Source organism: Pseudomonas sp. B6(2017), from assembly GCF_002112765.1.
GTDB classification, from domain to species: domain Bacteria; phylum Pseudomonadota; class Gammaproteobacteria; order Pseudomonadales; family Pseudomonadaceae; genus Aquipseudomonas; species Aquipseudomonas piscis.
Genome location: NZ_NEIQ01000003.1, coordinates 54,635 through 110,707, shown reverse-complemented (window position 1 = coordinate 110,707; position 56,073 = coordinate 54,635). Strand labels below are relative to the sequence as shown.

At 65.2% G+C, this 56,073-nt stretch carries 53 protein-coding genes and 2 pseudogenes (2 of these 55 only partly in view); 10 read left to right on the top strand and 45 right to left on the bottom strand.

What is annotated here, in order from left to right; translation table 11 throughout:
• Positions 1–1,109, bottom strand: partial view of an Hsp70 family protein gene (locus tag CAG11_RS06130; RefSeq protein ID WP_085595440.1) — the 5' portion only. The gene continues 157 nt to the left of window position 1, outside the view; 1,109 of the gene's 1,266 nt are visible here — the first part of the coding sequence; it begins with the start codon at positions 1,107–1,109; its stop codon lies off the left edge, out of view.
• A gap of 299 nt (positions 1,110–1,408) precedes the next feature.
• Between CAG11_RS06130 and CAG11_RS06125 the strand changes: the two genes are divergently transcribed.
• A complete protein-coding gene (locus CAG11_RS06125; protein WP_022642020.1) occupies positions 1,409–2,347 on the top strand; it encodes a DnaJ C-terminal domain-containing protein in 939 nt (312 codons plus the stop codon).
• Positions 2,348–2,367: 20 nt separating this feature from the next.
• Positions 2,368–2,673 carry a chaperone modulator CbpM gene (locus CAG11_RS06120; RefSeq protein ID WP_031320783.1) on the top strand — a complete coding sequence of 102 codons (306 nt, stop codon included), beginning with the start codon at positions 2,368–2,370 and terminating at the stop codon, positions 2,671–2,673.
• Between the two features lie 193 nt (positions 2,674–2,866).
• On the opposite strand, the gene ureC is transcribed toward CAG11_RS06120, so the two are convergent.
• From ureC to cbiE, 26 genes and pseudogenes are all read right to left on the bottom strand, one after another.
• A complete protein-coding gene (gene ureC, locus CAG11_RS06115) occupies positions 2,867–4,567 on the bottom strand; it encodes an urease subunit alpha (RefSeq protein WP_085595438.1) in 1,701 nt (566 codons plus the stop codon).
• Between the two features lie 123 nt (positions 4,568–4,690).
• Entirely contained in the window at positions 4,691–4,996 is a 306-nt protein-coding gene (locus CAG11_RS06110) for an urease subunit beta (protein ID WP_085595436.1), read from the bottom strand.
• Positions 4,993–5,526, bottom strand: coding sequence for an N-acetyltransferase (locus CAG11_RS06105; protein WP_085595434.1), 534 nt, complete (start codon positions 5,524–5,526; stop codon positions 4,993–4,995). The genes CAG11_RS06110 and CAG11_RS06105 overlap by 4 nt, the downstream gene beginning before the upstream one ends.
• Positions 5,527–5,533: 7 nt before the next feature.
• Positions 5,534–6,067 (bottom strand): GNAT family N-acetyltransferase, encoded by a 534-nt coding sequence (locus CAG11_RS06100; protein ID WP_085595432.1) that lies wholly within the window; start codon positions 6,065–6,067, stop codon positions 5,534–5,536.
• Positions 6,068–6,076: 9 nt separating this feature from the next.
• Positions 6,077–6,379 carry an urease subunit gamma gene (locus tag CAG11_RS06095; RefSeq protein ID WP_022642026.1) on the bottom strand — a complete coding sequence of 101 codons (303 nt, stop codon included), beginning with the start codon at positions 6,377–6,379 and terminating at the stop codon, positions 6,077–6,079.
• A gap of 43 nt (positions 6,380–6,422) precedes the next feature.
• Positions 6,423–7,262 carry an urease accessory protein UreD gene (locus CAG11_RS06090; RefSeq protein WP_085595430.1) on the bottom strand — a complete coding sequence of 280 codons (840 nt, stop codon included), beginning with the start codon at positions 7,260–7,262 and terminating at the stop codon, positions 6,423–6,425.
• Positions 7,263–7,292: 30 nt separating this feature from the next.
• On the bottom strand, positions 7,293–7,991 hold the full coding sequence (urtE, locus tag CAG11_RS06085; RefSeq protein ID WP_022642028.1) for an urea ABC transporter ATP-binding subunit UrtE: 699 nt from the start codon (positions 7,989–7,991) through the stop codon (positions 7,293–7,295).
• Positions 7,992–8,142: 151 nt separating this feature from the next.
• Entirely contained in the window at positions 8,143–9,003 is an 861-nt protein-coding gene (gene urtD, locus CAG11_RS06080; protein ID WP_085595428.1) for an urea ABC transporter ATP-binding protein UrtD, read from the bottom strand.
• Complete coding sequence (gene urtC, locus CAG11_RS06075) at positions 9,000–10,079, bottom strand: urea ABC transporter permease subunit UrtC (RefSeq protein ID WP_085595426.1); 1,080 nt, start codon at positions 10,077–10,079, stop codon at positions 9,000–9,002. Before urtC ends, urtD begins: the two co-directional genes overlap by 4 nt.
• 162 nt (positions 10,080–10,241) lie before the next feature.
• Complete coding sequence (gene urtB / locus CAG11_RS06070) at positions 10,242–11,738, bottom strand: urea ABC transporter permease subunit UrtB (RefSeq protein ID WP_085595424.1); 1,497 nt, start codon at positions 11,736–11,738, stop codon at positions 10,242–10,244.
• A 145-nt stretch (positions 11,739–11,883) separates the two neighbouring features.
• Positions 11,884–13,149, bottom strand: a complete 1,266-nt coding sequence (gene urtA, locus CAG11_RS06065; protein WP_085595422.1) for an urea ABC transporter substrate-binding protein — start codon at positions 13,147–13,149, stop codon at positions 11,884–11,886.
• Between the two features lie 222 nt (positions 13,150–13,371).
• Positions 13,372–13,671 (bottom strand): hypothetical protein, encoded by a 300-nt coding sequence (locus tag CAG11_RS06060; protein ID WP_085595420.1) that lies wholly within the window; start codon positions 13,669–13,671, stop codon positions 13,372–13,374.
• Positions 13,672–13,780: 109 nt separating this feature from the next.
• A complete protein-coding gene (locus CAG11_RS06055) occupies positions 13,781–14,791 on the bottom strand; it encodes an iron ABC transporter permease (RefSeq protein WP_085595418.1) in 1,011 nt (336 codons plus the stop codon).
• Positions 14,788–15,747 (bottom strand): ABC transporter substrate-binding protein, encoded by a 960-nt coding sequence (locus tag CAG11_RS06050; protein WP_085595416.1) that lies wholly within the window; start codon positions 15,745–15,747, stop codon positions 14,788–14,790. Before CAG11_RS06050 ends, CAG11_RS06055 begins: the two co-directional genes overlap by 4 nt.
• Positions 15,744–16,532, bottom strand: coding sequence for an ABC transporter ATP-binding protein (locus CAG11_RS06045; RefSeq protein WP_085595414.1), 789 nt, complete (start codon positions 16,530–16,532; stop codon positions 15,744–15,746). Before CAG11_RS06045 ends, CAG11_RS06050 begins: the two co-directional genes overlap by 4 nt.
• Positions 16,533–16,569: 37 nt before the next feature.
• Entirely contained in the window at positions 16,570–18,699 is a 2,130-nt protein-coding gene (locus CAG11_RS06040; protein ID WP_085595412.1) for a TonB-dependent siderophore receptor, read from the bottom strand.
• A gap of 154 nt (positions 18,700–18,853) precedes the next feature.
• The gene (locus tag CAG11_RS06035) at positions 18,854–20,236 is read right to left on the bottom strand and encodes a PepSY domain-containing protein (protein WP_085595410.1); all 1,383 of its coding nucleotides are present in this window, start codon (positions 20,234–20,236) and stop codon (positions 18,854–18,856) included.
• A 171-nt stretch (positions 20,237–20,407) separates the two neighbouring features.
• Positions 20,408–22,525, bottom strand: a complete 2,118-nt coding sequence (locus tag CAG11_RS06030; RefSeq protein ID WP_085595408.1) for a TonB-dependent copper receptor — start codon at positions 22,523–22,525, stop codon at positions 20,408–20,410.
• Between the two features lie 88 nt (positions 22,526–22,613).
• On the bottom strand, positions 22,614–23,060 hold the full coding sequence (locus CAG11_RS06025; RefSeq protein ID WP_228022251.1) for a DUF2946 domain-containing protein: 447 nt from the start codon (positions 23,058–23,060) through the stop codon (positions 22,614–22,616).
• Positions 23,061–23,082: 22 nt separating this feature from the next.
• Entirely contained in the window at positions 23,083–23,577 is a 495-nt protein-coding gene (locus tag CAG11_RS06020) for a copper chaperone PCu(A)C (RefSeq protein WP_022642040.1), read from the bottom strand.
• Between the two features lie 49 nt (positions 23,578–23,626).
• Positions 23,627–24,025 carry a DUF2946 domain-containing protein gene (locus CAG11_RS06015; protein ID WP_068577095.1) on the bottom strand — a complete coding sequence of 133 codons (399 nt, stop codon included), beginning with the start codon at positions 24,023–24,025 and terminating at the stop codon, positions 23,627–23,629.
• Positions 24,026–24,124: 99 nt separating this feature from the next.
• Positions 24,125–24,415, bottom strand: a complete 291-nt coding sequence (locus tag CAG11_RS06010; protein WP_085595406.1) for an addiction module antidote protein — start codon at positions 24,413–24,415, stop codon at positions 24,125–24,127.
• A 3-nt stretch (positions 24,416–24,418) separates the two neighbouring features.
• Positions 24,419–24,619, bottom strand: a pseudogene (locus CAG11_RS06005) (type II toxin-antitoxin system RelE/ParE family toxin); the annotation flags it as partial.
• A 439-nt stretch (positions 24,620–25,058) separates the two neighbouring features.
• The gene (locus tag CAG11_RS05995; protein ID WP_085595402.1) at positions 25,059–25,787 is read right to left on the bottom strand and encodes a cobalt-precorrin-6A reductase; all 729 of its coding nucleotides are present in this window, start codon (positions 25,785–25,787) and stop codon (positions 25,059–25,061) included.
• A complete protein-coding gene (locus CAG11_RS05990) occupies positions 25,784–26,881 on the bottom strand; it encodes a cobalt-precorrin-5B (C(1))-methyltransferase (protein WP_085595400.1) in 1,098 nt (365 codons plus the stop codon). Before CAG11_RS05990 ends, CAG11_RS05995 begins: the two co-directional genes overlap by 4 nt.
• Complete coding sequence (gene cbiE / locus CAG11_RS05985) at positions 26,874–28,118, bottom strand: precorrin-6y C5,15-methyltransferase (decarboxylating) subunit CbiE (protein WP_085595398.1); 1,245 nt, start codon at positions 28,116–28,118, stop codon at positions 26,874–26,876. Before cbiE ends, CAG11_RS05990 begins: the two co-directional genes overlap by 8 nt.
• A 48-nt stretch (positions 28,119–28,166) precedes the next feature.
• Here cbiE and cobG point away from each other — a divergent pair, with 48 nt between their 5' ends.
• The 4 genes from cobG to cobJ are packed head-to-tail and all read left to right on the top strand — an operon-like array spanning position 28,167 to position 32,629.
• Positions 28,167–29,570, top strand: a complete 1,404-nt coding sequence (gene cobG, locus CAG11_RS05980; protein WP_085595396.1) for a precorrin-3B synthase — start codon at positions 28,167–28,169, stop codon at positions 29,568–29,570.
• Positions 29,563–30,189 (top strand): precorrin-8X methylmutase, encoded by a 627-nt coding sequence (locus CAG11_RS05975; protein WP_022642048.1) that lies wholly within the window; start codon positions 29,563–29,565, stop codon positions 30,187–30,189. The genes cobG and CAG11_RS05975 overlap by 8 nt, the downstream gene beginning before the upstream one ends.
• A complete protein-coding gene (locus CAG11_RS05970; RefSeq protein ID WP_177409151.1) occupies positions 30,186–30,920 on the top strand; it encodes a precorrin-2 C(20)-methyltransferase in 735 nt (244 codons plus the stop codon). Before CAG11_RS05975 ends, CAG11_RS05970 begins: the two co-directional genes overlap by 4 nt.
• The gene (gene cobJ, locus CAG11_RS05965; RefSeq protein ID WP_085595392.1) at positions 30,920–32,629 is read left to right on the top strand and encodes a precorrin-3B C(17)-methyltransferase; all 1,710 of its coding nucleotides are present in this window, start codon (positions 30,920–30,922) and stop codon (positions 32,627–32,629) included. The genes CAG11_RS05970 and cobJ overlap by 1 nt, the downstream gene beginning before the upstream one ends.
• A gap of 72 nt (positions 32,630–32,701) precedes the next feature.
• Here the strand turns inward: cobJ and CAG11_RS05960 are convergent, their stop codons facing one another.
• The 18 genes and pseudogenes from CAG11_RS05960 to CAG11_RS05875 form a co-directional block, all read right to left on the bottom strand.
• Positions 32,702–33,130 (bottom strand): SMI1/KNR4 family protein, encoded by a 429-nt coding sequence (locus CAG11_RS05960; protein WP_085595390.1) that lies wholly within the window; start codon positions 33,128–33,130, stop codon positions 32,702–32,704.
• Positions 33,127–33,672 (bottom strand): CPCC family cysteine-rich protein, encoded by a 546-nt coding sequence (locus CAG11_RS05955; RefSeq protein ID WP_085595388.1) that lies wholly within the window; start codon positions 33,670–33,672, stop codon positions 33,127–33,129. Before CAG11_RS05955 ends, CAG11_RS05960 begins: the two co-directional genes overlap by 4 nt.
• Before the next feature lie 26 nt (positions 33,673–33,698).
• Positions 33,699–34,151, bottom strand: coding sequence for a hypothetical protein (locus CAG11_RS05950; RefSeq protein WP_085595386.1), 453 nt, complete (start codon positions 34,149–34,151; stop codon positions 33,699–33,701).
• A 28-nt stretch (positions 34,152–34,179) separates the two neighbouring features.
• Positions 34,180–34,857 (bottom strand): hypothetical protein, encoded by a 678-nt coding sequence (locus CAG11_RS05945; RefSeq protein WP_085595384.1) that lies wholly within the window; start codon positions 34,855–34,857, stop codon positions 34,180–34,182.
• Between the two features lie 3 nt (positions 34,858–34,860).
• Positions 34,861–35,763 (bottom strand): hypothetical protein, encoded by a 903-nt coding sequence (locus CAG11_RS05940; protein WP_085595382.1) that lies wholly within the window; start codon positions 35,761–35,763, stop codon positions 34,861–34,863.
• Between the two features lie 52 nt (positions 35,764–35,815).
• Positions 35,816–36,412 carry a MarC family protein gene (locus CAG11_RS05935; protein WP_022642054.1) on the bottom strand — a complete coding sequence of 199 codons (597 nt, stop codon included), beginning with the start codon at positions 36,410–36,412 and terminating at the stop codon, positions 35,816–35,818.
• Positions 36,413–36,453: 41 nt separating this feature from the next.
• The gene (locus CAG11_RS05930) at positions 36,454–39,240 is read right to left on the bottom strand and encodes a hybrid sensor histidine kinase/response regulator (protein ID WP_085595380.1); all 2,787 of its coding nucleotides are present in this window, start codon (positions 39,238–39,240) and stop codon (positions 36,454–36,456) included.
• A 101-nt stretch (positions 39,241–39,341) separates the two neighbouring features.
• Positions 39,342–40,631: a phosphoribosylamine--glycine ligase gene (gene purD / locus CAG11_RS05925; protein WP_085595378.1), complete on the bottom strand. Its 1,290-nt coding sequence runs from the start codon at positions 40,629–40,631 to the stop codon at positions 39,342–39,344.
• Between the two features lie 182 nt (positions 40,632–40,813).
• Entirely contained in the window at positions 40,814–42,421 is a 1,608-nt protein-coding gene (gene purH, locus CAG11_RS05920) for a bifunctional phosphoribosylaminoimidazolecarboxamide formyltransferase/IMP cyclohydrolase (protein WP_053132248.1), read from the bottom strand.
• 83 nt (positions 42,422–42,504) lie between these two features.
• Positions 42,505–42,825 (bottom strand): DNA-binding transcriptional regulator Fis, encoded by a 321-nt coding sequence (gene fis, locus CAG11_RS05915; protein WP_003186237.1) that lies wholly within the window; start codon positions 42,823–42,825, stop codon positions 42,505–42,507.
• Positions 42,822–43,835 carry a tRNA dihydrouridine synthase DusB gene (gene dusB, locus CAG11_RS05910; protein WP_085595376.1) on the bottom strand — a complete coding sequence of 338 codons (1,014 nt, stop codon included), beginning with the start codon at positions 43,833–43,835 and terminating at the stop codon, positions 42,822–42,824. The genes fis and dusB overlap by 4 nt, the downstream gene beginning before the upstream one ends.
• Positions 43,836–44,031: 196 nt before the next feature.
• Positions 44,032–45,360: a DUF3426 domain-containing protein gene (locus CAG11_RS05905; protein ID WP_085595374.1), complete on the bottom strand. Its 1,329-nt coding sequence runs from the start codon at positions 45,358–45,360 to the stop codon at positions 44,032–44,034.
• A 30-nt stretch (positions 45,361–45,390) separates the two neighbouring features.
• Entirely contained in the window at positions 45,391–46,269 is an 879-nt protein-coding gene (gene prmA / locus CAG11_RS05900) for a 50S ribosomal protein L11 methyltransferase (RefSeq protein ID WP_022642060.1), read from the bottom strand.
• Between the two features lie 179 nt (positions 46,270–46,448).
• Positions 46,449–47,807 (bottom strand): acetyl-CoA carboxylase biotin carboxylase subunit, encoded by a 1,359-nt coding sequence (gene accC, locus CAG11_RS05895; protein WP_022642061.1) that lies wholly within the window; start codon positions 47,805–47,807, stop codon positions 46,449–46,451.
• A gap of 17 nt (positions 47,808–47,824) precedes the next feature.
• Positions 47,825–48,289: an acetyl-CoA carboxylase biotin carboxyl carrier protein gene (gene accB / locus CAG11_RS05890; protein ID WP_022642062.1), complete on the bottom strand. Its 465-nt coding sequence runs from the start codon at positions 48,287–48,289 to the stop codon at positions 47,825–47,827.
• Between the two features lie 48 nt (positions 48,290–48,337).
• Positions 48,338–48,790: a type II 3-dehydroquinate dehydratase gene (gene aroQ / locus CAG11_RS05885; protein ID WP_022642063.1), complete on the bottom strand. Its 453-nt coding sequence runs from the start codon at positions 48,788–48,790 to the stop codon at positions 48,338–48,340.
• Positions 48,791–49,110: 320 nt separating this feature from the next.
• A pseudogene (locus tag CAG11_RS34450) lies at positions 49,111–49,626 on the bottom strand (methyl-accepting chemotaxis protein); the annotation flags it as partial.
• Positions 49,627–51,125: 1,499 nt separating this feature from the next.
• Entirely contained in the window at positions 51,126–52,796 is a 1,671-nt protein-coding gene (locus tag CAG11_RS05875) for a PleD family two-component system response regulator (protein WP_085595370.1), read from the bottom strand.
• A 288-nt stretch (positions 52,797–53,084) separates the two neighbouring features.
• Between CAG11_RS05875 and CAG11_RS05870 the strand changes: the two genes are divergently transcribed.
• The 4 genes from CAG11_RS05870 to speA form a co-directional block, all read left to right on the top strand.
• The gene (locus tag CAG11_RS05870) at positions 53,085–54,152 is read left to right on the top strand and encodes a DUF2333 family protein (RefSeq protein ID WP_085595368.1); all 1,068 of its coding nucleotides are present in this window, start codon (positions 53,085–53,087) and stop codon (positions 54,150–54,152) included.
• Positions 54,153–54,155: 3 nt separating this feature from the next.
• Positions 54,156–54,692, top strand: coding sequence for an NUDIX hydrolase (locus CAG11_RS05865; RefSeq protein WP_085595366.1), 537 nt, complete (start codon positions 54,156–54,158; stop codon positions 54,690–54,692).
• Between the two features lie 197 nt (positions 54,693–54,889).
• Positions 54,890–55,261: a translation initiation factor Sui1 gene (locus CAG11_RS05860; RefSeq protein WP_022642068.1), complete on the top strand. Its 372-nt coding sequence runs from the start codon at positions 54,890–54,892 to the stop codon at positions 55,259–55,261.
• Positions 55,262–55,483: 222 nt separating this feature from the next.
• Positions 55,484–56,073 carry the start of an arginine decarboxylase gene (gene speA, locus CAG11_RS05855; RefSeq protein WP_085595364.1) on the top strand. 1,324 nt of this gene lie beyond the right edge of the window, so 590 of the gene's 1,914 nt are visible here — the first part of the coding sequence; its start codon is at positions 55,484–55,486; its stop codon lies beyond the right edge, outside the window.

Below are 56,073 nucleotides of genomic sequence, written 5' to 3'. Positions count from 1 at the left end.
TGGCCCACGCTGACATTGGCATCGCCGAGCAGTTGGGTGACGCTGGCGCGGATGCGCTCCAGCAGGTTGTCGATGGACGACTCGAACAGGGCCCGGGTGAGGTCGACGCTCAGGTCGCGCTCGATGCGGTCCAGGGGCACCAGGCGTTGGTCGGCGTGGGTCAGCTGGATCTTGGTTTCTTCCACTTCCATGGCCAGCCAGTGGCCGGCACGTTGCTCGATCAGCTTGAACAGCCGGTCGATGCCGCCAGTGTCCTCGATGTCGTAGCGCATGCTGCCCAGGGCCAGCTGGGACTTCTGCGAATACACCGAGTTGATGGTGTGCCAGGTCGCCAGGTTCATGTGGTGGCTGGTGGGCATGTAGGCGCCGCTTTTCATCCGGCTGCCATAACCGAACAACGGCATCACCCCGGCCAGGGACAGTTGCTTGTCGAAGTCGGTACCACCCACATGCACGCCGCCGGTGGCGAGGATGTCGTCGTGGCGGTTGTCGACGCCACGGCGCTCGGGGGACAGGCGCACCAGGGAGAAGTCCGAGGTACCACCGCCGATGTCGACGATCAGCACCAGCTCCTCGCGCTCGATGCTGGACTCGTAGTCGAAGGCCGCGGCAATGGGTTCGTACTGGAAGGACACGTCCTTGAAGCCGACCTTGCGCGCCACTTCCACCAGGGTGTCTTCGGCTTCCTGGTCGGCGGCGGCATCGTCATCGACGAAGAACACCGGGCGACCAAGCACCACTTCGGTGAATTCCCGACCGGCGGTGGCTTCGGCGCGGCTCTTGAGCTGGCCGATGAACAGTCCCAGGAGATCCTTGAACGGCATGGCCGTGCCCAGCACGCTGGTGTCGTGCTTGATCAGCTTGGAGCCCAGCAGGCTTTTCAGCGAGCGCATCAGGCGGCCTTCGTAGCCTTCCAGGTACTCGTGCAGGGCCAGGCGGCCATAGACCGGACGACGCTCCTCGATATTGAAGAACACCACCGACGGCAGGGTGATCTTGTCGTCCTCCAGGGCGATCAACGTCTCCTGCCCGGGGCGCAGCCAGCCGACGGTGGAGTTGGAGGTGCCGAAGTCGATGCCGCAGCCGCGGGCCGGGGAGGCGTTGTTCATGTCTTTCCAGTTCCGGTCAAAAAAACGGCCGCGCAGCGTACGCCAGTCGCCCGCCGTTGCAAAGGCCGGATATCTGCTAATTCGTCACTGGCTTCGTCTTGAAAGACTATCCTTGACCCCCAAACTTGCAGGCATGAGCCTGGTAGCCACAAGAGATCGCAAGATCCGCCGGCGGCTGCCGATAAACTTCTGATGCGCCGTTCAGTCAGAGAATCGAGACGGGTCGATTCTCATGCTGCCAGACCGGTCCAGCTGTGCTGCACGCCGCGCGACTTCGATAACGGATGGTGATTCCCTCGATGGACTTCAAAGACTATTACAAGATTCTCGGCGTGGAGCCGACAGCGGACGACAAGGCGATCAAGGCCGCCTATCGCAAGCTGGCGCGCAAGTACCACCCCGACGTCAGTAAGGAAAAGGATGCCGAGGCCAAGTTCAAGGACGCCTCGGAAGCCTACGAGGCGCTCAAGAGCGCCGACAAGCGCGCCGAGTACGACGACCTGCGCAAGTACGGCCAGCATGGCCAGCCGTTCCAGGGGCCGCCGGGCTGGCAGAGCCGTGGCGGCTTCGGCGGCGGTGGTGGTGGGGATTTCTCGGACTTCTTCAGTTCGATCTTTGGTAACCGGGGGCCAGGATTCGGCGGCCCGGAACAGCGTCGCAGCAGCGGCCGTCGCGGACAGGATGTGGAAATGGAACTGCCGATCTTTCTCGAGGAAACCCTGTCGACCGAGTCCAAGAAGATCAGTTTCCAGGTGCCGCAATACAATGCGTCCGGCCAGCATGTGAGCAACACCAGCAAGAGCCTGAACGTGAAGATCCCGGCCGGGGTCACCGATGGCGAGCGTATCCGCCTCAAGGGCCAGGGTGCTCCGGGCGTCGGTGGCGGGGCCAATGGCGACCTGTACCTGACCATTCGTTTCGCGCCCCATCCGAAGTTCGATGTCGAGGGCGAGAACCTGATCATCACCCTGCCGCTGGCACCCTGGGAGCTGGCGCTGGGTACCGAGGTCGCGGTGCCGACCCTGACCGGCAAGATCAACCTCAAGGTGCCTGCCGGCAGCCAGAACGGCCAGCGCATGCGTGCCAAGGGCCACGGCCTGCTGAACAAGGCCGGCCAGCGCGGCTACCTGTTCGTGCAGCTCAAGGCGGTGATGCCCAAGCACACCAGCGACGAGGCCAGGGCCTTGTGGCAGGAGCTGGCGAAGAAGGCGGCGTTCGACCCACGGGAACAATTCTGATTCGACACTAGGAGGCGCTGATCATGAGCACCCTGATCGTTCAGCTGGACATGGAAGAATTCTGTGAAGTGGCCGACCTGTCGGCGGCCTACGTGATCGAAATCGTCGAGCACGGCATCCTCGAACCTCAGGGCCGCGCGCCCAAGGAGTGGCGATTCAACGATCATGAATTGTCCCTGGCCAAGCGCGCGGCGAAGTTGCACCGCGAACTGGACCTGGAATGGGAAGGCGTCGCCCTGGCGCTGGACCTGCTCGAAGAGGTGCAGCAACTGCGCGCCGAAAACCGCATGCTCAGGCAACGCCTGGGTCGCCTGCTGGTGGATTGACCGGTCCCACGGCTGTATCTGCCGAATGTTGTAGCCGCTGCCGGGCGCCAGCGAAGCGGCGACCCAGGACGCAGTCCTCGTCGATTCGGCGCAATTGCGGGCGCTGCGTACAGTTCCGATCCTCGTGAATCCTCCTTTGCGACCGCTGCGCGCCCGTGCGCAGCCTCGCTGCGCTCGACAGCGGCAACAGCGGCTAGAACAGGAAGTAGCGCTGGGCCATGGGCAGTACATCCGCCGGTTCGCACCACAGCAGCACGCCATCGGCCTTGACCTGGTAGGTCTGTGGGTCGACCTCGATCTGCGGCAGGTAGTCGTTGTGGATCAGGTCGCCCTTGCGCACGCTGCGACAGCCCTTGGCCACGGCGATGCGCTTCTTCAAGCCCAATTGCTCCGGCACCCCGGCATCCAGCGCCGCCTGGCTGATGAAGGTCAGGCTGGTGGCATGGCGGCTGCCGGCGAAGCTGGCGAACATCGGCCGGTAGTGCACCGGCTGGGGAGTCGGGATCGACGCGTTGGCATCGCCCATCAGGCTCGCGGCGATGGCCCCGCCCTTGAGGATCAGGCTCGGCTTGACCCCGAAGAACGCCGGGCGCCAGAGCACCAGGTCGGCCCACTTGCCCACTTCGATGGAACCCACCTCATGGCTGATGCCGTGGGTGATGGCCGGGTTGATGGTGTACTTGGCGATGTAGCGCTTGACCCGGAAATTGCTGTTGCCCGGCCCGTCGCCCGGCAATGGCCCGCGCTGACGCAGCATCTTGTCGGCGGTCTGCCAGGTGCGGGTCACCACCTCGCCGACCCGGCCCATGGCCTGGCTGTCGGAGCTGATCATCGAGAATGCCCCCAGGTCGTGGAGGATGTCCTCGGCGGCGATGGTTTCCCGGCGGATGCGGCTTTCGGCGAAGGCCACGTCCTCGGCGATGCTCGGGTCCAGGTGATGGCAGACCATGAGCATGTCCAGGTGTTCGTCGATGGTGTTGCGGGTGAAGGGCCGCGTCGGGTTGGTGGAGCTGGGCAGCACGTTGGAAAAACCGCAGGCCTTGATGATATCCGGCGCATGGCCGCCACCGGCGCCTTCGGTGTGGTAGGTGTGGATGGTGCGGCCCTTGAAGGCACCGAGGGTGGTCTCGACGAAGCCCGACTCGTTCAGGGTGTCGGTGTGGATCGCCACCTGCACGTCGTATTCGTCGGCCACGCTCAGGCAGTTGTCGATGCTGGCCGGGGTGCTGCCCCAGTCTTCGTGCAACTTGAGGCCGATGGCCCCGGCCCGTACTTGCTCCACCAGCGGCCCCGGCAGGCTGGCGTTGCCCTTGCCGGTGAAGCCGATGTTCATGGGGAAGGCGTCGGCGGCCTGGAGCATGCGCGCCATGTGCCAGGGCCCCGGGGTGCAAGTGGTGGCGTTGGTCCCGGTGGCAGGTCCCGTGCCGCCGCCGATCATGGTGGTGACGCCGCTCATTAGCGCCTCTTCGATCTGCTGTGGGCAGATGAAGTGGATATGGGTGTCGACACCGCCAGCGGTGAGCAACATGCCTTCGCCGGCGATCACCTCGGTGCTGGCGCCGATGGCGATGGTCACGTCGGGCTGGATATCCGGGTTGCCGGCCTTGCCGATGGCGGCGATACGCCCGTCCTTCAAGCCGACGTCGGCCTTGACGATGCCCCAGTGATCGATGATCAGGGCATTGGTGATCAGGGTGTCCACCACCTCGGCCGCCAGCAGCTGGCCCTGGCCCATGCCGTCGCGGATCACCTTGCCACCGCCGAACTTCACCTCTTCACCGTAGGTGGTGAAGTCCTTCTCTACCTCGATCCACAGCTCGGTATCGGCCAGTCGGACCTTGTCGCCCACCGTGGGGCCGAACATGTCGGCATAAGCCTCGCGGGAAATGCGCATTTCCTCGTTCCTCGGAACAGAGCTGCAAGCCATGAGCTGCAAGCTACAAGTAAAAGAAAGCCGCCCAGAGCCACCGCACTGCTCTTTCTTGCAGCTTGTGGCTCGCAGCTTGAAGCTGATCTTTTAAAGATCGCCCATGATTCGTCCCGCGAACCCGTAAATTCGCCGCAACCCAGCCAGATCGACAAGCTCGACTTCCCGGGTCTGTCCCGGTTCGAAGCGCACCGCGGTGCCGGCGGCGATGTTCAGGCGCATGCCGCGGCTGGCGGCACGGTCGAAGACCAGGGCGTCGTTGGTTTCGAAGAAGTGATAGTGGGAGCCGACCTGGATCGGCCGGTCGCCGCTGTTGGCCACATTCAGGACCAGGGTGCGGCGCCCGGCGTTGAGTTCGATGTCGCCGGGCAGGATCTGGTATTGGCCAGGGATCACTGGGGTTGCTCCAGGGTCTTGTAGTAGATGGCGGTCGGGCTGTGGCGGCCGTCCGGGCCCTGGCAGTAATTGGGTAGCTCGCCCACCCGGGTATAACCCAGGGCACGGTAGAACTCCTCGGCGGGCGAGCCGGCCTCGGTGTCCAGGTACAGCAAGCCACGCTTGAGATGGCGCGCGGCCTGCTCCAGGACGTTCATCAATTGCTGGCCCAGGCCCCGGCGCCGGGCACTGTGCAGGACCTGGAGCTTCTGCACCTCGGCGCGGTTACGCCCGTTGGCCTTCATGCACAGCGCCAGTTGCACGCTGGCCAGGACCTTTTCCTCATCGACCACCACCCACAGCAGCAGGCTGCCGTTCTCGACACCAGCCTGCACGTCGGCGACATAGGCCTGGGCCTGGCTGTCGTCGAGGTCGGCCATGAAACCGATGGACGCGCCATGGCGGACCGAGTCGAACAGCAGTTCGATCAAGCCCTGGCGGTAGTGGGCAAAGCTTTCTCCATGGACCCGTCGCAGTTGGCCGGCGTTCATCGAAGTGTCACTCCTTGTAAGGGGCGGGTGGTTGTGCCCCGGGGTTGAGGATCAGTTGCATGAAGGTCAGGTCCAGCCAGCGTCCGAACTTGGTGCCCACCTGGGGCATCTGTCCGGTGGTGATGAAGCCCAGGCGTTCATGCAGGCGGATCGAGGCGCCATTGCCGCTTTCGATGGCGGCCACCACCACGTGCTTGTGGCAGGCGCGGGCGCGTTCGAGCAGCACCTCCATCAACTTTGGGCCCAGGCCGTTGCCGCGCTGGTCGCTGCGCACGTAGACCGAATGCTCGACGCTGTGGCGAAACCCATCGAAGGGCCGCCAGTCACCGAACGAAGCGTAGCCCAGTACCTGCCCTGCGCTGTCGACCACCACCAGCACCGGATAACCCTGGGCCTGGCGGGCGCTGAACCAGGCCTGGCGGTTATCCAGGTCCACTGGGGTCTCGTTCCAGATCGCGGTGGTATTGAGCACGGCGTCGTTGTAGATATCGCGGATCGCCGGCAAGTCGGCGCGCACCGCGTCACGGATCTGATACGTCATGGGCGCTCCTCAGGCGATGGGCTGGTGGACGGTGACCAGCTTGGTCCCATCGACGAAGGTGGCTTCTACCTGGACCTCCGGAATCATTTCCGCAATACCCTCCATCACCTGCTCGCGGCTGAGCAGGGTGGTGCCGTAGTGCATCAGCTCGGCCACGCTCTGGCCATCACGGGCGCCTTCGAGCAGAGCCGCGCAGAGGTAGGCCATGGCCTCCGGGTAGTTCAGCTTGAGGCCACGGGCCAGGCGTCGTTCGGCTACCAGGCCGGCGGTGAAGATCAGCAGCTTGTCTTTTTCGCGTGGGGTCAGGTCCATCGTGGTCGGTCCGTGGTCGGGCAGTTGAAGGAAAAGGGGCGGTTCATGTGTTCCAGATCCTTGGTGGTACGGCAGCGCGTCCCAGCAGTGCCGGGCGCAACAAGCGCCACAGGTCCATCAGCCAGGCCCGGGCCTGCAAGGCTTCGCTGGCCAGGCAGCGCGCCAGCAACAGGCCCGGCAACTGGCTCAGGTCGCCGCGTACCGGGTGTTCCAGCGCGCGGCAGCGTTCCAGCAGTTGGGCATCGATCTGGCCGGTGACCAGCAAGGTGGCGAACACCGGCTGGCCGTCGAGGCCGACCGGGGAGTCGAGCAAGCCGTCGCCGCCGCTGATGCGCTGGCGCTCATGCCACAGCGGCCGGCCATCGCGACGAATATCCAGGTGGGCCTGGAAGTGCCCTTGGGCGAAGCGCTCGCCACTGGCCGGGCGTCCGAGGGCGACGATGTCCCAGTAGCACAGCCGGGCATCGCCATGCAGTTCGATGCGGGTCGTCAGTTCGGCCTGGGCGGCGCTGAAGACTATGGTTTCCTGGGGCAGCCATTCCAGGGTCGCTCCTGGCGCCACCGCAAGTTCCAGGAGCTGGCTGGCGGGGCTGGCGGCGCGGTACCACTTGGCCGCCCCGGGGCTGGTCAACTGGGCCCAGGCGCCGCTATCGACCCGGGCGCGGATGGCCAGGCGGTCGCCACCGGCAATGCCTCCCGGAGGGTGGACGATGATGTGCTGGCAGACCTGGGGGCCTTCGGCATACAGGTGCTTCTGCACCCGCAGCGGGCCCTGGTGGCGGCGCAGCACCGGGCGCGTGGCGTTACCGGTACAGGCATAGGCCAGCTCCAGCTCGGCGTGCCAGCTGGGGGTGAACAGGGCGTGGGCGGCAGGTGAGTTCATGGGCAATCGATATTGTTAGGAGGCTACAGATTAGATCGTAACCAGGCCGCGTACACCGTCGGCCTGCATATTTTCACCCCGGCCCTGCTGGATGATTTCCCCGCGGGACATCACCAGGTAGTGGTCCGCCAGTTCGGCGGCAAAATCATAGAACTGCTCCACCAGCAGGATCGCCATGTCGCCCCGGGCCGCCAGTTGGCGGATCACCGCGCCGATCTCCTTGATCACCGAGGGCTGGATGCCTTCGGTGGGTTCATCGAGGATCAGCAAGCGCGGGCGACTGGCCAGCGCCCGGCCAATGGCCAGTTGTTGCTGCTGGCCGCCGGAAAGATCGCCGCCCCGGCGTTGCTTCATCTGCTGCAGCACCGGGAACAGTTCGTAGATGAAGGCCGGCACCTCCCGGGCTTCATGCGCCGCGAAGCGCGACAGGCCCATCAGCAGGTTCTCCTCCACACTCAGGCGGGCGAAGATCTCCCGCCCCTGGGGCACGTAGGCGATGCCGGCATGGACCCGCTGGTGCGGCTTGTCGCCGGTGATGGTCCGGCCTTCCCAGGTAACCGCACCGTCCCTGGCCGGCAGCAGGCCCATCAGGCATTTGAGCAAGGTGGTCTTGCCCACCCCGTTGCGCCCGAGCAGGCAAGTGACTTCGCCGACCCTGGCCTCGAACGAAAGGCCCCGCAGGATGTGGCTACCGCCGTAGTACTGGTGAAGCTTGTCGACTTGCAGCATGGGGGCCCTCCGGGCAGTAGCGAAACGGCAGATGCAAGCGGTTAGCTGCAAGCTGCAAGTAAGAGCGGGACGGTGTGCGCTTTGGCTTTGGCTTTGGCTTTGGCTTCTTGCTTGAAGCTTGAAGCTTGAAGCTTGAAGCGTGCCTCTGGGCCTATCTCCCGAGGTAGACCTCGATCACTCGCTCGTTTTCCTGCACTTGCTCCAGGGAGCCCTCGGCCAGCACGCTGCCTTGGTGCAGCACGGTGACGTGGCCGGCGATCGCGCCGACGAAGCCCATGTCGTGCTCCACCACCATCAGCGAGTGCTGGCCGGCCATGCCCTTGAACAGCTCGGCGGTGAACTCGGTCTCGGCGTCGGTCATGCCCGCCACCGGTTCGTCGAGCAACAGCAGTCGAGGCTCCTGCACCAGCAACATGCCGATCTCCAGGAACTGCTTCTGGCCGTGGGACAGCAAGCCGGCCGGGCGCCGAGCCGAGCTGGCCAGGCGAATGGTGTCCAGCACCTGGGCGATGCGATCCTGCTGTTCGCTGTCCAGGCGCGCGCCGAGGCAGGCCCATACCGACTTGTCGGTGCGGTAGGCCAGTTCCAGGTTCTCGAACACGCTCAGGGCCTCGAACACCGTGGGCTTCTGGAATTTGCGGCCGATTCCGGCCTGGGCGATCTGCACCTCGCTCAAGCGGGTCAGGTCCAGGGTCTCGCCGAACCAGGCCTTGCCCCGGGTGGGGCGGGTCTTGCCGGTGATCACGTCCATCAGGGTGGTCTTGCCGGCGCCGTTGGGGCCGATGATGCAGCGCAGCTCGCCGACGCCGATATACAGGTTCAGGTCGTTGAGGGCCTTGAAGCCATCGAAGCTGACGCTGATGTCCTCCAGGGTCAGGATGGTGCCATGGCGGGTGTCCAGGCCCTTGCCCGCGGCTTGGCCGAGGCCGATGGCATCGCGGCCGCTGCCGGCATCCTGGGCGCTGTCGAGGATGGGTTCGAGCATGTAGTCCACCGTTGCCGTGATTCTCATGATTCACCCCTGTGCTTGAACAGACCGATCACGCCCTTGGGCAGGTACAGGGTCACCACGATGAACAGCGCGCCCAGGAAGAACAGCCAGTATTCCGGGAAGGCCACGGTGAACCAGCTCTTCATGCCATTGACCAGGCCGGCGCCGAGCAGCGGACCGACCAGCGTGCCGCGTCCGCCCAGGGCGACCCAGACAGCGGCCTCGATGGAGTTGGTCGGGGACATTTCGCCGGGGTTGATGATGCCCACCTGGGGCACGTACAGGGCCCCGGCCAGGCCGCACAGCACCGCGCTCAGGACCCAGACGAAGAGCTTGAAGCCGCGAGGGTCGTAGCCGCAGAACATCAGGCGGTTCTCGGCATCGCGCAGCGCAGTCAATACTCGGCCGAACTTGCTTCGCGACAGGCGCCAGCCCAGGTACAGGCTGGCCACCAGCAACGCCAGCGTGGCCAGGAACAACGCCGCCCGGGTGCCGGGCTCGGTGATGCCGAAGCCCAGGATGCTGCGGAAATTGGTAAAGCCGTTGTTGCCACCAAAACCGGTCTCGTTGCGAAAGAACAGCAGCATCGCGGCGAAGGTCAGGGCCTGGGTCATGATCGAGAAATACACGCCCTTGATTCGCGAGCGAAAGGCGAAGAAACCGAACGCCAGGGCCAAGAGCCCCGGCGCCAGCACCACCAGGCACAAGGCCCAGAGGAAGTGCTCGGTGCCGGCCCAGTACCAGGGCAACTCGCTCCACGACAAGAACGTCATGAACGCTGGCAGGCCGTCGCCCGCGGCCTGGCGCATCAGGTACATGCCCATGGCGTAGCCCCCCAGGGCGAAGAACAAGCCATGCCCCAGCGACAGCAGGCCGGCATAACCCCAGACCAGGTCCAGGGCCAGGGCGACCACGGCGTAGCAGAGGATCTTGCCCACCAGGGTCAGGGTGTAGGCCGAGACATGCAGTGGATTGTCCGCCGGCAACAGCGCCAGCAGTGGCAGGGCCAGCAGCACCAGGAGCAGCAGGGCGCCGACGCTGATGATGACCCTGGGCCCGGCCTTCTGGCTGGCGGTGATGAGCAGTGGCTGGTTCATCGCAGTGTGCTCGCGACGAAGGGTGCAGTGCACCGGGCGGCTGCCGCGATGGCGGTACGGGCGGTTTCGAGCGGGCTGCTGGCAAACATATTGGTGTTCCTTCTCGGGGCCGCCGCCAGCGAGGCGACGGCTCGTTCGTCAATGGGCGTGAGCATCTGCCGGCTAGTCGACCACCCGGCCTTTCAGGGCGAAGAGTCCTTGTGGGCGTTTCTGGATGAACAGGATGATCAACCCCAGGATCAGGATCTTGCCCAGCACGGCGCCGATCGCCGGCTCGAGGATCTTGTTGGCGATCCCCAGGCCGAAGGCCGCCAGGATGCTGCCGGCCAGCTGCCCGACGCCGCCTGCCACCACCACCAGGAACGAGTCGATGATGTAGCCCTGGCCCAACTCCGGGCCGACGTTGCCGATCTGGCTCAGGGCCACGCCACCCAGGCCGGCGATGCCCGAGCCCAGGCCGAAGGCGAGCATGTCCACCCGGCCGGTGGGCACCCCGCAGCAGGCGGCCATGTTGCGGTTCTGGGTCACCGCGCGCACGTTCAGCCCCAGCCGGGTCCGGTTCAGCAGCAGCCAGGTCAGCAGCACCACGGCCAGGGCGAAACCGATGATTGCCAGGCGGTTGTAGGGCAGCACCAGGTTGGGCAGTACCTGGATACCGCCGGAGAGCCAGGCCGGGTTCGCGACTTCGACGTTCTGCGCGCCAAACAGCAGGCGCACCAACTGGATCAGGATCAGGCTGATGCCCCAGGTCGCCAGCAGGGTCTCCAGCGGGCGGCCATAGAGATGGCGGATCACGGTGCGCTCCAGGGCCATGCCGATGCTGGCGGTGACCAGGAATGCCACCGGCAGGGCCAGCAATGGGTAGTACTCCATGGCCTGGGGCAGGTAGCGCTGCAACAGCGATTGCACCACGTAGGTGGCGTAGGCGCCGAGCATCAGCATCTCGCCGTGGGCCATGTTGATCACCCCCAGGAGGCCGAAGGTGATCGCCAGGCCCAGGGCCGCCAGCAGCAGGATCGAACCCAGGGACAGGCCGCTGAAGGCCTGGCCGAGCACCTCGCCCACCAGCAGCTTGCGCTTGACCTGGGCCAGGCTGGTTTGCGCGGCGGTGCGCACGCCGGCGTCGCTCTCCGCCCCCGCTTCCAGCAGGCCTTCGAGACGGGTACGGGCCAGTGGCTCGCCGCTCTCGCCTAGCAGGCGTACCGCGGCCAGGCGTACGGCCGGGTCGCTGTCCACCAGTTGCAGGTTGGCCAGGGCCAGGCTCAGGGCGTCGTGCACGCCTGGGTCCTGCTCGGCGGCCAGCCGTGTGTCGAGGAACTTCAACTGCGCCGGTTTGGCGCTCTTTTGCAGTTGCCGGGCGCCGTCCAGGCGGGCGCCGGGGTCAGGGGCCAGCAGTTGGTGGCTGGCCAGGGCGGTGTCGATCAAGCCGCGCAAGCGGTTGTTCAAGCGCAGGGGCTTGGCCTGGCCATCCAGCGTCAGTTGGCCTTGCTGCAGGCTGGCGAGCAAGGCGAGGCGCGCCGGATCGGGCTGGGCGGCCCAGGCTTCCAGCAGTTGCGCTTGCTGGTTGGAATTGGCCGCGACAAAGTCTTCGGCGTCACCGGCATGGGCGGCGATCGGCAACAGCAGGAGGCAGGCCATAAGCAGGCGATAAAGCGACATGGTCACGTCCTTGGATACAACAGGGAACCTTGTAGGGGCAGGGGCGCCTAGTCCTTGCCCGCGATAGCGCTGGGTCTGGTACACCGCTATCGCGGGCAAGTCGGATCGCCGCCCGCTCGCTCCTACAGAGGAATGGATACGCTGCTCAGTTGCTCTTCACCGCGTAGTCCGGCTTCTTGTCGTTGCCCGGGATGTAGGGGCTCCAGGGCTGGGCGCGGACCGGGCCTGCGGTCTGCCAGACCACGTTGAACTGACCGTCGGGCTGGATCTCGCCGATCATCACCGGCTTGTGCAGGTGGTGGTTGCTCGGGTCCATGGTCAGGGTGTAGCCCGAAGGCGCGGCGAAGGTCTGACCGGCCAGGGCCTCGCGGACCTTGTCGACATCGGTGGACTTGGCCTTCTCCACGGCCTGGGCCCACATGTGGATGCCCACGTAGGTGGCTTCCATCGGGTCGTTGGTCACCGCCTTGTCGGCCCCCGGCAGGTTCTTGGCCTTGGCGTAGGCCTTCCAGGCCGCGACGAATTTCTGGTTCACCGGGTTATCCACCGACTCGAAGTAGTTCCAGGCGGCGAGGTTGCCCACCAGTGGCCTGGTGTCGATGCCGCGCAGTTCTTCCTCGCCTACGGAGAAGGCCACCACCGGCACCTCGGTGGCCTTCAGGCCCTGGTTGGCCAACTCCTTGTAGAAGGGCACGTTGGAGTCGCCGTTGACCGTGGAGATCACCGCAGTCTTGCCGCCGGCGGCGAACTTCTTGATGCTGGCGACGATGGTCTGGTAGTCGCTGTGGCCGAACGGGGTGTAGACCTCCTCGATGTCCTTGTCGGCCACGCCCTTGGCGTGCAGGAACGAGCGCAGGATCTTGTTGGTGGTGCGTGGGTAGACGTAGTCGGTGCCCAGCAGGAAGAAGCGCTTGGCGCTGCCGCCGTCTTCGCTCATCAGGTATTCCACCGCCGGGATCGCCTGCTGGTTCGGCGCCGCGCCGGTGTAGAACACGTTGGGCGACATTTCCTCGCCCTCGTATTGCACCGGGTAGAACAACAGGCCGTTGAGCTCCTCGAACACCGGCAGCACCGATTTGCGCGAGACCGAGGTCCAGCAGCCGAACACCACCGCGACCTTGTCCTGGCTCAGCAACTGCCGGCCCTTCTCGGCGAACAGCGGCCAATTGGAGGCCGGGTCCACCACCACCGCCTCCAGTTGCTTGCCGTTGACTCCGCCCTTGGCGTTGATCTCGTCGATGGTCATCAGGGCCATGTCCTTGAGCGAGGTCTCGGAGATCGCCATGGTGCCCGACAGCGAATGCAGGATGCCCACCTTGATGGTCTCGGCGGCCTGGGCGGTCCAGGTCAGGCCCAGGGTGGCAAGAGCGGTCGAGAGGGTGAAAGCCTTGAGCAAGCTACGACGCTTCATTGTGCGATCTCCGTGAACTCTTGGATTTTTAAGAGGTAGATGCGAACCAGTGAAGGGTGTTTTGCAAGGGGTGTGCCGGGTTGGCCAAGGCATGGAAACGTTGCTTTAACAGCAAGAGTAGGGGCGGTGATGCCCCAAGACGAGGCTTGGGCAAGGGCTGGTGCGCGCGGGTGCTTCATTGTGGTGCTGCCGCTGGGCGGCAGCGGCGAGCGGCGCAGAGCCTTAATTTACGCCGGGGAAGGAGTCGACATATTTGATGGTGAAATCAGGAAAGGAGTCGACGATCTGGATCTTGTAATCGGGAAAACTGTCGACGACCTTCCACTTGCCCGGCGCGTCGGCAAAGGCGTTGACCTGCTTCACGTTCAAATCGGGAAAGGAGTTGACCACCTTGACCTTGTAGTCGGGGAAGCTGTTGACGAACTGGATGTTGCCGTAGATTTTCGAGACATCGACGGAGGTGCCGGCCACGGCGCCAAGGGAGGTGCCGAGCAGCAAGGCCAGGAGCGCAGTTTTAAGCATGAGACTCATCCTGAGAGACCGAAGGGCGAGATCTTAATGCATCGCTGCCAGTGATGCGGCTGGTTTGTGCAGGCACCGGCAAGCCGGTTCCTGCCTCCAGATATTGGGCTCAGCGCCGGCGCATCAGGCCGATGAAGAACAAGCCGCCGATGGCCGCGGTGGCCACGCCGATGGGCAGGTCCTCGGGGGCGATCAGGGTTCGCGCGGCAACGTCCACCCACACCAGGAACAGGCTGCCCAGCAGCACGCAGGCCGGCAGCAATCGACGGTGTTCGGCACCCACCAGGCGCCGGGCGATGTGCGGCACCATCAGCCCGACGAAGCCGATGGAGCCGCTGATGGACACCAGCACGCCGGTCATCAGCGAGGCGATCAGGAATACCTTCAGGCGCACGTTGCGCGCGTTCAGGCCCAGGGTCACGGCGGTCTGCTCGCCGGCCATCAGGGCGTTCAATGGCCGGGCCATGCCCAGCAGCAACAGCAACCCGAGGAGCACGCTGATCGCGGGAATCGCCAGCAGCTCCCAGCGCGCCAGGCCCAGGCCGCCGAGCATCCAGAACATCACCGCCGAACTGGCCCGGTGGTCGCCCATGAACAGCAGCAGGTTGGCCACCGCCATCATCACGAACGACACCGCCACCCCGCACAGCAGCAGGCGGTCGCTGTCCAGGCGACCGCTGCGGGCGGCGATGCCCAGCACCAGGATCATGCTCGCCACGGCGCCGATGAAGGCGGCCAGGGGCAGGGTCAGCAGGCCGATGACCTGCCCCACGTGCAGGACCACGATCACCGCGCCGAGGGTGGCGCCGGAGGTGACGCCCAGCAGGTGCGGGTCGGCCAGCGGGTTGCGGGTCACCGCTTGCAGCACCGCGCCGATCAGCGCCAGCCCGGCGCCTACCAGCGCGCCCAGGAGCATGCGCGGCACGCGGATCAGCCAGACGATATGTTCCTGGCCGGGGCTCCAGTCCACCTCGCCCAGGCCCAGGGTCTTGTGCAGCAGGATCCGGCCCACCACGTCCACCGGCACCCGCGCCGGGCCGAATCCCAGGGACAGCACGCAAGAGACCAGGAGCAGGCCGGCGAGGGTCAAAAGCAGCCAGCTGTAGCGACGTGTAGTCATTCGCCGTGGAAACCCTTGGCCAGGGTTTCCACCGCCAGCACGTTGTCGATGCCCGGGGTGGCCTGCACATAGGGGATGACGATGAAGCGCTGGTTCTTGATGGCGTCGACGCCTTGCAGCGCCGGGTTGTCCAGCAGGAACCGCTGCTTCTGCTCGGCGGTGACTTCGCTGTAGTCGACGATGACGATCACTTGCGGATTGCGCTCCACCACGGTCTCCCAGTTGACCCGGGTCCAGCTGGCCTCGACGTCGTCGAGGATGTTGCGCCCGCCGGCGGCATCGATCAGCGCCTGGGGCATGCCCAGGCGGCCGGAGGTCATGGCCCGGTCTTCGCCGCTGTCGTAGAGGAATACCCGGGGTTTTTCCGCGGGCAGGTCCTGTTGCACCTGGGCCACCTGCTCCTGCATCTGGGCGATCAGCGCATTGGCGCGATCCTGCACGTCGAAGATCCGGCCGAGGTTGCGCAGGTCGTTGTAGGTGTCGTCGAGGCTGGCGGCCGGACGCTTCATCACGAACGCGCAGGACTCGGTCAGCTCATAGACATTGATGCCCAGGGGCGCCAGGGTCTGCGGGGTCAGGTCGCCGCCCACGCGCATGCCGTAGTCCCAGCCGGCGAACAGGAAGTCGACGTTGGCATTGAGCAGCGTCTCCACCGAAGGGTACTTGGCCGCCAGCTCCGGCAGGCCGTCCAGCAGGGCGCTCATCTGCGGAGTCACGGCCTTCCAGCCGCTGATTCCGCTGTAGCCCACCATGCGCGATTTGAGCCCCAGGGCGAGCATCATCTGGGTCATGTTGATGTCGTGGCTCAGGGCATGCCTGGGCGCTTGCTTGAAGGTCACCTCGCGGTTGCAGCTGGTGATGGTCAATGGGTAGCGGGTGGCCTCGGCGAAGGCCTGGGCGGCCCCCAGTGACAGGGCCAGGAGCAGGCTGGAGCGAAGCAGGGAGCGCAAGGTCATGGTTGGGTGATCCAGGTGATTCGTGGGTAGCCGGACAGAGGGTGGGCATCGATCAGCGCCTCGACGCCGAAGACGTTGCGCAGCAACTCGACGGTGAGCACTTCGCCGGGAGTGCCGCTGGCGACGATGCGTCCATGGTCGAGGACGTACAACCGGTCGCAGAAGGCCGCGGCCAGGTTCAGGTCGTGGATGCTGGCCAGGGTGCCGATGCCCAGGCGCTTGACCCGTTGCAGCAGTTCCAGCTGGTAGCGCGGGTCGAGGTGGTTGGTCGGCTCGTCGAGGATCAGCAACTGCGGTTGCTGGGCCAGGGCCCGGGCCAGGATCACCCGTTGTTTTTCCCCGCCCGACAGGGTCGCGAAGGCATGCTCCTCGAAGCCCAGCAGACCCACGGATTCCAGGGCCTCGCGGGCGATGGCATGGTCGTGCCGGGTGTCGCCGTCGAACAGGCCCTTGTGTGGGGTGCGGCCCATGGCGACCACCTCCTGCACAGTGAGGCCGAAGGCATCGGGAAACTCCTGGAGCACCACGGCGATGCGTTGTGCGCACCAGCGTGGCGACTGCTTCCAGACATTCTGGTGGGCCAGTTGCACCTCGCCCTGCTGCGGCTTGCTGAAGCGATAGGCGCAGCGCAGCAGGCTGGTCTTGCCGCTGCCATTGGGCCCGATCAGGCCGACGAACTCCCCGGCCTGCACGTGCAGGTTGGCCTCACGCAGTTGGAACTGGTGGTGGCAGTGGCCCTGGCCCAGGGGGCTCCAGGCCAGGTCGAGGAGGTTCAGCGAGGTCATGCCTTGTCCGTGTGGTTGCCGGTGATCCGGCAAGGGTTCAGAAGCGATAGTCGGCGGTGACGAAGAACGAGCGCGGCTCGCCGAGTATCCATTGCTGGCCGTCATTGTATTGGCTTTGGGCGTACTGGCGGTCGAACAGATTGTTCAATTGCAGGCCCAGGGTGGTATTGCGCAAGGCTTGCCACGAGATGTTGGCGTCCACCACGGTGTAGCTGGGCAGCTGGTTGCGGTTGGCCATGTCGGCGTAGCGCGCATCCACGTAGCGCACCCCGGCGCCGGCCTGCAGGTCGTCGTTGATGGCCTTGCTCAGCCACAGGTTGGCGGTGCGCCGTGGCACGTCCACCGGGCGCTTGCCATCGCGGGAGACTGGCTGGTTATCCACAATCTGGGTGAAGTCATCGTACTGGGCACGAACGATGGCGGCGTTGGCCTGCAGTTGCCAGGCATGGGGCAGTTGCAGGTCCAGGCTGGCCTCCAGGCCATTGGAGGATTGCTGGCCCACTTGCTGTTTCAGTTCCGGGTCGCCCGGTACATCGGTCAGCAGCTTCTTCTTGACGATGTGGTACGCCGCCAGGGTCCATTCGCCGCGCTGGTTCCAGAACATCTGCTTGAGACCGACCTCGGTCTGCTTGGCGGTGGACAGGTCGAATTGCTGCTGGCTCTTGCTCAGGGAAATCAGCCCGCCGACACCGTCGGTGCTGGTGGAGTACTGGCCATAGAGGGAGGTGTCCGGGGTGACGGCGAACACCAGGCCGGCCTTCCAGTTGTAGCCGGTCAGGGTCTTGTCGCTCTGGCTGCCGTCCTTCAAGTCATCGCGATCGATATGCGCATAGTCACGGCGCATACCGGTCACCAGGGACCAGCGCTCGCTGAGTTGCAGGCGGTTTTCAGCGAAGACCGACATCTGCCTGGTGGTGGTCTTGAACTGATCGCGGTAGGGACTGTTGCTGATGAACTCGCCCTTGGCTGGGTGGTACAGGTCGATGGGGTCACCATGGGGGGTGATGTCATCGAAGGGCGAGTTGCTCCTCATATGGAAGCGGATGCGGTTGTAGTCCATGCCGACCAGGGTCTGGCTGTCGAGGCCGAACAGCGAGTGCTTGAGGGTGAAGGTCTGGCGATCGCCCACCTGTTCCTGCTGGTGGCCGATACCGAAGTAGCCGCTGCGGCTCAGTTGCCGGTCCGCCGTGCTCCAGTTGTAGTTCTCGGCGTTCTGCCAGCGGCGCTGGGCCTTGAGGTAGTAGAGCTCGTTGCTGGCGCTGAGGTCATCGGAAATCTGCCACTCGCTGGTCAGGCGAGTCCACTGGTCGTTGTAGTGCTGCTTGTCGTTGCTAACGTTGTAGTTCTTGTCCCGCAGGCGCTTGTGCAAGCGCCCGTCGATCAGCGGCGTGCCGAAGTCGTTCATCGGGTTCTGGTCGCCGTAGTCGTGGGCCAGGGTGAAGGCCAGGTCATCGCGGGCCTGCCAGCGCAGGGCGGCGCTGACGAAATCCCCCGAGGAATCGCCACGGTCGACCCAGCCGTTGCTGCGCTCGCGATTGAGGTTGAGCCGGTAGCTCAGGCTGTCGCTCAGCGAACCGCCACTGTCCAGGGCCTGTTGCTGGCGATCGAAGGAACCGTAGCCCAGGCGCAGGTGGTTCTCGATCTCGCCATTGAAGGGCTTCTTGGGGATGGTGTTGATCACCGCGCCAGTGGCGCCTTCGCCGTACAGCACCGAGGCCGGGCCGCGCAGTACGTCGACCCGTTCCACGGCCCAGCTGTTCACCGGAAAGGTCACGGTGCCCATGCCGGTGTACATGCGGTTGCCATCGTAGAGTTGCATCACCGAACTCTGCCCGGTGAAGCCCCGGGCCGACAACGAGGTGCCGCCGTCCCCGGGGGTGCCGGTGCGGCTGATGCCGGCGCTGCGCGATACCGCGTCCTGGATGCTGCGATCGCCCCGGGCGCGGATGCGCTCGCCACTCAGGCTTTCGGTGCTGGTCGGGGTTTCCAGGGCGCTCAGGCCCAGGCGTGAGCCGGCGGTGGTCGGGGTCTTCAGGCTGACGCTGTCGTCGCTTTCGTTGGCTGCGGCAGAGATGGTGCCGGTGGGCAGGGTCAGGGCGGCATCGTCGGCCTGGGACAGGGACGGCAGGGCGAGCAGGCAGAGACTGGACAGCAGGTACTTGTTCATCGGGGCGGTGAATCGCTTCTTCGAGAGGGTTGCCCGCAGTGGGGGGGCTGCGGGCAAGGAGCTTACATCAAGTGTTATAAAGTAACACTATGTCTGTGCGCGGCTAAAGCGCGGGGATTGTACAGAGCCCTCTGCAATGCACATCTCGGCTGATTCATGTGGAAGATGAGGCAGATTCACGATCGCGGTTCCAGCGCGAGAGCACCAGGCGATCCAGCAGCCACACCACCACCAGCGAGGCGCCTACCAGGGGGAAGGCCATGGCCAGCAGGGCGATGACCACCATCGCGGTTTTCCAGCGTGGCAGATCGTGGCGCAGCGGCGGCACCCCGAGACGGCCGGCGGGGCGTCGCTGCCACCACATGACGATGCCGCTCACCGCACCCAGAAGGATCATCAGGCACACCACCAGCACCACCAGCTGGTTGAAGCGGCCGAACATCTTGCCCTCGTGCAGCATCACGCCCAGCTCGGTGGCCCGGGCCACATTGCTGTAGTGCTGCCAGCGCACATCGGCCAGGACCTTGCCGGTGTACTGGTCGACATGCAGGGTGGCGTCGTTGCGCGGGTCGTCGGCGAACAGGGCGATGGTGAACACCCCGGTGGCGCTGCTGGGCAGGGTGATGCTGTAGCCGGGCTCGACCTGGCGCTGGCGAGCGATGTCCTGTACCTGTTGCAGGCTGATGGCCGGGGCTGCCGGGGCTGCTGCAGCCATGGCGTGGCCCCTGTGCTCGGCATGGTCGCCGGACATCGGCATCGGCGTGTTCTCCAGGGCCCAGGGCACGGTCTGGCGGGTGGCGCTGTTGAGCTCGCCGGCCTGCTGGTCGGAGGTCGGTACGTCGTTCCACATGGCCACCGGGAAGCGGTTCCACAGGTCGGCGTACTGCTTGCCCCAGAAGCCGGTCCAGGTCATGCCGCTGAGCAGCATCAACAGCAGGAAGGCCGCGCCCCAGAACCCCAGCACGCCATGCAGGTCGCGCCAGAACAGCCGGCCCCGGGCATTCAGGCGTGGCCATAGCACGCCTGCCGAAGACTTGCCCCGTGGCCACCACAGGTACAGGCCCGAGACCACCAGGACGATGCTCCAGCTGGCCGCCAGCTCCACCAGCCGGTCGCCGACGGTGCCGATCATCAGCTCGCCGTGAATGGCCCGGGCCACCGCCTGCAGGTTGCGCTTGGCATCCTGCTCGCCGAGCACGTCGCCATGGTAGGGATCGATGAAGACATTGAGTTCCTGGCCTTTGTGCTGCACCACGAACTGGGCACTGCGCCCGGCATCCACAGGTGGCAGGTACTGCTTGATATGGCCCTGGGGATAGGCCGCCTGGACCCGTTGCAGCAGCTCGTCGGCCGCCAGGCTGTGCTGCCCGGCGGGGACCTTGAGCAAGCTGGGGTACATCAGTGGGTCGAGTTGCGGTTTGAACAGGTAGACGATGCCGGTCAGGGCCAGCATCACCATGAAAGGGGCGACGAACAGCCCGGCGTAGAAATGCCAGCGCCAGGCCAGGTTGTAGAAGGACACTTTGGGTCGGTTCATCGGGAAGCGCTCCGCAAGGCTGTGGATCTGTCGTTATGGGTGGCACCTGCAACCACTGCTGAAGGCCCTGGGGGCCTTGTCGCAGCCTCGCCAGCTCGGCAGCGGCTACAGGTGCCTGGTGTAGCCGCTGCCGCAGGCTGCGTAGGGTCGCGCAGCCGCTGCAACGGTTCGTCAGAAGCTCAGGTCGACCTTGGTCCAGAAGGTGCGGCCGGGTTCCTTGATGGCTTGTGGATCAGTGGCCGGGTAGCCGAAGCCGGCGTTGCCCGCCAGGTTCAGGTGCTCGGCGTAGGCCTTGCCGAACAGGTTGTCGACCCCGGTGCTGAGCTTGAGGTTCTTGTTGATGCGGTAGGCACCGTTGAGGGAGAACACGCCGAAGCCGCCGCTCTTGCCGAAGTCCTTGCCGACCACGTTGCCCTTGTTCAGGTCGACGCGGTTCTGCGCCGCCACCACCCGCCACAAGGCGCCGGCGCTCCAGTCGTCCTCGCTGTAGGTCAGGCCGAAGCGCGCATCCAGCGGTGGCATCTGTGGCAGGGCCTTGCCATCGCTGCTGTTCTTGCCCCAGGCGTAGGCCAGGGTGGCATCGGCCTTCCAGTTGGAGGTCAGCTTGTAGGCCGCGCCCAGTTCGCCGCCCATGATCCGGGCGTCGATGTTCTGCGCTTGCGAGCTGCCGCTGCGGTAGTCGAACAAGATGTAGTCACGCACCTGGCCGATGTAGCCCGAGGCCCAGGCTTCCAGGTCGGCGCCCTGGTATTGCAGGCCGAAGTCGAGTTGGGTGGTCTTTTCCGGCTTGATCGAGTCGAAGGCGTTCAACGAGCCGGCCGGGCCCATCTTCGGCGAGAACAGCTCCCAGTAGTCGGGGAAGCGCTGGGCGTGGCCGAGACCGGCATACAAGGTGGTCGGGCTGTCGGCCAGGTCATGCTCGTAACGCACGAAACCGCTGGGCAGTGTGTCGGCACGGGTGTCGCCGGCGGTGGGGTTGGGGCGGCTCATCATTCCCGACTTGATGCTCTGCCGGTAGTCCTTGGCCGAGGCTCGATCGAGGCGGGCGCCGGTGATCAGCCGGTCGCGCTCGGCGGCGTACCAGGTCAGCTCGCCGAAGGCGCCGTAGTTGTGGAAGTCGGCGTCCTTGGCCCAGGGCTGGCCCTTGTGCGCATCCACGCCCATGCCGCCGCGCTGGCGATGTTCGTTGGTCTGGGCATCGATGCCGCCGATCAGCTGCACATCGGCCCAGCGCCAGGTGGCCTTGATCCGTGCGCCCAGGGTGCGGCGGTCGACGTTGCTGACCATGGGCATGCCCATCATGCCGCTGCCCGACGGGGTGCGCAGGCTGTAGTTGTCCATCACGTGGTCGGCGTAGTTGTAGTAGACCTGGGCCTCGACCTTGTCCAGGACCTCGCCGATGTTGGATTTCTCGAATCGCAGGCCCAGGCTCTCGCGCTTGAACTGCGAGCCATCCATGCCACGACCGGCGTAGCGGGCCTCGCCGTCGCCCTTGCCAGCAGTCAGCTCCAGCAGGGTGTCGGCGTCCGGGGTCCAGCCCAGGGCGACATCGCCGTTCCATTTGTCGTAGCGCGAGGCGACGGTGTCGTTGTTGCCGTCCTTGTAGTCGTCGGAGTGGGCGGTGTTGCCGATCACCCGCACATAACCCAGGGGGCCGCCAGCGGCTGCGTCCAGGGTCTTGTCGAAGCGGCCGTTGGAGCCGGCCAGCAGGCTGGCGTCGACCCGGGTGCCGAGTTCGCCGAAGTGCTCGGGCTCACGGTCGAAGAGCACGGTGCCAGCGGAGGCGCCGGGGCCCCAGAGTACGGTTTGCGGACCCTTGATCACCGTCAGCCGGTCGTAGGTTTCCGGGGAGATGTAGGAGGTCGGGGCGTCCATGCGGCCAGGGCAGGCGCCGAGCATCATGCTGCCGTTGGTGAGGATGTTCAGGCGCGAGCCGAACATGCCACGCAGCACCGGGTCGCCGTTGGTGCCGCCGTTGCGCACCAGGGCGAAGCCGGGAATGGTCTTGAGGTAGTCGCCGCCATCGCTGGCCGGCACCGGCTGGCGCGGGTCCTTGGGGTTGGTCACCACGGTCAGGGGCGAGCTGGGGGCGATGGCGGTGATCACCGTCGGGCTCAGCTCGGTACTGTGATGGGCGTGCTCGGCCGAAGCCTCGTCGGCCATGGCCAGGGGCGTCAGCAGGGCACCACACAGCACGGCCAGGGCACGGTTGAAGTGCTGGCGCGACGGGTTCAGGGCAAAAGGCTTGGATGGCTGGGCAACGCCCAGGCGAGAGTCAGCAGAAAACATAATGGTTCCATCGATCGGTCTTGAATGACACGGCCGCGAGCGCACGCCTGTCGTGCTGACAGCCGGCCGTGTGGAGTGAGCAGGTGACTCAGGCGTCGATCGGCGGAGCGCGGGTCAGCGCGCCGGGGAACACGGTCTGCCGGGCGTGGCCCAGGCGCGTGGCGGGGATCAGGAAATGCTGGGCCAGCGGTGCATCGAGCTGGGCGAATGACAGCCCCGATGGCAGTGCCGGACAGTTGAACAGCAGGCTGCAATAACCGCATTTCTCCCAGAGCACATGTTGCTCGCCCTGGGCTTTGGCGGGGTGCGAAGCGTGTGGGTTATCGCCGTGGCAGCCGGACACGCCGCTGCCCATGTCCATGGATACGGACATGTTCATCGGCATCGCGTGATCCATCGGCATCGACTGGGAAATCAGCGGACCGATGAAGATCATCAGCATGGCGAACAGGCTGATCCAGCTGCCGCGCCGCACCCCTATGGAGGTACGGCGCGCTGCGGACCGCCTGCGGCCAGGCGCGAGCGGGGCGTTCACGGATGGGACCGGCGGTCAGTGCTTAGTGAGCGTGCTGATGCTCTTGCGCCGCGCCGGGTGCCTGCTTCTGCACGGCGACCTCGACGGTGACGTCGCCGGCCTTCTCGAAGTGCAGGGTCAGCGGGAAGCGCTTGCCATCGCTGAGCAGGCTGCGGTCCTTGAGCTCCATGAGCATCACGTGATAGCTCATGGGCGCGAATCGCACTTCGCCACCGGCGGGCACGACCACCTTGGCCACCTGCTGCATCTTCATCATGTCGCCCTGCATCACATGCTCATGCAGTTCGGCGCGACCGGCGATCGGCGTCTCGACGCTGAGCAGGGTGTCGGCGTTCTTGCCCGGGTTGTGCAGCACGAAGTAGGCGGCGACGGTCGGCGCGTTCGGCGGCAGTTCCTGGGACCAGGGATGGTCGATCTGCAATTGGCCGGCCTTGTATTCATGGGCGCTGGCGAAGCTGGCAGGCAACAGCAGGGCGGCCAGCAGCAGGGCGTGCTTGACCAGGGAAGACTTGAGCATGGTGGTTCTCCAGAACGATTCAAAAACGCAGGTCACTTGCGAAAGGGAATCATGCCAGAGGCGGTGCACCGGGATTCAGGCTGGGCCATTGCTGGCGCGGGGTGAGTTGCTCGAGCGGCGGTTGCGGGGCGCCCGGCTGGGCGATGAAGCGGGTGAAGTACAGCTGCGGCGCATGGCCGGGCAAGGCCACCAGGGGCGCCGAGCCGGAGCAGCACCAGCAATGCTGCATGTTCGAGTGATCGTCGTTTTGCGGGGCTTTTTGCTCGAGCTGGCCCAGGGAGATGGCGATCATCTTGGTGCCGCTGGAGGAACAGAAACTGCCCCATAGCAGTTGTTCATCCAGCCCTTGGTCGCTGCTCTGCATGGCCCCGGAAAGCGGCATGGCAAGCATGTTGAACAGCACTGCGAAGCAGGCGATCCAGGCAAATGCGAGCCGTTGTCGGGACATGGTGACGATCCGTCGGTTGAGCGATCAGGCGGGTATTTAGCCTGATCGCTGTGGATAAGTAAAAAAACACCGTGTGCGGTGTGGTGTCGCAGTGCTGGCTCAGGCCGGGCTGACCTTGAGCTTGAGTCCCAGCGCCTTCATCACCTTGATGATAGTCGCGAACTCGGGATTGCCCTGGCTGCCCAGCGCCTTGTACAGGCTTTCGCGGCCCAGGCCGGTGTCCCGGGCTACCTGGGTCATGCCCCGGGCGCGGGCGATGTCGTTGAGGGCGGCGCGGATCAGCACGCCATCACCGGCATCTTCCTCGAAGCAGGCATCGAGGTAGGCCACCATGTCTTGCGGGGTCTTGAGGTAGTCGGCCGCATCGAAGCGGGTCACTGGGGTGCGCATGTTTCAGTCCTCGCTCTTGAGGTCGTGAGCCAGTTGCCGGGCTCGTTGGATGTCGCGACTCTGGGTGCTCTTGTCGCCACCGATCAACAACAGGTAGATCCGTTCGCCTCGCCGTGAAAAGTACACCCGGTAGCCGGGCCCACGGTGGATACGCATCTCATGGACTCCACCTCCTATTGATACACAGTCGCCGAACCGCCCTAGCAGGCCGTTGAAAAACTACCTGCGTTGCCATCGCGGCGTTAAAAACAGGCTGGTGCGCCAGCCCGGTCAAAATGCTCATTTACCACTCGTAAACTGCGCTTTTTCGCCTGTTTTTGCCTTGCGCTGGCTGCCTCGCCTACATTTTTCAATGGCCTGCTAGTTGCGCTGCCCTGATCCGGGCCAGTACGCGGGTCTTCCCCTGAGGGTCCTTGAGGCGAGTGAGCCAGTGGCTGAACTCCTGGGTTTGCTCGAAGACGAACATGGCGGCTGTATTCCTTGGGATACGCCCCTGGCAACTCATTTACCAGATGAAAGACAACGCTGCGACGACCGGGCGTGCAGCCGGTCGTTGCCGAGCTCCCGAGGAAGTTAAGGCAGGAGACTGGCGGGCACAGCCAGGGCGTTCCCAGGTTGAGGTGAGGCGCGGCGCGTTTTGCTGTCAGGCGCTGGACAGCCGCTCGAGGGCGGCCAGGAGCTGGGGCACTTCGGTAAAATGGCGATCGACTTCGGGCAGGTCGGGGCGCTTGAGTATCAACACCGGTACTCCCCGTTCGCGGGCCACTTCCAGCTTGGGTTCGGTGGCGCTGCTGCCGCTGTTCTTGCAGATCAGTACATCGATGCGCCGGCGCGCGAACAGTTCGCGCTCGTCGTCGATCTGGAACGGGCCGCGGGCGCCGATCACTTCGCAGCGCTCGTTGCCCGGGCAGGCTTGCAGGGCGCGCAGGGTCCAGAACTGGCCGGCGGGAATCTCCTCCAGATGCTGCAAGGGTTCACGACCCAGGGTGAACAGTGGTCGCTGGAACGGTTCGAGGGCTTGCATCAGTTGCGGCCAGTCGGCCACCTCGCGCCAGTCGTCCCCGGGCTGCGCTTGCCAGGCCGGGCGGCGCAGGGCCCAGCAGGTAATGCCGGCGAGCCGGGCGGCGGCCTGGGCATTGGCGCTGATCTGCGCGGCATAAGGATGAGTGGCATCCAGTAGCAGGCCGATGTTCTCGGCGTGAATGAACTGCGCCAGGCCCTCGGCTCCGCCATACCCACCGACCCGCACCTGGCAGGCCAGGTCCGCGGGCACCCGGCCGATGCCGGCCAGGCTGTAGACATGTTCAGGTCCCAGGGTGCGGGCGATGGCCAGGGCCTCGGTGACCCCACCCAGCAGCAGGATGCGGCTCATGACTGGGCTCCGGCATGGCCGACGATGCCGCCCTGGCGGTCGATGGCGAAGACTTCCACCTGGACCTGGGCCGGTACCACGCTGCGGGCGAAGTCCAGGGCATGGCGGCACACCGCATCGCCCAGGGCGACTCCGGCGGCGCTGGCCATGGCCAGTGCCTGCTGGCTGGTATTGGCCTGGCGGATGGCCTCTTGCAGCGGTTGGTCGGCACCGATTTCGGCGGCCCATTGCGCCAGCTGCGGCAGGTCGATGCTGGAGTGGCGGCTGTGCAGGTCCATGTGCCCGGCGGCCAGCTTGCTGATCTTGCCGAAGCCGCCGCACAGGCTGAGTTTATCCACAGGGGCCTTGCGCAGGTGCTTGAGGACCGCGCCGACGAAGTCGCCCATTTCGATCAGGGCGATTTCCGGCAGGTCGTAGACCCGGCGCATGGTGTCTTCGCTGGCGTTGCCGGTGCAGGCGGCGACGTGCTGGTAGCCGTTGCTCCTGGCGACATCGATGCCCTGGTGGATCGAGGCGATGTAGGCCGCGCAGGAAAACGGCCGGACGATGCCAGTGGTGCCCAGGATCGACAATCCGCCGAGAATCCCCAGGCGCGGGTTCATGGTCTTCTGCGCCAGGGCCTCGCCGCCCTCGACGTTCACCGTGACTTCGAAGCCGCCGTTGTAGGCCTGTTCCTCGGCCAGGCGTTGCAGGTGCTCGCCGATCATCCGCCGCGGCACCGGGTTGATCGCCGGCTCGCCCACCCCCAGGACCAGCCCGGGGCGGGTCACGGTACCGACCCCGGCCCCGGCCACGAAGCGAATGCCCGGCTCATGGGTCAGGCGTACCTGGGAGTAGAGCAGGGCGCCATGGGTCACGTCCGGGTCGTCGCCGGCATCCTTGATGGTCCCGGCCTCGGCGCCGTCGGTGGTGCGCCGGCAGAACTCCAGGCGCATCCGCACCTCCTTGCCCTTGGGCAGGACGATATCCACCGCATCGGCCTCGACGTTGCCCAGCAGCAGGCGGGCGGCCGCGAGGCTGGTAGCGGTGGCGCAACTGCCGGTGGTCAGGCCGCTGCGCAGCGGAGCGGGCTGTTCGGCGGTTTCCTCACGCATGGGGCACGTCCCCGGATGGCGTGCAGATTGGGTCCTGGGGTTTGTGCAGTTCCAGCAGGGTGATGGGCAAAGCCTGGCGCCAGGTGTCGAACTCGCCCAGCGGCTGGGCCTGGGCCACATGGATGCGGGTCAGCTCGCCGCCATGGCGCTGGCGCCAGTCCATCAGGGTCATCTCGCTTTGCAGGGTCACCGCATTGGCCACCAGGCGGCCGCCGGGCTTGAGCCGTTCCCAGCAGGTGGCGAGCACCCCGTCGCGGGTCACGCCGCCGCCGATGAAGATCGCGTCCGGGCGCTCCAGGCCAGCCAGGGCCTGGGGCGCGCTGCCACGGATCAGTTGCAACCCGGGAACGCCCAGGGTGTCGCGGTTGTGTTCGATCAGCTGTTGGCGGCCCGCGTCGGCCTCGATGGCCAGGGCGCGGCAACTGGGGTGGGCGCGCATCCACTCGATGCCGATCGAGCCGCTGCCGGCACCGACATCCCACAGCAGCTCGCCGGGCATCGGGGCCAGGCGGGCCAGGGTCATGGCGCGTACGTCGCGCTTGGTCAACTGGCCGTCATGGGCAAAGGCCGAGTCCGGCAGGCCGGCCAGGCGCGACAGGCGTGGCGCGTCGAGGCTGGCACGGCAGTCGATGGCCAGCAGGTTGAGGTCGGCGATGGCCGGGTCTTGCCAGTCGTCGGCGGTGCCGTCGATACGCCGCTCCAGCGGGCCGCCCAGGTGTTCCAGGACGCTGATCCGGCTCGGGCCGAAGCCGCGCTCGCGCAGCAGGCCGGCCACCGCCGCCGGGCTGTGGCGGTCATTGCTCAGCACCAGCAGGCGCAGGCCGTTGGCCAACTGCGCGTTGAGTGCGGCCAATGGCCGCGCCACCAGCGACAGGCTGACCACTTCCTGCAGGGGCCAGCCCAGGCGCGCGGCGGCCAGGGCGCAGGAGGAGGGCGCGGGCAAGATCAGCAGCTCCTCGGCGGGCAGTTGCCGCGCCAGGCTGGCGCCGACGCCGAAGAACATCGGGTCGCCGCTGGCCAGCACGCACACCGCGGTACCACGCTGGGCGAGCACCGGCTCCAGGGAAAACGGGCTGGGCCACGGCTGGCGTTCGCCACGGATGCAGGCCGGCAGCAGCTCCAGCTGACGTTGCCCGCCGACGATCCGCGAAGCGCCCAACAGGGCATGGCGGGCATTGCGGCCCAGGCCCTTGAAGCCGTCTTCACCGATTCCCACTACTGTCAGCCAGGGCGACATGGATATTCCTCGAACACAAAAGCCAGGGTTCCGACAGGCAGGCTTTTCATGCCTTCGGACAAAGCAGGCATAATACCGCGCCTTCGCCCGCGAAGCGTTTTTCCCACACTGCCGGTCACCCCTTTGAACCCACGTCCGCTGTCCACTGCCATCCGCCCCTCGGCCTGTCCGGGGTTGTTGCGTATCGTCCCGGCCCTGGACGGCGGTATCTGCCGGATCAAGCTGGCCGGCGGGGTCATCAGCGCGGCCCAGGCCGTGGCCGTGGCCGAGGCGGCGCAGGTGTTCGCCGGCGGGGTGATCGAGGCCACCAATCGCGCCAACCTGCAGATCCGTGGCATCGGCGGTGAGCCCCAGGCGCTGATCGCCAAGCTGCTGGAGGCAGGCCTGGGGCCGACCACGGCGGCCGGTGACGATGTGCGCAACCTGATGCTCAGCCCCAGCGCCGGTATCGACCGCCAGTGCCTGGTCGATACCCGGCCCCTGGCGGCGCAGATCCTGCACACCCTGCAAGGTCATCCACGGTTCCACGAGTTGTCGCCCAAGTTCGCCGTGCAACTGGACGGTGGCGAAGCCCTGGCCATGCTCCAGCATCACCACGATTTGTGGCTGGCGGCTTGCGAGCGCGAGGGCCAGCGGTTGCTGGCCTTCGGCCTGGCCGGTTGCCCGGTGGATGCGCCGTTGGCGGCGGTGCCGCTGGAGCAGGGCCATGACCTGCTGGTGGCGGTGCTGGAGGCGTTCCTCGACCTGGCGAGCCCCGAGCAGACCCGTATGCGGCACTTGCTGGCCCAGGTGCCGGTGGCGGAATTTCTGCTCCAGGTGCAACAGCGCCTGGGTGGCCCGCTGCTGAGCGTCAATGGCTGGCGCCGGCCGGCAGTAGCCGAGGGCTTGCACCTGGGAACTTATCCACAGGCCGTGGCCGGGCGGGTCTATGTCGGTGCGGTCGCGCCCCTGGGGCGGCTCGACCCGGCCATGCTCAAGGGCGTCGCGCAGTTGGCCCAGCACTATGGCGATTCCAGCCTGCGCCTGACGCCCTGGCAGAGCCTGCTGCTGCCCGACATTGCCGTGGCGGATGCCCCGGCGGTCACCGCTGGCCTGGCCGAGCTGGGTTTGCTTTGCCGTCCCGAGCAGGCCCTGGCCCACCTGATTGCCTGCACCGGCTCCAGCGGTTGCGCCAAGGCCCAGGCCGATACCAAGGGCGATGCGCTGCGCCTGGCGGCCCTGTTGCAGGCCCGGGGGCAGCAGGCGGCGGTACACCTTTCTGGCTGCCTGCGCACTTGCGCTGCGGCCCATGTAGCGCCCACCACCCTGTTGGCGGTGGCCCCGGGACGCTACGACTTGTATGTGCGCGACGCCACGCAGCCGGGGTTCGGCAGGCTGCGGGCGCGCAACCTTTCTATAGAAGCGGCACAAGCGCTGCTTGATGTCCGCCAACGGAGCCACCTTGATGATTGATTACATCCGCGACGGTCAGGAGATCTATCGCAACTCCTTCGCGATCATCCGCGAAGAAGCCAAGCTAGAACGCATTCCCGCCGACCTGGAAAAACTCGCGGTACGGGTGATCCACGCCTGCGGCATGGTCGAGGCCATCGATGGTCTGCAGTTTTCCGAGGGCGCCGGCAAGGCCGGGCGCGAGGCCCTGGCTGCAGGGGCGCCGATCCTCTGCGATGCGCGGATGGTGTCCGAGGGCATCACCCGGGCACGGCTGCCGGCCAACAACCAGGTGATCTGCACCCTGCGTGACGAGAGCGTGCCGCAGCTGGCCCGCGAGCTGGGCAATACCCGTTCGGCGGTGGCCCTGGAACTGTGGCGGCCTTACCTGGAAGGCAGCGTGGTGGTGATCGGCAATGCCCCCACCGCGCTGTTCTACCTGTTGGAAATGCTCGACGCTGGCGCACCTAAGCCAGCGCTGATCCTTGGCTTCCCGGTGGGTTTCGTCGGCGCTGCCGAATCCAAGGCGATGCTGGCCGCCGATAGCCGTGGCGTGCCGTTCGTGATCATGCAAGGCCGCCTGGGCGGCAGTGCCATGGCCGCCGCCGCCGTCAACGCCCTGGCCACGGAGATCGAATGATGCAGCAACCTGGACGTTTGATCGGCCTCGGCGTGGGCCCTGGTGATCCGGAACTGATTACCCTCAAGGCCCTGCGCCTGCTGCGCGAGTCGCCGGTGGTGGCCTACTTCGTCGCCAAGGGGAAAAAGGGCAATGCCTTCGGCATCATCGAGGCGCACCTGCAGGAGGCGCAGACCCTGCTGCCGCTGGTCTACCCGGTGACCACCGAAGCGCTGCCGGCGCCATTGTCCTATGAGCAGGTGATCAGCGATTTCTACGACGAAGCCAGCGTGCAAGTGGCCGAGCACCTGGATGCCGGCCGCGATGTGGCGGTGATCTGCGAGGGCGACCCGTTCTTCTACGGTTCCTACATGTACCTGCACGACCGCCTGGCCGAGCGCTACCAGACCGAAGTGGTGCCGGGGGTCTGCTCGATGCTCGGCGGCGCCTCGGTGCTGGGTGCGCCGCTGGTGTATCGCAACCAGAGCCTGTCGGTGCTGTCCGGGGTGTTGCCCCATGACGAGCTCAAGCGCCGCCTGGCCGATGCCGACGCGGCCGTGGTGATGAAGCTGGGGCGCAATTTTCCCAAGGTCCGCCAGGTCCTGGATGAGCTGGGGCTGGCGCAGCGGGCGCTGTATGTCGAGCGCGCGACCATGGCCAACCAGAAGATCGTGCCCCTGGACGAGGTGGAGCCGATGTCGTCGCCGTACTTCTCGTTGATCATCGTTCCCGGACAAAGGTGGCAAGGCTGATGGCCCGTTCGATTCCGGCCATCGTCATCCTTGGCCAAGGCAGCCTCGATACCGCGCGGCGGATCCAGCGCCTGTACCCCGACGCGCTGGTCTACGGCCTGGCCGAGCGCACCACGGGCGCCGACCGCAGTTACCAGGAGTTTGGCGCGACCCTGCGTCAGCTCTATCAACAAGACACGCCGATCATTGCCCTGTGCGCCGCCGGCATCGTGATCCGCACCCTGGCGCCGCTGCTGCTGGAGAAGGGCGCCGAGCCGCCGGTACTGGCGGTGGCCGAGGACGGCAGCGCGGTGGTGCCATTGCTGGGCGGCCTGGGTGGGGTCAACGTCATGGCTCGCAAGATCGCTGCCGGCCTGGGCGTGGCGGCGGCCATCACCACCAGCGGTGAACTGCGCTTCGGCACTTGCCTGCTCAACCCGCCCAGCGGTTATGCCCTGGGCGACCTGGAGCTGGGCAAGCGCTTTGTCTCCGACCTGCTGGGTGGCGAGAGCGTGCGCATCGAGGGCGCCGCGCCCTGGCTGGCCGAAGCTCGCTTGCCGGAAGATCGCGAAGCCCGGTTGACCATCCGGGTCGGTTCCGCCGAGCGCGAGCCCGCGACCAACGAACTGCTGATCTACCCGCGCAGTGTCCTCATCGCACTCAGTTGCAGGAACGAGCTTGCTCGCGATAGCGGGCTCGAATTGGCCGAGCATCTGCGGGCCGCTCTGCACCAGGCCGGGATCGCTCGCCAGTCCGTCGCTTGCCTGCTGGCCGCCGACAGTGAAATGGCCAGCCCGGCCTTGCGTGACGCCGCCGCCGAGCTGGGCGTGCCGCTGCGTTTTGCTCCGGCGGCCAGCAGTGTGGCCGAGCTGGCGCAACAAGCGGTGCCGCAATTGCTGCCGCCCCTCAGTATGGGCGAGGACATCGCCATCGCCGTGGCCAGCGAACCCCTGGACCCGCAGCGGATCGGCCAGCCCCGTGGTCGCCTGGCCGTGATCGGCCTGGGGCCGGGCGCCGCCGAACTGATGGTGCCGGCGGTCAAGGCCGAGCTGGCCCGGGCCCAGGACATCCTCGGCTACGAAACCTATGTGCGCATGGCGGGCCCGTTCCGCGCCGACCAGATCATGCACTGCACCGACAACCGCGAGGAAATGCAGCGCGCTCGCCACGCCTTCGAGCTGGCGGCCCAGGGCCGTTCGGTGGTGGTGGTGTCGTCCGGCGATCCGGGCGTGTTCGCCATGGCCTCGGCGGTGCTCGAAGCCCTGCACGAATCCAGCGCCCCGGCCTGGCACAGCGTCGACCTGGAGATCCTGCCCGGGGTGTCGGCCTCCCTGGCCACCGCCGCCCAGGCGGGTGCACCACTGGGCCACGACTTCTGCGTGTTGTCGCTGTCGGACAACCTCAAGCCCTGGGACATCATCGAGAAGCGCCTGGACCTCGCCTCCCAGGCCGACCTGGTGCTGGCCTTCTACAACCCCATCTCCCGTTCCCGGCCGTGGCAACTGGGCCGGGCCCTGGAGATCGTGCGCCAGCACCGTACCGCGCAGACTCCGGTGGTATTGGGGCGCGACATCGGTCGCCCGGGCCAGACCCTGCGCGTCACCACCCTGGGCGAGCTGACCCCGGAGCAGGTGGACATGCGCACCATGGTGCTGGTGGGCTCCTCCACCACCTGCACCTTTGCCAAGGCGGATGGCGGCGAGTGGGTCTACACGCCGCGCTGGTACTAGAGGGGCAGCGGTAAGCTTCGAGCTTTGAGCGGCAAGCTGAAAACTTGCAGCTTGTCGCTTGGAGCTTGTCGCTTAGGGCTGCAAGTACCAGGTGATGAATTCGAAGAAACCGGTCCATCTGGCGGCAATGCGGCCAGCGGTGAAGGCTTCCCAGTCGCCCAGGTCGAAATCCCAGACGCCGCCGCTGTCCTTGTCCAGCAAGTAGCCGCCTTCGCCTTGCAATGAGGTGAAGGCGATGAAGTTCTGCGGCAGCTCCCATACTTCATGAATGAACTCGGTACCTACAAGGATCTCCTCGCTGGGGTCGGCGATATCCATCAGCACTTCGTAGCTTGCACGGCTTGCGAAGTCGGCGGGGTGGTAAGCCAGGTAGATCTGTGCGAACTCGCTGTCCAGGGCAATGCCCAGTGTTGCCAGCGCTCGGGTGACCCCGGCGGTGTCTGGACGCGGGCGGAAGCTGGGCTGGGCTTCGATCAGGGCGACCAACTGCGGGGGAATCATGGGTGGTCCTTGCTGATGTGTGGCCATTTGTCCAGGGGCAGGTGGTCCTGGTGGCGGGCGAAGTGTTCCCGGGCCTGGGCCAGGGTCTTGTGGTTGGGCCCGCTCAGCACGTCCAGCGCCTGGCTGCCGTCGTCTTCCCAGTGGCACAGGCCGCAGATCTCGTATTCGCCATGGGCGCCGAGGGTCAGGTAGCCGCAGCAAGGACAGGCCTCCCGGTGTTCGAAGCCTGGACTGACGATGTAGTCGCCCAGCCCGGCTTCACGCAGGCAGCGCCTCAGGTACAGGTGGGTCACGCCGCGATACTCGGCACGCAGGGCAATCAGCAGCAGGGCGTCGTAGCGCGGGTCTTGCGTATCGCCCGGGGGCTCAGGTTGCGAGATGAGCTGTTGCTGCAGGTAGGGTGGCAGTGCCGCGAACTCAAGGTCGTCGCTGTCTATCCCCCACCAATTCAGGAGGTGGGAGGCGCGAGCAGCGGCATCGAGGCCGGGCAGCCTGTGTGCGCTCAGGAGGTCGATGGCGACGGTGGCGGTGAGTGTTTCCATGGGGCTCGGCTTGTTGAGGGCAGGAGTCAGGGCCAGGTCAGGGTCAACTGGTCGGGGCGCAGGAGGGGGACTTGCACCCTGACCCCGGAGGTCGACTCGGCGTGGAGCTGCTGGCCGAGGATCTGTACCCGGTCGAAGGGGTTGGTCTGGCTGAGGACAATCAGCCAGATCAGCGCATCCGAGCCCTTTTCCAGCAAGGCCAGGAAGCCGTCACCACCGTGCCCGGCGGTTTCCCCGCATTGGGCATGAAAAGACTGCGGGCCTTCGGCGGCAAACCCCAGGGCGGTGACGAAATCAGGTTCGTCCCGGCCTGGGAAATCCAGGGCTGGCATCCAGGCTTTGTTGATCAGCCTTGGATGTTCGTAGGGCAGGTCGAACAGGCAATAGAAACCGCTGCTGAGGACCAGGGTGTTTTCCCGGGGGAAACACCCGTCCAGCCATTGTTCCTGAATGAAAGCAGCATCGGCGCTGTAGGGCATTGGGTGGGCTCTGGCTGGGAGGGGGTTTCTACAGGTTCGAGACCTGGCGGAAACCGGAGGTGTAGGCGCATTGACCGGCGTACCCCGGGCGCGCATCGCAGGCTTTCAGGCAGCCCTGGGCATCCTTGGGAAAGCGCGCCGCCACCGACATCGCGAAACCGTAGGTCGGCGTCGTCACCGCAAAGCTGCTGTTGCAGGCCACTTGCGTGCTGTAGGTGAAGGTCATGGCCTCGCGGCGACCGTTGTGGGCGAAGGCCACTTCGAAGCTGTCGAGGCTGTTCCAGCCCGACAGCGGCAGCACTACAAAGCGGTAGTGGGTGTCGTCCAGGCGTTGGCCGATGACCCGCAGGTTTTTGCTGGAAGAGTCAGCCTTGGGCGAGGGGTAAGGCAGGGCGAGCAACGCCCGCGGGTCACCGATCACGCCGAGTTCGAAGCCGATACCCTTCTGATAGAACGGAATCTGCAGGGTCGGGGCGCCCTCGATCTTCACGTACTGGCTGGATGCATAGGGGCCGCTGGTTTCGGGCTGGTAGTCCGGTGCCCGGGCGAAGCTGACCTCAAGCTCCAGTACCGCGTCTGCTGCCTTGGCGTCTTCGGTGCGGATGTCGCTGGGCTGCTCGCTGCCGTGGCTGGCGCAGCCGGCCAGCACAATGGCCGAGGTCAGTTGCAGCAGGTATTGAACGGGCCATGGGCGTAGAACGCTCATCCCTCAGTGCTCCTTCTTCAGCGGGCTGGAGGTCAGTCCCAGGCCCTTGAGTTGCCAGCTTCCCTGCACCTGCTGCCAGTTGAACTGCCGACCGACCCAATCCACTTGCAACGCATGATGCAGGCGATTCTGGTCGATGCGCCGACCTTCGTTCAGGGCCTTTCGCGCGCGGTCGCTGGCTTGGTTGAACAATGGCCACAGCTGGCTCAGGTTCATCTCCTTGCTGATCGGTAGCTGGGCGTAGACGCCCTGATCCGCCGAGCTGAGCAGCAACCCTTCCTTGCCCAGGAAGGCGGCGCTGCGGTTATCCGGCGACACCGACACTAGCATGGCGTAGTGGGAGAAACCCCAGCCGGGCAGCCGCTCATCGAACCACAGGACTTGCCCGGTGGAGGGCACCAGCGCCCGCGCGCCTTCGGGAAACAGCAGCAGATCGCTGCGCCCGGGCTGTGGCTGGCCCCAGTCGGGCTCCTCGCGGCTCTTCACCGGGCTGAGGATACGAGCCAGCGGGGTGTCGTTCTGCACCGCGATCAGCACGGTGCCGACGCCCATCCATTCGATGGTGGTAGCCAGCAGCACGGGTTGCCCGCCCTGAATCGCCCCGGTGGGTTTTACCTCGGTGATCTGCCAGGCGTTCAGCGGTCGATAGAGCTGGCCCTTATAGGTGATTTCCCGGGGGTTGCTGCCATCCCGGCGGTGATACACCTGGAAATCGCCAAAGCGCTCACTGGATTCACTGGTCTTGTCCAGCCAGGCCACAAGCTTGGCTTGAGGGGATTCGGCAGCCAGCGCCGGGAGAGACATGAACACTGCGGCCAGCAAGCAGCCGAGGCCGCGCCCGATCCGCGCGAGGCGTTGGGCGCGTGCCGGAGCGGCGCCCGGGCCGGTGGGGGGAAGAGTCTGCATTCCGTTGCCTATTACTTGATTTTTGTGGTGCCCGGCTGTTTGCCGAAGGGGTCTAGGGGACTAGATAACCCCTGACCCCGGTGAAGATGATCTGCGCCGCCAGGGCACAGACGAACAGGCCCATCAACCGGCTGACGATCTGCAGGCCCTGGTCGCCGAGGATGCGCTCGATGCGGTTGGACAGGTACAGCACCACGCCCACCGTGAGGCTGGCCAGGGCGATGCTGAGGATGGCGGTGAGCTTGTCGTCCCAGTGCGGCTGGCTGACGCCCATGACCAGCAGGGCGCCGATGGTGCCGGGGCCGACAGTCAGGGGAATGGTCAGCGGGACTATGGTCACGTCCTGCTGCACGTTGTCGGTCTGCACCGCCGACTTGCCCTGGGCCATGCCCAGGGCGGAGATGAACAGCACCGAGCCCGCGCCGATGCGGAACGCATCCACGGTGATGCCGAACACGCCGAAGATCACCCGCCCGAACAGGTACAGCAGCACGCTGGAGACCAGGGTCGCCAGGGCGACTTTCCAGGCCAGGCGCCGACGCTCCTTGAGGGAGTAGCCACGGGTCAGGCTGATGAAGCACGAGAGGACGAAGAAGGGGCTGTAGAGCACCAGCATCTTCAGGTAAACGCTGAACAGCACGTGGAGCATGGTGGGAGCTCACGACTAGGGAGGGCGAGCCAGAGTTTAACTCAGCTGGTGTGCGCGGTGCTGCGTTCGCGCAAGTCGCGCTGGGTGACCCAGTGCTCCACCAGTTCACGCAGTTGCGAGAGCTCCACCGGCTTGGCCATGTGCCCGTCCATGCCGGCCTGGCGCGCGCGCTCCTTGTGCTCGGCCAGGATATGGGCGGTGAGGGCCACCACCGGCGTGCGCACTCGCTGGTTGCCCACTTCCCAGGCCCGCAGTTGCTGGGTGGCGGAAAACCCGTCGAGCACCGGCATCTCGCAGTCCATCAGCACCAGGTCGTAGCGCTTGGCTTTCATCGCCTGCAGGGCTTCCTCGCCGTTGCTGGCGGTATCGGGCTGCAGGTTGAGTTTGCCGAGCATGCCGCGGATCACCTTGGTGGAGATGCTGTTGTCCTCGGCCACCAGGATGCGGAAGTCGCTGGGCACGGTGATCGGCTCCGGACCCAGGACCTGGGCCAGGGGCTGGTTGTAGGGCGTGGTGGGCGCCTTGTCGCGGTGGCTGAGCTCGTCGGCCAGGGTGGTCTTGAGGGTGTAGCCGGCCACTGGCTTGGCGAGGATGCGCTTGATCCCGGCATTGCGTGCGATCACCTTGCTCGGTGCGTTGCTGATGCCGGTGAGCATGATCAGCAGGATGTCGTGGTTCAGGCTCGGGTCTTCCTTGATCTTCGCCGCCAACTGCATGCCGGTCATGCCGGGCATGTTCTGGTCCAGCAGGACCACGTCGAAGTAGTCACGCAGGTGTGCCTTGGTTCGCAGCAGGGCGAGGGCTTCCTTGCCCGAAGGCACGGCGCTGACGTTCAGGCCCCAGGCACTGCATTGCTGCACCAGGACCTTGCGGCAGGTGTCGTTGTCGTCCACCACCAGCACCCGGGCCCCTTGCAGCGGGCCGTCGAGATCGGCGGTGGGATGCTCCAGGCGGTCGGCATCCAACGGCAGGGTCAGCCACAGGGTGCTGCCTTGCTGGTTGCCGCTCTTGATGCCGAACTCACCATGCATCAGCAGGATCAGCTGGCGAGCGATCACCAGGCCCAGGTTGCCGCCCAGGCGGGTGGTGGCCAGGAAATTCTTGCTGTGCAGCTCGGTATGCAGCAGCGCGTCGCGTTCCTCGGGCTCCATGGGCTGCCCGCTATCTTGCACGGCAATGCGCAGGCGCGGCTTGCTGCTGCGCTCGTCGAGGGCGACGACGATCAGCACTTCGCCTTCGTCGGTCTTCTTCAGGGCATTTTCCAGCAAGCTCAACAGGGCCTGGCGCAACCGTGTCGGATCGCCGCTGATGACCCGCGGCACCTGGGGCTGGATGAAGCTGATCAGCTCGACATTCTGCTGCTCGGCCTTGGCCCGGAAGATGCTCAGGCAGTCTTCGATCAGGGCATTGAGATCGAACTGTACGTCGTCCAGTTCGATCTGCCCGGATTCGAGCTTGGAGATGTCGAGGATCTCGTTGATCAGGGTCAGCAGTTCGTTGCCGGCGCTGTGGATGGTCTGCACGTAGTCGCGCTGCTTGACCGACAGCGGCGTGCCCAGCAGCAGCTCGGTCATGCCCAGCACGCCGTTCATCGGGGTGCGGATCTCGTGGCTGATCTTGGCCAGGAACTCGGCCTTGGCATTGACCTCGGCGGTGCTGGCGGCCAGGTCGCGGCTGGCGCTGAAGCGGTTCTCGGTGATGTGGCGCTGGCGCTCGCCCAGGGCGACGCTCATCAGCAGGCCGGCCACGCAGACCACGCTCATCAAGGTCACGATCAGCCCTTGCGGGGGCACCAGTGTCAGGCCGAGCAGGGCGGGCATGATCACCAGGGTGCCGAAGTTGAAGATCGCCATGGCGGCGACGAAACAACGGGCCGGGCGGTAGCCCTTGTGCCAGTGGTAGCCGCCGATGAACAGCATGCTCAAACCGGCCAGGGCTACCAGGGCATAGGTGACGATGTTCAATGGCAGGCTGCTGATGATCAACAGCAACAGGCCGGACAGGGCGATCAGCAGGATGTTGCCCAGTAGCAGGCGGTTCAGCGGATGCGGCCCCACCGGGGAGAAGAACCGATAGGCGAACATCATGCCGGCAGGGGCGGTCAGCAGCAGCGCCAGGTAGGCGCCGGGAGTCTGCAGGGACTGCCAGTCCGGCAGCCAGGGGCCGAACAGGTTCAGCAGCATCATCAGGCTGAGGGTCAGCAGGGCCTCGCAGACCGCCAGCCACAGGCTGCTGCGCGAGCGGGTGTAGGCGAAGCGCGTGAGGTTGTGCAGGATCAGCATCGCCAGGCAGCCGAACAGCAGGCCGTAGACCAGGGTCTGGCCCTGGCTGGCGGCGGCCATCACCGCCGATTGCAGGGTAATATAGGGGCGCAGTTCGTGTTCGGACACCAGGCGTACGTAGACGTCCAGCGTCTTGTCGCTCTGTGGCAGCGGCAGTGCGAAGTCGCTGCTGGGCAGCGGTTTTTCCGTCTGGGGCTGGCTGGAGCCGGTGTTCACTTGCTCGATCAGCTGGTCGCCGTCGAGCACGTAGAGATTCAGGTGGGACAGGTCGGGAGCGAAGATCCGCAGGATCTGCTCATGGGTGCCCGGCTGGAGCTTGAAGCGTAGCCACAGGGCGCCGTTGGGCTCGGCGGCGGTGAGCTTGTCCAGCTCGATGGGGCTGAACTGGTTGGTGTAGCGCGGGGAGCGGATGTCACTGAGTTGCAGGTCGCCCTGATCGTCGAGCAGCACCGCCCAGCCACTGCCTTGAGCGGCCAGGGCCGGATTCATGCAGAGCAGGGTCAGCAATGTGACGGTGAAGCCTAGGGCAATCCTGAGCCAGCGCACGGCGAAATCCCTTCGTTGGTTGATGCCTGATTATAACTATGCGCGGCGCAATGAGCGCCCGGCAAGGGCCTGGAAGCCCTTGCCGGGGTTTCGTGCGAGCCTTATTGCTCGCCGCGCTCGCGGGCAATGGCACGGTAGCCGATGTCCTTGCGGTAGAAGCAGCCCTGCCAGTCGATCTCGGCCGCCAGGCGGTAGGCTTGCTGCTGCGCCTGGTCGACGCTGGCGCCCATGGCAGTGGCGCACAGCACCCGGCCACCGGCGGTGACGATCTGGCCGTCCTTGAGCGCGGTGCCGGCATGGAAGACCTTGCCTTCCAGCGCGGCTGCGGCGTCCAGGCCGGTGATGGCCGCGCCCTTGGCATAGTCACCAGGATAGCCGCCGGCCGCCAGGACGATGCCCAGGCTCGGACGCGGATCCCACTGGGCCTCGACCTTGTCCAGGGCCTGGGCCAGGGCCGCTTCCACCAGCAGCACCAGGCTCGATTGCAGGCGCAGCATGACAGGCTGGGTTTCCGGGTCGCCGAAACGGCAGTTGAACTCGATGACTTTCGGGTTGCCGGCCTTGTCGATCATCAGGCCCGCGTAGAGGAAGCCGGTATAGACGTTGCCTTCCTCGGCCATGCCGCGCACGGTCGGCCAGATGACCTGGTCCATCACGCGCTGGTGCACGTCGGCGGTGACCACCGGGGCAGGCGAGTAGGCGCCCATGCCACCGGTATTCGGGCCAGTGTCACCATCGCCGACGCGCTTGTGGTCCTGGCTGGTGGCCATGGGCAGCACGTTCTTGCCGTCGACCATGACGATGAAGCTGGCTTCCTCGCCATCGAGGAACTCCTCGATCACCACGCGCGAACCGGCGTCACCGAAAGCGTTGCCGGCGAGCATGTCGCGCACGGCTTCCTCGGCCTCGGCCAGGGTCATGGCGACGATCACGCCCTTGCCGGCGGCCAGGCCGTCGGCCTTGATCACGATCGGCGCGCCTTTTTCCCGCAGGTAGGCCAGGGCCGGCTCGATCTCGGTGAAGTTGTGGTAGTCGGCGGTCGGAATCTTGTGGCGCGCCAGGAAGTCCTTGGTGAAGGCCTTCGAGCCTTCCAGTTGGGCGGCGCCCTGGGTCGGGCCGAAGCAGTCCAGGCCGCGGGCGCGGAACAGGTCGACCACACCGGCTACCAGCGGCACTTCCGGACCGACGATGGTCAGGGCAACGTTCTTCTCGGCGAAGTCGGCAAGCTGCTCCAGGGCCAGCACGTCGATGGCCACGTTCTCGCACTTGGCCTCGATGGCGGTACCGGCGTTGCCGGGAGCGACGAATACTTTCTCGACCCGTGGGTCCTGAGCGACTTTCCAGGCCAGGGCGTGTTCACGACCGCCACTACCAATGATCAAAACTTTCATGTCAAAACCTCGAATTCTTTCGGACGGGAGGCGAAGCCTCACGTTGTACGAGGTCGCAATGAAACAGGTAGATGCAAGGCGGGGCCGGTTCCGATGAGCGGAGTTGCCTTCTGGCAATGAGCATCAGTGGAACCGGCCTCAACGCAGCAGATGCCTGCTTCAGTGCGGCCGATTGCCGTAAATCAGTGACGGAAGTGGCGCATGCCGGTGAATACCATCGCGATGCCGGCTTCGTCGGCAGCGGCGATCACCTCGGCGTCACGCATCGAGCCGCCAGGCTGGATCACGGCGCGGATACCGACCTTGGCGGCATTGTCGATGCCGTCGCGGAACGGGAAGAAGGCGTCGGAAGCCATGACCGCGCCCTGCACTTGCAGGCCGGCGTGCTCGGCCTTGATGGCGGCGATGCGGGCGGAGTTGACGCGACTCATCTGGCCGGCGCCGACACCGATGGTCTGGCGGTTCTTGGCGTAGACGATGGCGTTGGACTTGACGAACTTGGCCACTTTCCAGGCGAATACCAGGTCGTGGATTTCCTGTTCGGTCGGCGCGCGCTGGGTGACGATCTTCAGGTCATCGGCGCTGATCATGCCAATATCGCGGCTCTGCACCAGCAGGCCGCCGTTGACCCGCTTGAAGTCCCAACCGGCGGCGCGTTCGGCCGGCCACTCGCCGCATTCGAGCAGGCGTACATTCTGCTTGGCCGCTACGACTTCGCGGGCAGCCTGGGAGATTTTCGGGGCGATGATCACTTCGACGAACTGGCGCTCGACGATGGCCTTGGCGGTTTCGCCGTCCAGCTCGCGGTTGAAGGCGATGATGCCGCCGAACGCCGACTCGGTGTCGGTGGCGTAGGCCAGGTCGTAGGCCTTGCGGATGCCGCCCTCGTCCTCGGGCACCACGGCCACGCCGCAGGGGTTGGCGTGCTTGACGATGACGCAGGCCGGCTTGACGAAGCTCTTCACGCATTCCAGCGCGGCGTCGGTGTCGGCCACGTTGTTGAACGACAGTTCCTTGCCTTGCAACTGCAGGGCGGTGGAGATGCTGGCTTCGCCTTTCTTGGCCTCGACGTAGAAGGCCGCGCTCTGGTGCGGGTTCTCGCCGTAGCGCATTTCCTGGGCCTTGACGAACTGGCTGTTGAAGGTGCGCGGGAATCCGCTGCGGCCTTCGGTGGACAGTGTGTCCCGGGCCTGGTCGATGGTGCCCATGTAGTTGGCGATCATGCCGTCGTAGGCTGCTGTGTGTTCGAAGGCCTTGAGCATCAGGTCGAAGCGCTGGGCGTAGGTCAGGCCGCCGGCCTTGAGGTTGTCCAGGACGCTGGCGTAGTCGCTGGCGTTGACCACGATGGCCACGTCCTTGTGGTTCTTGGCTGCCGAGCGAACCATGGTCGGGCCGCCGATGTCGATGTTCTCGATAGCGGTCGGCAGGTCGCAGCCGGGCTTGGAGATGGTGGCTTCGAAGGGATAGAGGTTGACCGCCACCAGGTCGATCGGCTTGATGCCGTGCTCGTTCATGATGGCGTCGTCGATGCCGCGACGACCCAGGATGCCGCCGTGGATCTTCGGATGCAGGGTCTTGACCCGGCCGTCCATCATTTCCGCGAAACCGGTGTAATCGGCGACTTCCACTGCGGACACGCCATTGTCCCGCAGCAGCTTGAAGGTCCCGCCGGTAGAGAGGATCTCGACACCGAGGGCTTCCAGCTCCTTGGCGAATTCGAGGATCCCGGTCTTGTCGGAAACACTGATCAAGGCGCGGCGGATCGGCAGGCGGGTAGTCTGGTCGGTCATCTCAATTTCCATCAACAAGCTAGGGGGTCAGCAAAAAAGGCGACCGTTTTTTACGCGGGCGCCTTTCTGGTTTGGTTGAATGCTTACAGCAAATCGTACTGCTTGAGTTTCTTGCGCAGGGTTCCGCGATTCAGACCCAGGAGTTCGCTGGCCTTGGTCTGGTTGCCCTTGACGTAGTTCATCACGCTTTCGAGCAACGGGGCCTCGACTTCGGAGAGCACCAGGTTGTACACGTCCGTGACGGCAGCGCCCTCAAGGTGGGCGAAATAATTGTGCAGCGCCTTCTCGACACTCCCGCGAAGGGTCTGGCCTTCTTCGCTCGGGGTATTGAGGTGCTGTTTCAAATTCACGTTGTCGCTCACGGGTGTTGTTCCACTCACTAAAGTCTCGGTCATCATCGTCATGCGGCCACCCCCTCTCCGTCCCCTGTCTCCAGGCTCTTGTAACGTCCGGCGAAGAACTCACGGACGTTGGCGCACTGTGCTTCCGTATCTTCCAAACGATTGAAGTGGGCGCGAAACTCCCTGGCGCCTGGCAGGGTTGCGAGATACCAGCCCACATGCTTGCGCGCAATGCGTACGCCCATGACATCCCCATAGAAGGCATGCAGCGCGGCCAGGTGCTCCAGCAGAATCCGCTCCACTTCGAACAGCTGCGGTGCCGGGAGGGTTTCACCGGTGCGCAGGAAGTGTTCGATCTCACGAAAAATCCATGGCCGCCCTTGGGCAGCCCGGCCGATCAACAGCCCGTCGGCGCCGGTGGCATTCAATACCTGCCGGGCTTTCTCGGGCGAGTCGATATCGCCGTTGGCGAAGACCGGGATCGACACCGCCTGCTTGATCGCAGCGATGGTGTCGTACTCGGCTTCACCGGTGTACAGGTCGGCGCGGGTCCGACCGTGGACCGCCAGCGCCGTGATGCCAGCCTGTTCGGCGATCCTCGCCACGGTCAGGCCATTCTTGTTCTGCCGGTCCCAGCCGGTGCGGATCTTCAGGGTGACCGGTACGTCCACCGCGGCCACCACCGCCTGGAGAATCTCGTTGACCAGGACTTCGTCTTTCAGCAATGCGGAGCCGGCGGCCTTGTTGCAAACCTTCTTCGCCGGGCAACCCATGTTGATATCAATAATCTGTGCACCCAACTCGACGTTGGCGCGGGCGGCGTCCGCCAGCATCTGTGCATCGCCACCGGCAATCTGTACCGAGCGCGGCTCGGGATCGCCTTCGTGGATCATGCGCAGCCGCGATTTGCGGCTGTTCCACAAGCTCATGTCGCTGGTGACCATTTCCGAGACTACAAGGCCGGCACCCAATTGCTTGCAAAGCTGACGAAAGGGCTGGTCGGTAACTCCCGCCATCGGGGCGAGAACCAAGCCGTTTTGCAGTGTGTATGGGCCGATGCGTACCGCCGACATAGGACTTCCCTGTTGTGGGGCCGGATCATGAGAGTTCGAAAAAGGGTTGGCATGATACCCGCTCTCGATGACCGGATAAAGGCTGAATTGGATAAAATCTGAACAGTTCTTCTGCCGGCTCCCGCGAGCGATACGCGGGGGAGCTGTCATAAATCTGTCGTCAATCCAGAGTCGTCCGTCAACTCTTCCAGCCGTTTCACTCTGGCGAGTGGAAACTCAGACTGTAGTTCACGGCTTTGGGTCCGGGGTCGAGAATATCGAGGGCGATGTGGATCGGGGTTTGCGGCGGCATTTCCGCCGCGTCCTGCAGGTCGCCGCCCAGGTATTCACCGGGCTTGAAGCTACGGCTGGCGATCAGGTGGCCGTTGAGGTCGGCGAAGCGCAGTTCCAGCAACGGGAACGGTTGGGAGAAGGGCGCACGGTTGTAGATGATGGCGTCCACTACCAGGGCCCCGCTGAATTCCGGGTGGCTGCGCACCACCAGGTTGCTGCTCTTGATCCGGCCGATGTCCACGCGCGAGGGGACCGTACATCCGAATTCCGGGCACAGTCGCTGGAACCAGGGGCGGTACTGGTCCTGGCGGGCCAGCTCGTCGAAGTGATAGGCGATGTACTGGCCTGCCAGGCCACCGGCGGCCAGCAGGATCAGCAACAGCCAGAGCAGGCGCCGGCCCCAGGGCGAGCGACGCTTTTGCCAATCCAGGTGCAGCGGGTCGTCGACCAGGTCCAGCAACACTTCGTCCTGGACTCCCGGTTCGCTGCGTTCGCGGCGTTTCTTGCCCGGTGCCGGGACTGGGGTTTCGTCTTCGTCCTTGAGGGCAGGCGCAGGGGGCTTTGCGTCGAAGGATTCCAGGTCGGCGTCCAGGCGCAACTTGGGGGACGGTGGTTCGTCGTCCATGTCCGCCAGGTTGAAGGACAGCGAGGGTTCGGTGCGGGCGGCCTTGGCCGGCTCGGGCTCGGCGTCGTCCTTGGCCGGGGCCTTGAGGCTGGCCGGTTCGTCCTGCTCGCCGGCGCTGCCGAACAGGCCGTCGGGCCAGTTGGCTTCGTCGTTGTCCTGCTGGTCACGCCGGGCGCTGAGGCCGTTTTCCCGGGGGGCGCGTTCCTGGCCGAAGGTCTTGGCCGGCTGGATTTCCCGTTGCTCGAGCTTGGCCAGTTCCTCGTCGAGGTCCAGATGGTCCAGGTCCATTTCCGCCGCCGACCATTGTTTCTGGCTGATGGCGCGCTGGGCTGGAGCCGGTTCCGGCTCGGCAGCGGGCTGCGGCGTCGGCTGTTCCGGTTCTGCCGCCGCAGGGGGCGGCGGAGTGGTCGCGGGTGTCGTCACCGGTGCGGGTGCGGTCGGCTTGGCGAGCGGCTTGGCTGCCGCGCCTTCCTTGGCCGCGCGCTGCTCGAGCAGTTGTCGCGCAGCGTTGAACACCTGCAGGCAGGAGCCGCAACGAACCACTCCGCGAGCCACGCTCAATTGGGCGTGGCTGACACGGAACCTGGTTTGGCAATGCGGGCACTGGGTGACGAAACTGTCGGTCATGCGGCCATCCGGATTATGCAGGCGGCCATTCTAGCGCCGACGGCCGGTGATGCGCACCCAGCCATCGAGGTTGGCGATCGGGTCCAGATCGAAGTCCTGGGCATAGGCCGCAGCGACCTCGTCACCCTGCTCGGCAAGGATGCCCGAAAGCGCCAGGCGCCCACCTGGCTTGACCAGGCCGGACAATTGCGGCGCCAGGGACACCAGCGGACCGGCCAGGATGTTGGCCACCAGCACGTCGGCTTGTTCCTGGGGCATCTGCTCCGGCAGGTACAACGGGAACAGTTCCTCGGCGATGTTGTTGCGCCCGGCGTTGTCGCGGGAGGCTTCCAGGGCCTGCACGTCGATATCGGTGCCCACGGCGCGCTTGGCTCCCAGCAGCAGGGCGGCGATGGCCAGGATCCCCGAGCCGCAACCGAAGTCCAGGACGTTGCAGTCCTTCAGGTCCTGGCCGTCGAGCCACTCCAGGCACAGGGCGGTGGTCGGGTGGGTGCCGGTGCCGAAAGCCAGGCCCGGGTCCAGCAGCAGGTTGACCGCATCCGGTTCCGGAGCGGCATGCCAGCTGGGGACGATCCACAGGCGCTGGCCGAAACGCATCGGCTGGAAGTTGTCCATCCAGCTGCGCTCCCAATCCTGGTCCTCGATGACTTCGCTGTGATGTTCGGGCAGCGGGCTGCCGGTCAGCAACTCGAGGTGGGCCAGCACGCTGGCGGCCTCGGTGCCACCCTCGAACAGGGCCAGCAAGTGGGTGTGGGACCACAGCGGGGTGGTGTTCAGCTCGGGTTCGAAGATCGGTTGATCCTCGGCATCCATGAAGGTCACCGAAACGGCGCCGACTTCAAGAAAAGCGTCTTCATAGGTTTCGGCTTGTTCTGGGCTGATGGCGAGACGGACTTGCAGCCAAGGCATGGCGGGCACCTTTGAAAATATGTGATGTGCAGCCTAGTGGGCCGCGAGAAGCGCGCAAGTTTACGCGAGCAGGAGGCAGAAGACGACAGCGGCAAGGCGGCAGGCATTTGCAGGAGCCTTGCTCCTGCAGAAGCACCAAGGCCGCTCGAAAGCGGCCTTGGTGGTGTGGCGAATGCCGATCAGTGTTGCTCGGCCAGCTTGTGCTCCAGGTAGTGAATGTTCACTCCCCCTTTGCAGAAGCCTTCGTCACGGGTCAGGTCGCGGTGCAGCGGGATGTTGGTCTTGATCCCGTCGACGACGATTTCGTCCAGCGCATTGCGCATGCGCGCCATGGCTTCGTCACGGGTTGCCCCGTAGGTGATCAGCTTGCCGATCAACGAGTCGTAGTTCGGAGGAACCGCGTAGCCGCTGTACAGGTGCGAGTCGACGCGCACGCCGTTGCCGCCCGGGGCGTGGAAGTGCTTGACCGTGCCTGGGCTTGGCATGAAGGTTTTCGGGTCTTCGGCGTTGATCCGGCACTCCAGGGAGTGACCGCGGATCACCACGTCTTCCTGGCGGATGGACAACTTGTTGCCAGCGGCGATGCTGAGCATCTCCTTGACGATGTCGACACCGGTGACCATCTCCGATACCGGGTGCTCTACCTGCACGCGAGTGTTCATCTCGATGAAGTAGAAGCGGCCGTTCTCGTAGAGGAACTCGAAGGTGCCGGCGCCGCGGTAGCCGATGTCGATGCACGCCTGGACGCAACGAGCGAAGACTTCCTGGCGGGCGGTCTCGTCGATGCCCGGGGCCGGAGCTTCTTCCAGTACCTTCTGGTGACGGCGCTGCAGCGAGCAGTCGCGGTCGCCCAGGTGGATGGCGTTGCCCTGGCCGTCGGAGAGGACCTGGACTTCCACGTGGCGTGGGTTGGTCAGGAACTTCTCTAGGTAGACCATCGGGTTGCCGAATGCCGCGCCGGCTTCGGAGCGGGTCAGCTTCGCCGAGGCGATCAGGTCTTCTTCCTTGTGCACCACGCGCATGCCGCGACCACCACCGCCACCGGCGGCCTTGATGATCACCGGATAGCCGACTTCACGGCCGATGCGCAGCGCGGTTTCCTCGTCTTCCGGCAGCGGGCCGTCGGAACCTGGAACCGTGGGTACGCCGGCGGCGATCATGGCGTGCTTGGCGGAAACCTTGTCGCCCATCAGGCGGATGGTATCGGCCTTGGGGCCAATGAAGGAAAAGCCGGAGTTCTCCACCTGCTCGGCGAAGTCGGCGTTTTCCGCCAGGAAGCCGTAGCCAGGGTGGATCGCGGTGGCGCCGGTGACTTCAGCGGCCGCGATGATGGCCGGGATGTGCAGGTAGGACTGCGCGGCTTGCGCCGGGCCGATGCACACGGACTCGTCCGCCAGGCCCAGGTGCATCAGCTCCTTGTCGGCCTTGGAATAGACGGCTACGGTCTTGATCCCCATTTCCTTGCAGGCACGCAGGATCCGCAGGGCGATTTCGCCGCGGTTGGCGATCAGGACTTTTTCCAACTTCGCAGGCTTCATCAAAGACTCTCCGCAGTTCAAACGATGGTGAACAGCGGTTGGTCGTACTCAACCGGCTGGCCGTCTTCGACAAGGATCGATTCGATCACACCGCTGGTTTCAGCTTCGATGTGGTTCATCATCTTCATCGCTTCGACGATGCACAGGGTGTCGCCCTTCTTCACGCTCTGGCCGACTTCGACGAAGGCTGGCGAGGTTGGCGAGGACTTGCGGTAGAAGGTACCGACCATTGGCGAACGGGCTACGGTGCCGTTCAGCGCAGGTGCGGCGGCAGCGGCCGGGGCGGCAGCGGCAGCAGGAGCTGCGGCGGCTGGAGCGGCTACTGGAGCTGCGGCCATTGGAGCCGGAGCGTAGTACTGCTGGGCTGGAGTCTTGCTGTGACGGCTGATGCGTACGGACTCTTCGCCTTCCTTGATCTCCAGCTCGTCAATGCCGGACTCTTCCAGCAGTTCGATCAGTTTCTTGACTTTACGAATATCCATGAATCATCAACTCCCAGGGGTCGGTCAGGGGCGTTCAACGCTTGTTGTTCAAGCACTTGCCTGTATTTCAAGCTGTTCCAGGGCGGCCTCCAGGGCCAGTCGGTAACCGCTGGCGCCAAGGCCGCAGATCACTCCTACCGCAACGTCTGAAAAGTAGGAGTGATGGCGGAAAGGTTCGCGTTTGTACACGTTGGACAAATGCACTTCGATGAATGGGATGCTCACCGCCAGCAACGCGTCACGTAATGCGACGCTTGTATGTGTAAAAGCTGCTGGATTGATCAGGATGAAATCCACGCCTTCGTCCCGCGCGGCATGGATACGCTCGATCAATTCGTACTCGGCATTGCTCTGCAGGTACTGCAAGTGATGCCCGGCGGCACGGGCCCGCTGCTCCAGGTCCTGGTTGATCTGGGCCAGGGTCGTGGCGCCGTAGACTCCCGGTTCGCGGGTGCCGAGCAGATTCAGGTTGGGGCCATGGAGAACCAGTAGGGTGGCCATCGGTCGTTCCTTGTTATCGGGGCGGTTGTCAGAACCCGGCGACTATGCCGGAAAGACTTTGTGACTGTCCAGTTCCCGGCAATAGCCAGCACGATGACCGATGTTTGCGCGAAATATGTGACCGAGTGCGGAAATCCGGTCATATGCCCGTCATAAAGCGCTGTTGAAGTGGTTGGCGACTTTTTCGCCGATCTTGGGCGTGCCCGGGGCTTTTTTGTGGCGCTGGTCCGCAGCGGCCCGGCAAAGGCTGCGCCAGGCCCGTAAATGAAGGCTCCCGCCACTATCGGCACAGCCAAAGGCGGCTGCCAGCCTGGTTCGGGTCAGACGCGGAAGGCCTGTACCGCGGTGTGCAGCTGGCCGCCCAGGTCCAGCAGGTTCTCGCCCTGGGCCCGACCTTCGCCGATGCGCAGCAGGTTGTCGCCGCCCAGTTGGTGGATGCGTTCGCTGTGGTCGCGGATCTCGCTGACCGCGCCGCTTTGCTGGGCGGTGACATCGGCGATCCGCACCGCGGTCTCGGCGATGGTCTGGATCGCCCCGACGATTTCATCCAGTGCGCCATCGGCGGCCTCGGCCTGGCTGGCGGTGGCCTCGGCGTGCTCGACCTGGGCCCGCATGCCCTGCACCGATTGCTGCGCGGCGCTCTGCAGGCCGGCGATCAACGCCTGGATTTGTGCAGTGGCGCCGGAGGTGCGCTGGGCCAGGGAACGCACTTCCTCGGCGACCACGGCAAACCCCCGGCCCATCTCGCCGGCCCTGGCCGCCTCGATGGCGGCGTTCAGCGCCAGCAGGTTGGTCTGTTCGGCAATGGAGCGGATCACCGTCAGCACGCCGCCGATGGTGGCCGATTCCTGGGCCAGGTGTTCGATCATCTGCGCATTGCCCTGGACTTCCCCGACAAGGGCATGCAAGCCGGTGAGGCTCTGGCCTATGACTTTCTGTCCCTGCTGGACCGCCAGGCCGGCGCTGCGGCTGGCATCTGCGGCCTGGCTGGCATCACCGGCCACCTGCTGGATGGTGGCTTCCAGCTCGCCCAGCGCATCGCGGATCTGCGCGGTGTCGCCAGCCTGGCGTTCGGCGCCGCTGTGCAGGCCGCTGCTGAGGTCGGCCAGGGCCCGGCTGCTGCCGGCCACCTGTTCGGCGTTCTGGCGAATGGTGCCCACCAGGTCCACCAGGTAGGCCCGCAGGCGGTTCAGCGATGCTTCGATGGCATGCAGTTCGTAGTTGGTCTTGCCCAGCTGGATCGACTGGCTGAAATCGCCCTGGGCCCAGGTCGACAGCGCCGGGGCGAGGTTGGTCAGGACCCTTGCGAGCTTGCGCTGCAGGGTATCGATCACCAGGGCGATCAGCAGGATCAGGCCGATCATCAGCCCCTGCATCAATCGCACTTCGCCCTGGATCTGGCCGTGCTGGGCGCGCACTTCCGGCTCCAGTGCGGCGATCGCTTGCTGCACGGCGGTGATCTTCAGCAAGGTCGCGGCGCTCAGCTCGGCGCGTTTCTGGATCTGCTCGCGGGTGCGCGCAAGCTCGGCGGGATAACGGCTGAGCAGGCTGTTGAGTTCGCGCTTGAGGCCGATGCCGGCATCTTCGGCGGCGCTCTTCTGGGTGTTCTCCAGGCCCATCATGGCGGCGAAGTCATCGGTATTCGATTCGCTGCTGGTCGCCACGCCCAGTAGAGGCAAGGCCTCGAGACGGTCGGCCTGGGCGCGGATGTTGTTCAGTTCGCGCTCGACGTCGCTCGCCAGTTCGCTGCGCCCGCTGCGGACCAGTTTGTCCCGGGCCAGCGAGAGTTTGCCCAGATGCTGGGAGGCGGCCAGCAACAACGGCAGGTAGGCACTGGCCTCGGCGCTGGTGGCGCCGCCGGCGTACTGGCTCAGTTGCTCCAGGTTGGCGCCCAGTTCGCGTTCGGCCTGCAGCAGCAGAGCCTGGGGGTCGCCCGCCAGCTTGCCCGCCGCCAGCAAGTCGGTCTTGCTGAAGTCGGCGAGGCTGGCCAGGCTCGGGCTCAGGCTATGTGCCAGTTGCGGTGGCAGTTCGGACAGTCCGCCCTGCAGGGTCTCGATGGCCTGGGTGGCGCTGCTCAGGCGCAGGGCGTCGCCGCTTGCCAGGTAGTCCTCGATATTGCGCGCCGCCTGGTTCTGGAATTGCTGGGACAGGCCCAGGTAGCGCTCCATCAGCAGGTAGGGGCGTTCCAGGGCGCGCTGCGACCACCACAGTGTCGCCCCCAGGGCCACGCACACGGCAACTAATAGAAGGGTGTTGAGATTGGTCAGCAACTTCAGGCGCATCGGGGCTCTACCAACGACTTGAATGGCAAGCGCCTGAATTTATTGCGGTTGTATTACAAGGTTATGACCGAATCGGTGGATTCGGATGAAAAGATGGCACTTTGATTTGATTGCCGCGCGCTCTGCACCCGGTTGCGGCCGCTGTGCTTGGCCCGGTACAGGGCTTCGTCCGCCTGGCTGGCCATCATCAGGCTGTCGGAGTCTTCCTGCATTTGCACCACTCCGGCGCTGAAGGTGCACCACAGGTCCTGGGGTTGGGCCGGGTAATGGATCTCGGCGAAGCGCTGGCGGATTTCGTCCAGCACCTGGCATGCCGCGTCCTGGTCGGTATCGGGCATGACGATGGCGAACTCCTCGCCGCCGTAGCGGCCGATGAAGTCGGTCTTGCGCAGGCGCTGCTTGAGGAATAGCGCCAGGCTCTTGATCACCCGGTCGCCCATGGGGTGGCCGTGGCTGTCGTTGACCCGCTTGAAGTGGTCGATGTCCAGCATGGCGAAGCTCAGCGGCTTGTTCTCGCGGCGGGCGCGGAAGCAGCAGTCTTCCAGCAATTGCAGGATATGGGTGTGGTTGTACAGGCCGGTCAGGCTGTCGCGGACCATCCGCGCCTTGAGGTTGCGCGCCCGGGCCGCGCGGTTGCGCACCGTGGTGATCAGGTGGCGCGGCTTGATGGGCTTGGTGAGGAAGTCGTCGCCGCCTTCGCTCATGGCGTCCAGTTGCTTGTCCAGATCGTCCTCGGCGGACAGGTAGATGATCGGCACGCTGACGTAGCGGTCGTTGTGGCGGATCACCTTGGCCAGCTCGGTACCGGTGCAGGCCGGCATGTACATGTCGAGGATGATCAGGTCGGGCTGGAAATCCGCCAGTTCGGCCATGGCCTGGATCGGCTCGATCAGGGTGCGGGTGACGATCCCGGCGCTGTTGAGCAGGCGCTCGGTGTGCAGGGCCTGGGCCCGGGAGTCGTCGATGATCAGCACTTTATACGGCTCGTACTGGGCGACGCAGGTCAGCACCTCGATCTTTTCCAGCAGGCTGGAGGCTTCCAGGGTGCCGGTGAGGAACTCCTGGCCACCGGCGCGCACGGCCGCGAGGCGGGTCGGGGTGTCGGTTTCGTGCAGGCTGAAGAACAGCAGCGGCAGCTTCTGCTCCAGGCCGACCTGGGCCTCGGCGGCCAGGGTCAGGCCCATGCCGGGTCCGCAGAAGTCCACGTCGATGACGATGGCCGCCGGCAGGCGCTCGACCATGGATGAACGAAACGCGGCGATGCTGTCCAGGGGCTGGGCGCTGAGCCCGAAGAACTCCAGCTGCTTGGCCAGGCGTTCGGCCCGGTCGTGATCCTGCAGCATCACGTAGATCGGCTTGCGCAGCGGCGGCAGGAAGGTCTGTTCCAGTTGATCGCCATGGCGCAGGCCGGTACGTGACAGGCGCTGCATCAGGCGGTTGAGTTCGGTGATCAGGTGGCTGCTCAGGCGGCCGCGGTTGGCATCCACCGCTTCCAGCGATTGGCTGATGCTGCGGGCCAGCTGGGAGTGCTCGGGTTGTTCGAAGCGTTCGGCGAAACGCAGCAGGCGCAGGTTGGCTTCGCAGAGTTCCGACATGTCGGTGGACGACCACTCGCTGCGCTGCAGCCGCTGCCAGATCTCCAGGATCTGCCGTGCCTGATGAATTACCCGCTGGGCAAAGTGGTGCTTGAGGCGCTCACGGCTGGGGTCTTCTGGCTCGGTCATATCCTGACTACTAGTTAGGGTGCATGCTGAGATCGACTGGTGGCTCTATGCTAGCACCACTTTCGGCTCCCATGAGTGTCGTACGTCAATAATGTGCAAAGCGACTTGACCGGGTTCGCCACCGACTGCTCGCATAGGCTGCGGACTGTGCTTCATTTATAGTGGTCGCCCGATACGCAATCGTTGCGCGGCGCGCGTTTGCCTGAAGATTTATCCCGCCAGGGCAAGGCACGATGGAGTAGGGTTGTGGTCGAATCGATGAACCCAAGTGATTGAAAGGATATAGCCATGCTGGATTGGAAGAACCGCGCAGACAGCGCGCCGGAACGGGCCGCCCAACCCAAGTCGGCGACACGCAGCTATTTCGGTAGCCTGCTGTTCAGTCGCGCCCTGGCGACCTTGCTGGGCCTGTACCTGCTGGTCACCGGTGCCCTGGGCTGGTACTGGAGCCAGGAACCGGCGCTGTTCCCGGTCCAGCAGAACGCCCAGCTCGCCGCCGAGAAGGAAGGCCGGCAGATGGTGGTGGGCTACACCACCGTGGAAACCCTCAAGACCGTGGTCAGCACCCTGCTCGACAAGCCGGGCGGCTATATCTCCAACGACCGTTTCCCACCGGGCATCTGGCTGGACAACATTCCCAGCTGGGAATACGGGGTCCTGGTCCAGGTCCGCGACCTGACCCGCGCCTTGCGCAAGGATTTCGCCCGGTCCCAGTCGCAGTCCGCCGAAGACGCCGACCTGGCCAAGGCCGAGCCACGCTTCAACTTCGACAACAAGAGCTGGATCCTGCCCTCCAGCGAGTCGGAATACCTGGAAGGCATCAACTCCCTGAGCCGCTACCAGGCGCGGCTGTCGGACCCGAACCAGAAGACCGCGCAGTTCTATGCCCGGGCCGACAACCTCAACAACTGGCTGGGTGACGTGGGGACGCGCCTTGGCTCGCTGTCCCAGCGGCTGTCGGCCAGCGTCGGCCGGGTCAAGCTCAACACTGCGCTGAAGACCGAAGTCCTGGCTCCGGGCCAGGTTCCGCAGGTGGGCGAGGAAATCGAAGAAACACCATGGATGCAGATCGACAACGTGTTCTACGAGGCGCGTGGCCAGGCCTGGGCGCTGTCGCACTTGCTGCGCGCGATCGAAGTGGACTTCGCCGATGTGCTGGCCAAGAAGAACGCCACCGTCAGCGTGCGCCAGATCATCCGCGAACTGGAGGCTTCCCAGGAAACTGTCTGGAGCCCGATGATCCTCAACGGTAACGGCTTCGGCGTCCTGGCCAACCACTCGCTGGTCATGGCCAACTACATCTCCCGCGCCAACGCTGCAGTCATCGACTTGCGCCAACTGCTCAACCAGGGCTGATCCATGGTCGCGACCACCAATGAGGCGGCCCACCGCGCCGCCTCCGATGCCGAACAGATCGCCTGGGTCGATGGCGAGGACCAGCTGCTGGGCGCCATGGCCCGCTCGGAGCTGCGCGAGCAGGGCCTGATCGGCCGTGGTACCTACATCATGCTGTTCAACTCCGCCGGTGAGTTGTGCGTGCATCGGCGCACCCTCAGCAAGGCCATCTACCCGGGTTATTGGGATGTCGCCGCCGGTGGCATGGTCCTCGCCACTGAAAGCTATGCCGAGTCGGCGGCCCGTGAACTGGAAGAGGAACTGGGGGTGAGTGGAGTCGAGCTGGTCGCCCACGACCACTTCTTCTTCGAGGACACCGACAACCGCCTGTGGTGCTCGGCCTTCTCCGCCGTATGGGACGGGCCGCTGCGTTTGCAGCCCGAGGAAGTGCTGGAAGCACGCTTCCTGCCCCTGGACCAGGTGCTGCGGGAAATCCACGAGAAGCCCTATTGCCCGGACTCCCTGGCCGCCTTGCAGCGCTATCTGGCGCGACGTCGTTAAAGTTGCATAAATTGACGCCGATTGGCTCTTAGCAAGTCGGCTTTTTGCCGTTACACTGCGCGCCTTTTCAAGCTGAGCCAGCGCTATCCTCGCAAGGGACCTGGCCCAGTAGCGCTGCCCCTGCCTGAGTGGGGCTTCGCGGTCGGCGACACCGCCATGTGCCCCGACCAGTCTTTGTCCTCCCAAGAGGATTGCCGGTGGCCAAAAAAGCCGCATCCTTCGCCGCCCTTGGCGGCCTGGTGTTTTCCACCGACGCAGGTCGACATTGCCCGGACTGTAGCCAGCCGGTGGCCGCCTGTATCTGCAAACAAAGCGTGATTCCAGCCGGCGACGGCATTGCTCGCGTGCGTCGCGAAAGCAAGGGTCGTGGTGGCAAGACGGTGACCACCATCACCGGCGTGCCCCTGGCCGAAGACGCCCTCAAGGAACTGGCCGCGGCGTTGAAGAAGCGCTGTGGTACCGGTGGCGCCTTGAAAGAGGGCGTGATCGAGATCCAGGGCGACCACGTCGAGCTACTCTTGGCGGAACTGGTCAAGCGCGGTTTCACGGCGAAGAAGTCCGGCGGCTAGCAGCCTCTGTGAAAACCACCTCTGACTGGACGCTGTCCTGATTGGCTCAGGACGCTGGCGTCGTCTCCATGGTTTTCACAGAGCCTGTTCATGAACGGTTTCTAAACTCGGCCCTGCATGCGTGGTCTATTGCGCTTGCAGGCTAATCGTCATTTTCATTCTTTAGACTGCGTCGGCCCTGGATCGGGGCGGCGCTCTATGACTTCTTTATAGGGGACTTCGATGTCCGTACGACGCACACGTAAAGACGATGGCAGCCAATGGACAGTTGCGGACAGCCGCAGTGTTTATGGGATTCGCCATTGGGGGGCCGGATATTTCGCGATCAATGACGCCGGTCGCGTCGAAGTTCGCCCCAATGGTCCGGGCAGCTTGCCCATCGATCTGTTCGAACAGGTCGCGCAGCTGCGCAAGAGCGGCTTGTCCCTGCCCTTGCTGGTGCGTTTCCCGGACATCCTCCAGGATCGCGTGCGCCAGCTCACCGGTGCCTTCGATGCCAACATCGCGCGCCTGGAATACCAGAGCAAGTACACCGCCCTGTACCCGATCAAGGTCAACCAGCAAGAAGCGGTGATCGAGAACATCATCGCCACCCAGAACGTCTCCATCGGCCTGGAAGCCGGTTCCAAGCCCGAACTGCTGGCGGTCCTGGCCCTGGCGCCCAAGGGCGGCACCATCGTCTGCAACGGCTACAAGGACCGCGAGTTCATCCGCCTGGCGCTGATGGGCCAGAAGTTGGGCCACAACGTGTTCATCGTCATCGAGAAAGAGTCCGAAGTGGGCCTGGTGATCGAGGAAGCGGCGTCGCTCAA

Bases quoted from the DNA above. Each gene is read 5' to 3' on its own strand.
- CAG11_RS05945 (WP_085595384.1), bottom strand. From the start codon at position 34,857: ATGAGCGTTCTACGCCCATGGCCCGTTCAATACCTGCTGCAACTGACC.
- CAG11_RS06125 (WP_022642020.1), top strand. From the start codon at position 1,409: ATGGACTTCAAAGACTATTACAAGATTCTCGGCGTGGAGCCGACAGCG.
- purH (WP_053132248.1), bottom strand. From the start codon at position 42,421: ATGACCGACCAGACTACCCGCCTGCCGATCCGCCGCGCCTTGATCAGT.
- purD (WP_085595378.1), bottom strand. From the start codon at position 40,631: ATGAAAGTTTTGATCATTGGTAGTGGCGGTCGTGAACACGCCCTGGCC.
- urtB (WP_085595424.1), bottom strand. From the start codon at position 11,738: ATGTCGCTTTATCGCCTGCTTATGGCCTGCCTCCTGCTGTTGCCGATC.
- CAG11_RS05995 (WP_085595402.1), bottom strand. From the start codon at position 25,787: ATGAGCCGCATCCTGCTGCTGGGTGGGGTCACCGAGGCCCTGGCCATC.
- CAG11_RS05975 (WP_022642048.1), top strand. From the start codon at position 29,563: ATGATTGATTACATCCGCGACGGTCAGGAGATCTATCGCAACTCCTTC.
- prmA (WP_022642060.1), bottom strand. From the start codon at position 46,269: ATGCCTTGGCTGCAAGTCCGTCTCGCCATCAGCCCAGAACAAGCCGAA.
- CAG11_RS06055 (WP_085595418.1), bottom strand. From the start codon at position 14,791: ATGACTACACGTCGCTACAGCTGGCTGCTTTTGACCCTCGCCGGCCTG.
- CAG11_RS05950 (WP_085595386.1), bottom strand. From the start codon at position 34,151: ATGCCCTACAGCGCCGATGCTGCTTTCATTCAGGAACAATGGCTGGAC.
- dusB (WP_085595376.1), bottom strand. From the start codon at position 43,835: ATGTCGGCGGTACGCATCGGCCCATACACACTGCAAAACGGCTTGGTT.
- CAG11_RS05905 (WP_085595374.1), bottom strand. From the start codon at position 45,360: ATGACCGACAGTTTCGTCACCCAGTGCCCGCATTGCCAAACCAGGTTC.
- accB (WP_022642062.1), bottom strand. From the start codon at position 48,289: ATGGATATTCGTAAAGTCAAGAAACTGATCGAACTGCTGGAAGAGTCC.
- CAG11_RS06020 (WP_022642040.1), bottom strand. From the start codon at position 23,577: ATGCTCAAGTCTTCCCTGGTCAAGCACGCCCTGCTGCTGGCCGCCCTG.
- cobG (WP_085595396.1), top strand. From the start codon at position 28,167: ATGCCTTCGGACAAAGCAGGCATAATACCGCGCCTTCGCCCGCGAAGC.
- CAG11_RS05875 (WP_085595370.1), bottom strand. From the start codon at position 52,796: ATGACCGAGCCAGAAGACCCCAGCCGTGAGCGCCTCAAGCACCACTTT.
- urtC (WP_085595426.1), bottom strand. From the start codon at position 10,079: ATGAACCAGCCACTGCTCATCACCGCCAGCCAGAAGGCCGGGCCCAGG.
- CAG11_RS05955 (WP_085595388.1), bottom strand. From the start codon at position 33,672: ATGGAAACACTCACCGCCACCGTCGCCATCGACCTCCTGAGCGCACAC.
- urtD (WP_085595428.1), bottom strand. From the start codon at position 9,003: ATGAGAATCACGGCAACGGTGGACTACATGCTCGAACCCATCCTCGAC.
- CAG11_RS06100 (WP_085595432.1), bottom strand. From the start codon at position 6,067: ATGACGTATCAGATCCGTGACGCGGTGCGCGCCGACTTGCCGGCGATC.
- CAG11_RS05990 (WP_085595400.1), bottom strand. From the start codon at position 26,881: ATGCGTGAGGAAACCGCCGAACAGCCCGCTCCGCTGCGCAGCGGCCTG.
- urtE (WP_022642028.1), bottom strand. From the start codon at position 7,991: ATGCTGCAAGTCGACAAGCTTCACCAGTACTACGGCGGTAGCCACATC.
- aroQ (WP_022642063.1), bottom strand. From the start codon at position 48,790: ATGGCCACCCTACTGGTTCTCCATGGCCCCAACCTGAATCTGCTCGGC.
- CAG11_RS05960 (WP_085595390.1), bottom strand. From the start codon at position 33,130: ATGATTCCCCCGCAGTTGGTCGCCCTGATCGAAGCCCAGCCCAGCTTC.
- urtA (WP_085595422.1), bottom strand. From the start codon at position 13,149: ATGAAGCGTCGTAGCTTGCTCAAGGCTTTCACCCTCTCGACCGCTCTT.
- CAG11_RS06035 (WP_085595410.1), bottom strand. From the start codon at position 20,236: ATGAACCGACCCAAAGTGTCCTTCTACAACCTGGCCTGGCGCTGGCAT.
- accC (WP_022642061.1), bottom strand. From the start codon at position 47,807: ATGAAGCCTGCGAAGTTGGAAAAAGTCCTGATCGCCAACCGCGGCGAA.
- cbiE (WP_085595398.1), bottom strand. From the start codon at position 28,118: ATGTCGCCCTGGCTGACAGTAGTGGGAATCGGTGAAGACGGCTTCAAG.
- CAG11_RS06045 (WP_085595414.1), bottom strand. From the start codon at position 16,532: ATGACCTCGCTGAACCTCCTCGACCTGGCCTGGAGCCCCCTGGGCCAG.
- cobJ (WP_085595392.1), top strand. From the start codon at position 30,920: ATGGCCCGTTCGATTCCGGCCATCGTCATCCTTGGCCAAGGCAGCCTC.
- CAG11_RS06050 (WP_085595416.1), bottom strand. From the start codon at position 15,747: ATGACCTTGCGCTCCCTGCTTCGCTCCAGCCTGCTCCTGGCCCTGTCA.
- CAG11_RS06040 (WP_085595412.1), bottom strand. From the start codon at position 18,699: ATGAACAAGTACCTGCTGTCCAGTCTCTGCCTGCTCGCCCTGCCGTCC.
- ureC (WP_085595438.1), bottom strand. From the start codon at position 4,567: ATGCGCATTTCCCGCGAGGCTTATGCCGACATGTTCGGCCCCACGGTG.
- CAG11_RS06015 (WP_068577095.1), bottom strand. From the start codon at position 24,025: ATGTCCCGACAACGGCTCGCATTTGCCTGGATCGCCTGCTTCGCAGTG.
- CAG11_RS06090 (WP_085595430.1), bottom strand. From the start codon at position 7,262: ATGAACTCACCTGCCGCCCACGCCCTGTTCACCCCCAGCTGGCACGCC.
- CAG11_RS06010 (WP_085595406.1), bottom strand. From the start codon at position 24,415: ATGCGCACCCCAGTGACCCGCTTCGATGCGGCCGACTACCTCAAGACC.
- CAG11_RS05865 (WP_085595366.1), top strand. From the start codon at position 54,156: ATGGTCGCGACCACCAATGAGGCGGCCCACCGCGCCGCCTCCGATGCC.
- fis (WP_003186237.1), bottom strand. From the start codon at position 42,825: ATGACGATGATGACCGAGACTTTAGTGAGTGGAACAACACCCGTGAGC.
- CAG11_RS06060 (WP_085595420.1), bottom strand. From the start codon at position 13,671: ATGCTTAAAACTGCGCTCCTGGCCTTGCTGCTCGGCACCTCCCTTGGC.
- CAG11_RS05940 (WP_085595382.1), bottom strand. From the start codon at position 35,763: ATGCAGACTCTTCCCCCCACCGGCCCGGGCGCCGCTCCGGCACGCGCC.
- CAG11_RS05970 (WP_177409151.1), top strand. From the start codon at position 30,186: ATGATGCAGCAACCTGGACGTTTGATCGGCCTCGGCGTGGGCCCTGGT.
- CAG11_RS06095 (WP_022642026.1), bottom strand. From the start codon at position 6,379: ATGGACCTGACCCCACGCGAAAAAGACAAGCTGCTGATCTTCACCGCC.
- CAG11_RS05870 (WP_085595368.1), top strand. From the start codon at position 53,085: ATGCTGGATTGGAAGAACCGCGCAGACAGCGCGCCGGAACGGGCCGCC.
- CAG11_RS06105 (WP_085595434.1), bottom strand. From the start codon at position 5,526: ATGAACGCCGGCCAACTGCGACGGGTCCATGGAGAAAGCTTTGCCCAC.
- CAG11_RS05935 (WP_022642054.1), bottom strand. From the start codon at position 36,412: ATGCTCCACGTGCTGTTCAGCGTTTACCTGAAGATGCTGGTGCTCTAC.
- CAG11_RS06030 (WP_085595408.1), bottom strand. From the start codon at position 22,525: ATGTTTTCTGCTGACTCTCGCCTGGGCGTTGCCCAGCCATCCAAGCCT.